Origin of the sequence: Amycolatopsis sp. A1MSW2902, from assembly GCF_017312175.1 — a bacterium.
Classification (GTDB): Bacteria; Actinomycetota; Actinomycetes; order Mycobacteriales; family Pseudonocardiaceae; genus Amycolatopsis; species Amycolatopsis nivea.
In genome coordinates this window covers 5,767,435-5,824,151 of the sequence record NZ_QJPO01000001.1, presented here as the reverse complement: position 1 = coordinate 5,824,151, position 56,717 = coordinate 5,767,435, and the positions used below count along the sequence as shown (strand labels likewise).

The following is a 56,717-nucleotide window of genomic DNA, read 5'->3' as shown; positions in this document are numbered from 1 at the left end:
GACCCCGAGCGTGCGGCCCAGTTCCACGGCGGTGGTCCCGGACGGGCCGATTGCCTGGAAGACGAAACCGTGCATCGGGCGCAGACCGGGGTGGCCCTGCTTCGCCAGCTCGGCGTGCAGGTCGTCGATCAGGCTGCGGAAGGCGAACAGCAGGCGCAGCGGCAGCTCGTATCCGGGCGGATCGCTTGACATAGGTAGACAACCTCGTTGACTATATGGACAACCTGATTGTCTATCTTAACGGGGAGAGCAGCATGACAGTGATCCGGGACAGCCGTCGGACCGAGACGCCCAACGCGGTGATGACGACGTTGGCTTCGCCGACGCAGGGCGGCAGTCAGCAGGCGGTCTGGAGAGTCGAGATGGCGCCCGGCGCGGTCGGACCGGTGCACGCGTTCGATACCGAGCAGGTGTGGACGATCCTCGGCGGATCGGCGGAGATCACCGTGGGCGGTGTCGTCGAGGCGGTGCAGGAGGGGGAGACGGTGGTGCTGCCCGCGGACGCGGAGCGGCAGGTGCGGGCGGATGCGCGGAGCGGCATGGTGGCGATCGCGTGTGCGCCGGGGAGCACGCGGGTGTATCGGACGGGTGTGGTGCCGGCCTGTGCGACTGCGGACGGGGACAAGATTCTTCCGGACTGGGTCGCCTGAGCTGTGGCGGGCGTCACGGAATGTTCGGCGATCTTGGGCGCTACAACGGATATGTCTGCTCCCACTACGCCAGAAGAGTCCGCCGCGGTCGTTCCCGTTCTGGACGACTTCGATTTCCCGCTCGTCGACGGCGCCGCCTGCCGGATCGACGACCCGGACTGCGAAGCCTGCCAGTAACACCGCACGCACGGAGGAATCCGCTGCGTGACAAGTGGTAACAACACGAGTGACCGGTCGGTGACGGCTCGGGAAACACGGTAACTGCCGGCCCTTCCGGCAGTTACCGTCATTCTCGTGCCGTTGACATTGATCAAAGGTCAGTTCCGGGTCGTCGGGGCCTCCCCGGACGGGGATTCGGTCCGGTTCTATCCCGACCGCGCCGACGCGTTTTCCGCCGCCAACCTCAAAGTGCGGACCAATTCCCGCGGCGGGGTGCAGTTGCGCCTCGACGGGATCGACGCGCTCGAAACGCATTACCGCCCGAGGGTCGCCGGGGCCGAGTTGTGGCGCCAGCCCAAGGAACTGGCGGACGCCGCCGGGGCGGAACTGTTGCGGTACCTCGGTTTCACGAAGATCGAGCGCGACGAAGGCGGGCGCGTTTCCACCAGTACGCCGGGGGAGACGAGCGGGCACATCCTGACCCGGTTCGCCGACAAGTACGGCCGCGCGGTCGCGTTCGCGTTTCCCGGGCAGCGCGCGGGGCGTTCCACGGACGGCGGGAGCGTGCACCTCGATCCGAAAGCACTGAAGGCGTCGGCGAACTTCCGCCTTCTCGAAACCGGGCTGGCGTATCCGACGTTCTACTCCAAGCTTTACCCGGACCTCCGGCAGGCGATGTCCGACGCGGCGGTCGCGGCGCGCACTGCGGGCAAAGGCGTGTGGGAGCACGACGTCACCACCAAGGGATTCAAGCTGAGCAGCCGCGCCCAATTGCGCGACGACGTGGTGCTTTTGCCGAAACTGTTCCGCCGTTTGGCCGATTACCTGAGCCTCGACGAAACCGGCGGCGTCTCGCTCGCCGGGTTCGCGGATTACGTCGACACCCGCAACGACCGGCTTTTCACCATCCCGGACGGGCACGCGACGGAACTCCACACGCTCCTGTCCGTCCGGCGGCAGACGTTGAAGCTCACGACTCCGCCGGAGCAGATCGTGTTCGAAGAGGCTTGACCGGCTGTCGCAGCACGGTCTTCAGCTTCTCGGGTGCGGTGCGGCGCGGGTCGCTCAGGTAGACCTCGTGGTGGTCGCCGTTGAAGGTCAGCTCGTGTGCGGGCAGGTATTCGTCGTGGAGCCGGTGCAGCGTGGGCGTTTCGTCGTCGTACGAGCCGTGGTGCAGGATCTGGACGCTCGCGCCTTCGGTCAGCGTGCGTAGCCGAACGTCGGCGAGCGCGGGGTTGTCCTTCTTCTTCGCGACGGCTTCGGCGGCTTCCCGGACCATCTCCTCGGTGACCCAGTCCGGCTGATTGATCATCATCGTCCAGTCCCACTTCGCTTTTTCCCGAGTGAGGAAGACGGTGGGGTCGTCGGCGCGCCACAGCCCTTCGAGCGGTCCGACGACGAAGTCCCGGCCGAGGGTTTTCTTGCTGGCGAACTTCACCGAATACGCGATTCCGTACAGCGCTTCCACGGCGTTCGTGTACTCCGGCGCGGTGTTCGGGTCGCCGTGGCCGTCGACGGCGAGGTACTGCAGCGCGGGGACGTCGACGAGGGTGAAGTCCTTCGACGGCGGCGCATACAGCGCGCGGTGGGCCTTCTTGACGTCGTACTTCTCCATCGCGGTCTCCTTGGCGAGGACGCTCTCGGTCCAGGTGAGGTCGGCCGTGAGCATCGCTTCGCTGTAGTCGAAGATCGCCGCCGCGGCGTCGGGCAGGGGTTCTTGGCGGGCGCGCGTCGCTCGGACTTGGGCGAGTTGTGCGCGTACCGCGGCGAGCCGGGCGGTCAGGCCGGAATGCACTTCCGCGTCCGGCAGGCCCGGGCTGTTGGCCATCGCGATGAGGACGCGCGCGTGGACCGGCGTGAGGGTGGTGAGCGCTTCGCGGGTGGCGTCCGCACAGAGTTCGACGCCGGACGGCGTGGCTTGGAAGGTCGCCCGCGATTTCCCGGAGCGCGGGCCGCCGGTTGCTTCGATCAGACCGCGTTTGGCCAGCTTGTCGAGGACGTAATAGATCGAGGAGAAGCCGAGCGCGGTCCAGGCGCGGATGCCGCGGTCCTCGATCACCCGCTCCAGTTCGTAGCCGTGCCGGGGTTGTTCGACGAGCAGGCCGAGGACGGTCAGTTCGGCGTCGGTGAGGGCGGGCACGCCAGCTATTCTAGTGCTAGAATAGCTGCGCCTCCAAGACCGCGACCTCCGGTGCCGGGTCGAAGCCGTGTCCGAGCAGCCAATGGACCACCCGGAGGCTGCGCAGCGACCACCACGCGCGGAGTACGTCGAGGTCGATGTCCGTGCCGTAACCGGCGACGACGTCGGCGAGATGTTCCTGGTGGGCGAGGGTCAGGGCAGCGAGGTCGAAGAGGGCGTCGCCCTGGGCGGCTTCGGACCAGTCGAGGACGCCGGTGACCTCGTCGCCCTCCACGAAGATGTGGGCGACCTGCAGATCGCCGTGGGTGAACACCGGGGTCCACGGCCGCAGCGCCGCCTTGGCGAGCTGGTGGTTGCGGGTGACCAGGTCGGCGGGGAGGGCGTCGTTCGCGATCAGCCACGCGCATTCGCGGTCGAGCTCCGCGGCGAGTTCGTCGGGGTCCCAGCCGGGCGACGGCGGCAGCGGCGCCTCATGCAGTTTCCGGGCGGCGGCTCCCGCAGCGGCCCAGGCCTCGGGCGACGCGGTCGACGGTGTGCCAGGGCGGCCCAGTTCGCGTCCGGGCAGGGCGGCGAGCGCGAGCACGGGCGGCTTCCGCCACAGGATCTCCGGCGTCGGGACCGGGGCCAGCGCCATCGCCGCGACCTCGGCGTCGGCGCGCGCCTGATCGGTGTCGACCTTCAGGAACACGTCGCCGACGCGCAGGGTCGCGCGTTCGTGGTGGGCGACGATGACTTCGACTTCCTCCATGGCCGCGATTGTCACGAAGACGATCACTCGCGTCGCCCCATTTTCCGGCGCGCCGCGGCGAGTACCCCCAGCACTCGCCCCTCCCGCGGAGGCTGTCCGCCCGGCCCCACCGCCGTCGGCCCGGAGGCCAGGCGACCAGGTCCCCACCTCGGGGGCCGGACGTGGTTCCCACCCTGCCCGGCGCCGTCCCCAAGCTGTCCCCGGTCTGTCCTTTCGATCTTCGCGGTGCCGGTGACCTGCACGGGTATGCTCGTAACCCGGAGCGGAGGAGGGAAGTCGCGGAATGGATTTTCGCGTGCTCGGAGCGCTGGAAATCCAGGACGGGACCGACCGGCTGACGTTGCCCGGCGCGCGCCATCGCCGCGTGCTGGCCTGTTTGCTGCTCTCGCCCAACTCGGTCGTCCCGCTGCCGAAGCTGATCGAGGCGACGTGGGACGGCGAGCCGCCCGCGACCGCCACGAAGCAGATCCAGAACTGTGTGTCCGTGCTCCGCGAGCGGCTCGGCGATCCCAAGCAGAAGCTCATCGTCACCGACGGCTCGGGCTACCGGATCACGGTCGACAATCTGCAAGTCGACTGGCTTCGGTTCACCGACGCCGTTGCCGCCGCCCGGCAGTCGGCGGAGGGCGGAGCGCTGGCGGACGCGGTCGAGAAGATCCGGTCGGCGCTGCGGTTGTGGCGCGGTCCGGTGCTGGACGGACTGGACGCCGCGGCGCTCGCCGGGCGGGCGGCGCGGCTGGAGGAGCAGCGGCTCAACGCGGTGGAGCTGTGCATCGACTGGCAGCTGAAGCTCGGCCAGCACCGCGAGGTCGTGGACGAGCTGGGGGAGATCGTCGAGGAACATCCGCTGCGGGAACGGCCGTATGCGCAGCTGATGCTCGCCTTGGACCGCAGCGGGCGGCAGGCGGACGCGCTCGCGGTGTTCCAGCGGTTGCGGGCGCAGCTCGCGGAGGAACTCGGGGTCGATCCCGGCGCCGAGGTGCGCCGGTTGCACGAGCAGATCCTGCGCGGGGAGACCGAAGAGCCGGTTGCCGTGGAGCAGGTGCGGCCGGAGCAGCCCTCGAGTCAGCTCGATCGGGCGGCCGAGGAACTCGCGGCGGCGATCGTCCGGCAGTGGACCGCGGAGACCGAGATCCGCTCGCTGCACCGTCCGGAGCCGGTGCCGCTGACCTGGACGAGCACCGAGCGTCCGGTCGCCGCGGCCGCGTCGGCGGTGCTCGGCCGGCCTGGCGACCCGGAGCGGCTGACGTTCAGCGGCGATCTCACCGACGTCGTCGCGAAGTTCCGGCAGGTCCCGGCGCGGCAGCTGGTCGTGCTCGGCGAGCCGGGCGCGGGGAAGTCGGTGCTGGCCATCCTGCTCACGCTGGGGCTGCTGGCCGACCCGCCGCCGGGCGAACCGGTGCCGGTGCTGCTGCCGCTGTCGTCGTGGAATCCGCGCGAGGAACACCTGCACGGCTGGCTCGCCCGACGGCTGGTCGAGGAGTATCCGGGCCTGGCCAACACCGGCGCGTACGGCAAGGGCGCGGCGCTGCGGCTGGTGCTCGAAGGCCGGGTCATCCCGGTGCTCGACGGTCTCGACGAGCTGGCTCCCGGGCTGCACACCGCCGCGATCGACGCGCTGGACCAGGCCGTTTCCGGCGGGCGTCCGCTGGTGGTGACCTGCCGCAGCACCGAGTACGAATCCGCGGTGGAGCAGTCCGGGACCTTCCTGTCGCGCGCGGCGGTGGTGGAGATCGAACCGGTCGAGACCGAGGACGCGATCGACTTCCTCACCGCCCGGCAGCGCTTCGGCGAGACCCGCTGGGACCCGGTGGTCCGGCAGTTGCGGCAACATCCGGAAAGCCCGCTGGCGCAGGCACTTCGCACGCCGCTGATGGTCGATCTGGCCAGGACGGCGTACGCGCATCCGTCGACCGATCCCGGCGAACTCTGCGACACGACGCGCTTTCCCGACCGCGCGGCGATCGAGGGACATCTGCTGGACGAGTACCTGCCCGTCGTCTACACCTCGCGACCGGCCCCGCCCGCCCGGCTCGACCGGCCGACCCGTCCGCGCGATTACCCGGCGGAGCAGGCGCAGCGGTGGCTGAGCTTCTTCGCCAGGCAGCTGGAACGCGACCGAAGCCGCGATCTCGCGTGGTGGCAGCTGGATCGTGCGGTGCCGAGGCTGGTGCTGGGGCTGTGCCTCGGACTGCCGCCGGCGTTGCTGTTCGCGCTGACCGGCTGGATCGCCGCGGGTCCGGTGATCGGGGCGATCTACGGGCTGTCGTTCGCGGTGGCAGGTTGTGTAACGCATACAGTCGGCAGCCGACCGGGGCCGTTGCGGGTGGAGGCGCGGTTCCGCGGTACTGCGGGCCGGTTCCTGCGCCGGTTCGCGGTCGGGGTGCTGATCGGGGTGTGCCTCGGGTTGGCGTGGTCGCTGTCGGTCGGGGTGATCGCCCTGCTCGCGATTGTGTTCGGGCTGGCGATCGGAGTGCACGTCTGGCTGGATACGCCGCTGGAGGCGAGCCGCGTGTCGAGTCCGGCGAGCGTCCTGCGCAACGACCGCGCCGCGACGTTGTCGTTCACCTTGTCCTTCATCGTCTCGCTGGGCCTGTTCTACGGGATGGCGTTCGCCTTCACGAAAGAAACGCGGTTCCTCGGCGTCTTCAACGACCATTACGACCTGGCGCTGGCCTTCGCCGGCGGGCTGGCGTCGGCGTTGCTGGGCCGGTTTTTGGTGCGGAGTCCGGGAAGTCTCGCCTACGGCATCGCTGGCGTGATCATCGGCGGCCAGGTCTTTTCGCGGGCTTCGAGCACGGCACAGGCGGTGGCGGCGGGACTGATGTTCGGGTTGGCCGTGGGGCTGAGCGTGTGGATCTCCCGGGCTTGGGGCGCGTACACGTTCAGCCGGCTGTGGCTGGCCTCGCGGAAGCGAATCCCGGTGGATCTGATGGGTTTCCTCGACGACGCGCATCGCCGCGGTGTGCTGCGTCAGGTCGGCGAGGTCTACCAGTTCCGGCACGCGCGGTTGCAGGAACGGCTCGCGGCGGATCCGGGTTAGCGCTGCAATCGCGGGTCTTGCGAAGGGTCCGCGTACATCGGCGGGCAACCCTGGTCGATGGCTTCGGGGCGCAGTTCGTAGTGCCACGGTTCGTTGCGGTAGATCTGGCACAGTCCATACGCGGCACCGTGTTTCGAGAGCCACGACGTCGCTTCGGCGGGACCGAGGTCGATCGCGTTTCCCAGAACGTGCGCGGACCGGTCGGCAGTGGCTACCCAGCGGGCGGCTTCCTGTTCCGAGCCGTACTTCGCGATTGCCTTGTGCCGAAGCTGATTCTGATACGCCGGGGAACGCCAGCCGCTGTTGACGCGGAATTCGACGCCGTCGTTCGCGGCGTCCTTCGCCGCTCGACGCAGCGCATCCAGGAAAACCGGGTCGAGATTGGCCACGGCCGGAATCTCGGCGAACACCGTCGTGCCGGGCGGGACGGCTCCGTCGGCCTCGCTCAATGCGCCACGACGGCGAAGCACCTGGCGGACGGTTCGCCGGAAAACGGCGAGAGCCGGGCGTCGTGCTGATTCGCTGCGGGTCATGGCATTCAGCCAAGGCGAACCGGTGTTGCCAGCACGTACGCGGTTTCGGATATGCCAGCGATACGTGTCTGCTCGTAGCATCGACGGCATGCGTGTGCTGATCGTCGAGGACGAGCCCTACCTGGCTGAGGCCATCCGGGACGGGTTGCGCCTGGAGGCGATCGCGGCCGACCTCGCCGGGGATGGCGACACCGCGCTGGAAATGCTGAGCGTCAACGCGTATGACATGGCTGTGCTCGACCGGGATATCCCCGGGCCTTCGGGCGACGAGATCGCGAAGCGGGTCGTCGCGTCCGGCAGCGGCATGCCGATCCTCATGCTCACCGCCGCCGACCGGCTCGACGACAAGGTCTCCGGCTTCGAACTCGGCGCCGACGACTACCTCACCAAACCGTTCGAGATGCGGGAACTCGTGCTCCGGCTGCGCGCGCTCGATCGCAGGCGCGCGCACAACCGGCCGCCGGTGCGGGAAATCGCGGGACTGAAGCTGGACCCGTTCCGCCGCGAGGTCTACCGCGACGGCCGGTACGTCGCGCTGACCCGGAAGCAGTTCGCCGTCCTGGAGGTGCTCGTCGCGGCCGAGGGCGGGGTGGTCAGCGCGGAGGAACTCCTCGAACGGGCCTGGGACGAGAACGCGGACCCGTTCACCAACGCCGTGCGCATCACGGTTTCGGCGCTGCGCAAACGGCTCGGCGAACCGTGGCTGGTCGCGACCGTCCCCGGGGTCGGCTACCGGATCGACGACGGATCGGACCGCGCGTGATCCGCGAGCCGGGGATGAGCGTCCGGCTCAAACTGACCCTCAGCTACGCCGGATTCCTCATGCTGGCCGGGACGCTGCTGCTCGGCGCGGTGGGCTTCTTCCTGCTGGACTACCAGGACCGGGCGCTGGAGGTCATGCCGGTGGTGATGGCCCCGTCCGGCCGCGATCTGATCAAGGATTTCGCGCCCGACGCGGCCGTCGTGATGCTGCTCCTGCTGCTGTTCGGCCTGCTGGGCGGCTGGATTCTCGCCGGGCGCATGCTCGCCCCGCTGAACCGGATCACCGCCGCGACCCGGCAGGCCTCGACCGGGTCGCTCGCGCACCGGATCGAACTGGAAGGCCGCGACGACGAGTTCCGCGAACTCGCCGACAGCTTCGACGCCATGCTCGCGCGCCTCGACGCGCACGTCGCCGAACAGCGGAGATTCGCCGCCAATGCCTCCCACGAACTGCGCACGCCGCTGGCGATCACGCAGAGCCTCCTCGAAGTCGCCCGCGACGACCCGGAGCGCGATATCGGCGAACTGCACGAGCGTCTTCGCGTCGTGAACGCGCGGGCGATCGAACTCACCGAAGCGTTGCTGCTGCTCAGCCGCGCGGATCAGCGGTCGTTCACCCGGGAGCCCGTCGACCTGTCGCTTCTGGCGGAAGAAGCCGCGGAGACGTTGCTCCCGCTTGCCGAGAAACACGGGGTGACCATTGAGACCTCCGGCGACGTCACTGCCGTGAACGGGTCTCGGGCGCTTTTGCTGCAGCTGACGACGAATCTGCTGCACAACGCCATCGTCCACAACCTGCCGGAAGGCGGGACGGTGCAGCTCCGCACGACTGCGTCCGCGACGTCGAGCACGCTCATCGTGGAAAACACCGGGGAGGAAGTCAGTCCGGAGCGGATCTGGACGTTTACTGAGCCGTTCCAGCGCGGCACCGAGCGGATCCGTCGTGATCACGCTGGGGTCGGGCTGGGGCTGGCGATCGTGAAGAGCATCGCGCAGGCGCATGACGGGACGCTTTCTCTCGCACCGGGGGTTGCGGGCGGGCTTCGGGTGACGGTGCGGCTACCTGGCGGGTCGATGTTGTTGGGCGATCGATAAGACGTGTCGCGCTAGGACGGTGTCGGCGTCGGGTGCTCCGGTCGCGGAGGCGCGGGTGGACATCGCCGCGAGACGTGCTGGGTCGGTGAGGATCGGGACGAGGGCGGATTCGATCCACGCTGGGGTCAGGTTGGCGTCGTTGACGAGCAGTGCGCCGCCTGCCGCGACGACCGGTCCGGCGTTCAGCCGTTGCTCGCCGCCGCGGTCGGGCAGCGGGACGAACGCGGCGGGGAGTCCGACGGCGGCCAGTTCGGCGCAGGTCATCGCGCCGGAACGGCAGATCGCGAAGTCGGCGGCGGCGTAGGCGTACTGCATTTCGTCGACAAACGGCAGGACTACATACGACGGGTCGGCCGCTTCGACGGTGTGCCGCGGGCCGGTGATGTGCAGGACTTGCACCCCGGCTTTCCGTAATGCGGCAGCTGCGCCGGAGGCGGCGGCGTTGATCGTGGTGGCGCCTTGCGAACCGCCGGTGACCAGCAGGACCGGGCCATCGGTGCTGAGGCCGAACTTGCGGCGAGCTGCTTCGCGGGTCGCGGGACGGTCGAGTCCGGTGATCGCTGGACGCAGCGGGATCCCGATCGCGGTGCCGTTTTTCAGCCGGATGTCCGGGGAAGCGGTGTACACGTGGGGCGTCAGCCTGGCGGCCATGCGGTTGGCTGCTCCCGGGCGGATGTTCGCTTCGTGGATGACGATCGGCAGCCGGCGCCGGCGGGCGGCGAGGTAGGCCGGGGCGGCGACGTAGCCGCCGAAGCCCACGACGACGTCGGCTTGGACCTGGTCGAGGGCTGCGCCGGCGGCCCGGATCGAAGCGCGCAGCCGGGACGGCGTGTGCAGCAGCGTCCGGGTTGCCTTGCGCGGCAGCGGGACCGGCGGGATGAGTTCCAGCGGGTATCCGCGCGCGGGGATCAGCGTCGTGTCCAGGCCGCGGACGGTGCCGAGCGCGGTGATTTCCGCAGCGGGGGCCAATCTCCGCAGTGCGTCGGCGAAGTTCATCGCGGGTTCGATGTGTCCGGCCGAATGGCCTCCGGCGACGACCACGCGTGGTGCTTTGATGTCCATCTAGGCAACGAGAAAATCGAAGTACGTGTCCGGATAAGGTTCGTCCTTCAGCGTGTAGTGCCACCACTCGGATTCGTAGGCGGCGAAACCGCAGTCCTCCATGATGGAACGGAGGTGCTGCCGGTTCGCTGCCTCGGTCGCGGTGAGGCCGGGTGCGCCGTGGTGCGAGACCGCGTCCATCAGGTCGAAGCCGCCGCCCATCGCGACGAGCTCGCCGGTGTCCAAGTGGTACAGCGTCAAATCCGTTGTGCTGCCTCGGGTGTGTCCGGATTTGGTTGCCACGTAACCGTTTTCGAACATCTCCGCGCGGGTGAGGTTCGGGTAGTGCTGGCGCTTCTTCCGGCCGTCCTCCGGCTGTTTCGCCCAGCGCAGGAAGCAGTCCACGGCGCGCTGCGGCCGGTAGCCGTCCCAGACCAGCAGGCCGAAGCCCAGCGTCGCGGCTTTGTCCTGCGCGCTTTGCAGTGCGCTGCACAAGGCGTGGGTGCCGACAATCCGGTTCGCCAGGTAGCCGTCGACCGGTTTGCCGGTGAAGTTGTCCCAGGTGGCGTACTTGGCGTCCCAGCGGATCCCGGGCACAGCCTCGTCGAGGAAGGCGAAACCGGGCTTCATCGGGGCGTCCCGGCCAGCGCGAGCGACACCATCCGGTCGAGCATTTCGGCGAACGAAAGTCCGGCCGCTGCCATCATCCGCGGGTACCGGCTGTAGGAAGTCAAGCCGGGGAAGGTGTTGACCTCGTTGAGCATGGCGGTGCCGTCTTCGAGCAGGAACAGGTCGACGCGGGCGAGTCCCTGGCAGCCCAGGGCGCGGTAGATGGTCTGCGCGGTCGCCTGGACGCGGGCGCGCGACTCCGCCGGGATGTCCGCGGGGACGAGGATGGTCGAGTTCTCCGAGCCGGTTTCCGGGTTGTCCTCCTGGTGGGCCTTGAAGAACCCGTGCGACAGCCGGATCTGGTCCGGTTCGCCGACAATCAGGTCCGCGCCGTTGCCCAGTACCGCGCACCCGACCTCGCTGCCCTCGACCGCTTCCTCGATCAGCAGCTTGGAATCGAACCGCGCCGCCTCCGCGATCGCGCCCGGCAGGTCTTCCTCGCGCGAGACCTTGGTGACGCCGAACGACGAACCGGACCGGGCTGGTTTCACGAAGACGGGGTAGGAGAACTTGCTGGCGTCGACATCCTCGTCCGCGGTGCCGGCCCAGAAGTTCGGTGTCGCGATTCCCGCGCTGTCGACGACCAGGTACGCGAGGGATTTGTCCATGCACAGTGCGGAACTCTGCACGTCACAGCCCGCGTAGGGGATTCCCGACAGTTCGAGGAGGCCCTGCATCGCGCCGTCCTCGCCGAGTTTGCCGTGCAGCACCGGCAGCACCACGTCCAGCCGGACCGGTTCGTACTTGCCCTGCTCCTCGACGAGCAGCCCGTGGACGCCCCGATCCGGCGACAACATCGCCGGGCGACCGCTGTCTTCCCACGCCTCGCCGGGTCCGTCGCAGAGCCTCCACGAGCCGTCCTTGGTGATCCCGACCCAGTACGGTTCGTATTTTTCCGGGTCGAGGTTCTTCGCGACCTCTCGCGCGGATTTGACCGATACGGGGTGTTCCTCGGAGATTCCGCCGAAGATCACGCCGACCTTGAGTTTAGGCATGGTTTGTCCAGCTTTCGAAATTCAGGCAGTTGAGGAGGCTGTTTTCCACTGCGTCGCGCAAGGCGTGGTCGGTGTGATAGGCGGTGTGCGGGCTGATCAGGACGTTCGGGAGGTTCTGCAGCCGCGCCAGATTCGTGTTCTCGAGGGGTTTGCGGCGGCAGTCGGCGTAGAACATCCCTTCCTCCCCTTCGAGGACGTCCAATGCCGCGCCGCCGAGCCTGCCGTTTTCCAGTGCGGACAGGAGAGCGTCGGTGTCGATCAGCCCGCCGCGGCCGGTGTTGACGACGATCGCGCCGGGCTTCATCTGCTCGATCCGTTGGCGGTCAAGAAGATGGCGGGTTTCCGGAGTGAGCGGCGTGTGCAGGGTGACGATGTCGCTCTGCCGCAGCAAATCGTCGAGGGGAACGTAATCGGCTGACGTCCGGGGGTACAGGTCGTAGGCCAGCTTCTGCCCGCCGAAGCCCCACAGCCGATCGATGACCGCCGCGCCGATCCGTCCGGTTCCGATGACGCCTACGGTGAGGTCGCGCAGTTCTTTTCCGGGGGTGTGGCTCAATCGGTAATCGTGCGCGTCGGTCCGGCGGATGAGGGACTTCGCGTTGCGGATCGCCATCAGCATCAACATGAGCGTGTAATCAGCGACACTGTCGGGCGAATACGCCACGTTTTCCACTGTGATGCCCATTTTCTCGGCATATTCGACGTCGAGATGATTGCAGCCGATGCTCCGCGTCGAGAGATACTTGACGCCGACCTCGCTGAGCGCACGCAAGGTGCCATTGGTGATGCGGGTTTTGTGACTGACGCTGACACACCGGTTCCCGGCAGCAAGTTCGACGGTGGCTTCGGACAACGCCGCCGCGGTGACAGTCGGTGTCACCCCCAAACGAGACACCGCCTCCTCGACCAGAGCGGCTTCGTCGGGCCCGCAGTCGTAGATCGTGATCCCGGCCGCCGGAACCAGCGACCGAACCCGAAGCCCCGCAGCACGTGCCGGTTCGCGGTAGGTCATGGGTGCCAGTCAAGGCAGGGGGATGTTGCCAGCACGTATGCGGTTTCCGATACACGGACGATATGCGGATCGCGGGTCGCCGGGGGGATGGTGGGGAAAACCGGTGGAGCTCGCAGACCTCAGCGTGGTCGGATAGACGAGTGGGGGAGTGGGAGCAAAAGAACGCCGCGCGCCGGGCAGCGGTCTTGGCCCTGCCGACCGTCCACGCCTGGCATCATGCGCGAATCGTGCCGCCACAGCACGGAGATGTGCGGATCTCGGAGTCGATCGGGCCGCTCGGTGAGCTGCTGGCGGTGTGGTCGGCCCCTGCGGACCGAGCGGTGAAGCTTCCGGAAGTGCGCGCCTCACGTCCGGTGCGGGTGACCGTGCATGTGCCGGAAATGGCGGTTGCCGCGCGGATTCCGGATTTTCGGCTGGCGCATCCGACGGTGCAGCCACTGCCGGACGGTCGCGTGCTCACGGTCGACGCGCGGTGCACCTGGCGGTCTGAAGGGCCGGACCGCAACGCGATCGTCTACGACTCTGACGGTGAAGCCGTGGCCGAGCAGACCTTCGGCGACGGCATCGATCACGTGCAAACCACCCGAAACGGCGAGATCTGGGTCGGCTACTTCGACGAAGGCGTCCTCGGTTCGCACGGCTGGGGTGACGACGGTGCCGCGCCTCCTGTTGGCCGGAGCGGGCTGGTCCGGTTCTCGGCCGAGTTGACGGAGCAATGGCGTTACCCCGATTCCGCGCGGGCGGCGTGGGGGCACATCTTGGATTGCTACGCCCTCAACGTCGACGGCGACACCGCATGGACGTGCTTCTACACCGAATGGCCCGTCGTCCGGATCCACGACGGCGGCGTGACCGGGTGGCGCAACGAGATCCGCAGCGCCACCGCGTTGGCAGTGCGTGGTTCCCGGCTGGCCTTCTACGGCGGTTACGAGGCGTACCGGGATCGGCTGGTTGCCGGAGTGCTCGATGACGACCGGTTCCGGGTCACCGGCGAGTACCGGCTCGTGTTGCCGGATGGGGAGGAAGTACCGCGAGATGCCCGGGTTTTCGGGCGGGGCGCGGACTTGCACGTCGTGACCCGGGACGACTGGTACCGGCTCGGTCTCGAAGACCTGCCTGGATAAGAACCGCGCCGCAAAGTTACGGCCGACGCTGGCCGTTCTGATAGTTGAGCGCGTAGCGGACCGCGTCGGCGCGCGAGTGGAAGCCGGCCTTGGCGAAAAGGTTGTTGATGTGGGTTTTCACGGTCGCCTCGCTGATGACCAAGGCGGCCGCGATTTCCGGATTGCGCAGGCCGTCGCCGATCAGGCCGAGGATTTCGCGTTCGCGTGCGGTCAGCGCCAGATCCGGTTCGGCGGGCGGGGCCGGTTTGGCGGCCAGCGCGAGCAACCGTCGCTGCACCTCGGGCGAGAGCACGGTCTGGCCCTGCGCCGCGGTGCGCACGGCGTGCAGGATCGTGGTGCGGTCCGCTTCTTTGGTCAGGTATCCGCTCGCGCCCGCCTGCAGTGCGGCCAGGATCGACTCGTCGTCGTCGAACGTGGTGAGCACGAGAACGGTGGTGTCCGGCTGGCTTTCGCGGATGCGCCCGGTCGCGCCGACCCCGTCGAGCACCGGCATGTTGAGGTCCATCAGCACGACGTCCGGGCGGTGTTCCTGCGCCGCCTTGACCGCTTCCGCGCCGTCGGTCGCGGTCGCGACGACGTTGACGTCCTCGGCGAGGTCGAGCATGACCGCGAGCGCTTCGCGGACAGTCGCCTGGTCGTCGACGACAACGAGACTGATCGGGCGGTCGGTCATCGAGGCAGCTCCAGTTCCACGGTCCAGCCGTCGCCGGCCGGGCCTGCTTTCAGGGTGCCGCCGAGCAGGGCGGCCCGTTCGCGCATCCCGACGAGCCCGACTCCGGAACCGCCGGCCAGTTCGGCGCGGCGGGGTTCGGTCGCGGGCCCGTTGTGCACGGTCAGCCTGACATGATCGGCGGTGAAGGCGAGCCGGAGGCTGCGAGTCGCGCCCGGCGCGTACTTGGCCGCGTTGGTCATCGCCTCCTGCGCCGCCCGGACCATGGTGTGCGTGGTCTCCGGGCCGACCGCGCCGGCTTCGCCCTCGATCGCGTAATCGGCCGACGCGTGTTCGGCGAGCTGGCTCAACGTCTCAGGCAGCGGCAAGGTGTCTTCGCGGAGCGCGTGCACCGCGCGGCGGGTCTCGCTGATCGAGTCGACGGCGATGGCGCGTGCCTTGCGGACCGCGGCGGCTGCCTCGTCGTCGCGGCCGCTGCCGCGCAGTGCGTCGGCCAGGTCCAATTGCAGCGCGATCCCGGAAAGCGAATGGCCGAGGACGTCGTGAATCTCGCGCGCGATGCGGCCGCGTTCGACGAGCGCTGCCTCGCGGGCTTCGGACTCGCGGGCGCGCTGGGCCGAGTCGGCGGCGAGCTGGGCGTTGCGGACGGCGTCGAGGCGGTCGTGGTGCGAGATGCCGACCGCGACCGGAAGACCCACGGTCAGGGGCACCCACACCGGCCACACCGGGAAGCCCGGCAACAGCTCGCCGACCGTCCAGGTCGAGGCGGCCGCGATGACCGATCCGGCGACCGCGATGGTCACCGCGGCCCGGCGGGACGCGAGCTTGACCCCGGAGGCGGACGCGGCGACGAACGGGAACATCGCCGCGAACGTTCCGTGCGCGAGCGGCAGGAGCAGCGCGCCGAACAGCATGTACGCGCCCATCACGGCGATCTGCCGGTTTTCCGCGACCCGCGCCCAGGGCAGCAGCGAGACGATCCCGGCGACCGAGCACAGTAAGAACAGCGGCAAGGCCAATGGCCGGTACGCGATGGTCGCGTCCGGCCATTGAACCGCGGTGCAGGCGATCGCGGTGAGGACGAGGGCGGGCTGGATCAGCTCGTCCCGGTGCTGCCCGAGAAAAGACAGCGACCGCTGGTCCGGCGTGCTCATGGGACCAGGTTCCTCCTCGTCTGGCCGGCGTCGTGCGCGGACTGAGTGTTCCACTCGGCCGGGCGGCCGGTGAGGTTGCGCTGGATGTTGTCCAGCAGCGGCGAGGTCTGCCCGGGCGCGCCGTCGCTGCCCTGGGTCCACATGACCTGGTGCCCGGCGCGCAGTGCGCGGTAGAGCACGACCAGTCCCTCGGCGAGGATGCCGACGCCGATGGTGAGCAGCATGCTGTTCGAGACGCCGCCCGCGTCCTGCGGGGCGAACGCGTCGAGCGCGACGTTCACGCCGATCTTGACCACGATGTTCGCCACCCACAGTCCGACGGTGACCGGGGTGTAGCGGACGAAGGCGGTGCCGTCGCGCCGGGAAATCCGGACGCTGTACCCGCGCAGGACGCCGAGGACGACGCTGATCGCCGCGGTCCCGATCAGGAAGACCAGCGAGGCCGCGGATTTCACCTCGCCGGACACCGTGCTGAGGCCGACGACGGACAGGATCGCGGGCAGGATGAGCATCTGCTTGGCCTGCGCGGGTTCGCCGATCATCCGCCGCACCATCAGGTAGCCGACCGCCGCCACGATCAGGACGATCTCCACGGGTCCGCTCATGAGTTGTTCCTGCCTTTCGATTTCGTTCCGATGCCGAGAAAACTACGGCGGAACGGCGGCGAAGTCGTGCGGTGCGCGGCGTATCCGCGGGTGGAGAAATCCCTCCACCCGGCCCTGGATTTCTCCACCCGGGATACGCCCTCGGCGGCAAGACGGCCGGCCGCGGCGACCGTAGCGTTTTCCTGGCGAATCCCAGCAGCCAAGCCAAAATCGGGGAGTACGGCATGACCTCGCACGCTCGCACGATGATCACTACTTTGTTCCTGGACGTCGGCCTGTCCGTCGTCGCCTACTACGCGGCCAACCTGCTCGGCGCGAGTGCCTACGTGTCACTGCTGATCGGCACGATCGTCGCGGGAGTGCGGACGATCTGGGTCGCGGTGGCCCAGCGGCGGCTCGACCTCTTCTCGTCGTTCCTCGTGCTGCTTTTCGGCCTGGGGCTCGGGTTGAGCTTCCTCACCGGCGACCCGCGCCTCCTGCTGGCGAAGGAATCGGTGACCACCTTCTGCGCCGGTGTGGCGCTGGTCGGCAGTTGTGTGCTCAACCGGCCGCTCGCGTACTACGCGGCACGACGCTTCGCGCTCTCGGCCGGCGGCGAGCAGCAGCGCGAATTCGAGGCCACCGCGGGCGACGCGAGGTTGCGGCGGCGTTGGTACCAGGTCTCGCTGGTGTGGGGCCTCGGGTTGACCGCCGACTCCGTGCTTCGCATCGTGGGCGTCTACACGCTGCCGTTCGACACGGCGGCTGCTTGTTCGCAGGCGTTGCTGGTCGTCGCGTTCGCCGGGCTGATCGGGTGGACGCTGCTGACCCGCCGACGGGGCGAGCAGGCGGTTCAGCGTCAGTCGTAGGCGCGCATCGCCGCCGCGACGTCGTCCAGGAAGGACAGGACGACCGGGACGTGCTCGGGCTCTAGCCGGTCGGTGATGGCTTCCATCTCGGCGAGCAGCGGGCCCAGCGCTGTCCGGACGTCCTCGCGGGCATGCTCGGTGGCCTCGAGGTGGACGCGCCGCCGGTCGGCCGGGTCGGCGTGGCGGGCCAGGTGCCCGGCGGCGGCGAGCCGGTCGACCAGCACGGTCGCCGACGCCGAGGTGATGCCGAGCCGGTTGCCCAGCTCGCCGGGTCCGAGCGGCTCCGGACTGGAAACGACCTGGTCGAGGGCTTGCACGTCGGTGACCCGCAGCGACAGTTTCCGCGCTAGCGCCGCCTGCATGCCCCGGCCCGCTTGCAGCAGCCGCCGCACTGCCAGGGAGAGGTCCCGCGCCGCTTGCTCGTCCGCCACGTCGGCATAGTAGCTAGAACTTCTAGCGACGAGGTACAGTGCCGGGTATGGCTAGAAAATCTAGCGAAATAGCCCACGTCAATGCCGAGATGGTGCGGAAGCTGCTCGACGGCCTCGAACCGGGGGCGGAATGACCGGCGTGGTCGTCGCAGGCGGCGGACCCGGCGGCATGATGCTCGCCTACCTGCTCGGCCGCGCCGGAATCCCGGTCACGCTGCTGGAAGCGCACCAGGACTTCGACCGCGACTTCCGCGGCGATTCGCTGCACCCCTACACCCTCGAACTGCTCGACCGCCTCGGCTTGGCCGACCGGCTGCTCGCCCTTCCGCATCACAAAGCGCGCTTCTTCCGCTTCCACACCCCGGCCGGGTCGATCACCACCGCCGACTACGGCAAGCTCTCCTCGCCGTACAACTACGTCGCCCTGATGCCGCAGGCGCACTTCCTCGATTTCCTCGCCGCCGAAACCGCCGCGCTCCCGGGCACGAGTGTGCGGACCGGTGCCAAAGTTGTCGATCTGAACCGCGATGGCGACGGCCGGATCACCGGCGTCCGCTACCGCGACGACACCGGTACCCACGACCAGCCCGCCGCGCTCGTGGTCGGCGCGGACGGCCGCTTTTCCCGGATCCGCCGCCTGGCAGACGCTCCGGCGCACTCCCTCGGCGCCACCAGTGACCTGCTGTGGTTCCGACTCCCGCACCGTCCCGCGGACCCGCCGGACGCCGACGTCGACCTCTTCTTCGGACGGCATCACTACGTCGGCCTGCTCGCCGGGACCAGCGGCTGGCAGGTGGGATACAGCCTGCCCAAGGGCGGCTACGCCGAGGCTCGCGAACAGGGCGTCGGCCCGATCCGGGCGTTCCTCGCCGAGCACGTGCCGTGGCTGGCCGACCGTGCCGAGCTGCTGACCGATTTCGGCCAGACGACCCTGTTGTCGGTCGACATCTCCCGGGTGGAGCGCTGGTGGCGGCCGGGTCTGCTGCTCATCGGCGACGCCGCGCACGTCATCTCGCCGGTCGGCGGCAACGGAATCCTCATGGCGATCCAGGACGCCGTCGCCGCGGCCAACCACCTCGTCCGGGATACGTCCGACGCTGCCCTCGCGCGGATTCAGGCCGAACGCGAACCCGCGATCCGGCAGGTGCAGGCGCAGCAGGTCCGGCTGGAACAACGCGCCGCTCGCGCGAGGGAGCGTGGTCGTCCCGCCGCCCCGCCGTATCGGCTGCTGCGTTTGCTCACCGGCATCCCGGGCGCCCGCGCTCGCGCCGCCCGCGCCAATGCCTACGGACCTACTCCGCCGGTGCTGGAATCCTGAGGCGGGAAAAGCCGCGGCAGGAAGCTGATCATCAGGGCGGACCAGGTCACGTGCGTCAACAAGGGTGCCTGAACGCCGCCGCCCCAACGGCGTTGCAGCGTGAAGAGCGTCCCCATGGCCGCTGACGCCAGCACCAAAGCCGGATTCCGTGTCGCGGTGGTTGACAGCACGTACATCGCGGTCGATGTTCGCGCGCCGAACGCGTCGTAAAGCGTGCCGCGGAAGAAAATCTCCTCAGCGGCACCGGTTACGAGCGTCGTCGTCACCACGGTCGGCGTCGAACCGTGATGGGCGTGGCCGAGCACGCCGGTGATTGCCCGGCGCAGCAACGGAATTCGGCGAGCGACCAGTGCGCAGCCGTAAAACCCGCCGAACGCGCCCGCGCCCGCCAACACCGGCTGTACGACGGCGGTACGACCTCGTGGCACCGGGCCAGCCGCGCGCGCTCCGGCGAACCAGGTCGCCGCGACCGACGCGGTCAGCGCGTGAAACCGGCGCGACCCCGGCTTGCTCGCCAAGGACGCGCCAAGCAGCCCCGAGCCCGCCACGGTCACCGCTGTCAGGAGCTTCTTCACTTGGCCCGCCGACGCCGCGCTCGTTCGCCCAGTGCTTGCAGCACGGCATCGTTGTAGCCCATCGGCTCGAATTCGACGATGCGGCGGATGGCGTCGTCGCGGACGACGACCTCGTTGCCCATCGAGTCGATCAGCGCGCGCCCGGTCGTGGCGTCGATGTCGGTGACCAGCGAAAGCCAGTAGGACGACAGCCGGGGCGTGAGCAGCGGGACCGGCACGATCGCCAGCATCCGGCCCTCGATCACCGCGACGCGCTGCAGCATGTCCCGGTAGGTCAGCACTTCCGGGCCGCCGATGTCGAACGTCCGGCCCTCGGTCTCGGGATGCTCCAGCATGCCGGCCAGGTAGCGGACGACGTCGGCGAGCGCGATAGGCTGGGTGCGCGTCCCGACCCAGCGCGGGGTGATCATCGCGGGCAGGCGTTCGACGAGCTGGCGGGTCAGCTCCCACGACGTGCCGCCGTGCCCGATGACGATCCCCGCGCGCAGCACGGTCACCGGCACTCCGGTCTCCGCCAGCAGTTGTTCGACCTCGCGTCGGCTGGCCAGGTGCGCCGACAGCGAGTCCGCGTCGTCGCCGAGACCGCCGAGGTAGACGATCCGGCGCACTCCCGCCTCCGCGGCGGCACGAGCGAACGAGCGGGCCGCGTTGGCGTCGCGCTGCTGGAAATCGGTGCTGTCCAGGGAATGCACCAGGTAGTAGGCGGCTTCGACGTTCTTGAGCGCGTCCCGCAAGGAACCGATGTCGGCGACGTCGCCGTGGACCGGCTGACCGGCGCCGCGGTAGCTGTCCGGGCGGCGGGTCATGGCGAGCACGTCGTGCCCGGCGTCGATCAGCGCCGGGCACAACCGTCTGCCGACGAACCCCGAGGCTCCGGCGACCAGTACCCGCATGCTTGCGACGGTAGCCGGACGAGCGGGATTTCGCTGATCACCGCTGCCGGTCCGTCATGAGCTTGCCCATCAGCCGCGAGAGCGCCTCGTCCAGGTGGCCGCCGAGCCGCGAGCCGAGCACGGCGGTCAGTTCGGCGTCGACGGCCGCCGCGAGCGAACCCATCTCGGCCAGCAGGGTTTTCCCTTCCGCGGTGACTGTGAGGATGTGCTTGCGCCGGTTGTCCGGGTCCCGGCGCCGCTCGATGAGGGCGCGCTGCTCCAGCTGGTCGGCCAGCCGGACGACCAGGCTGGGACTCACCCGCATGAGCCGGGCGATGTCGTCCTGGGTACGGGCGAAACCCTGGTCGACCATGGCGAGCGTCCCGAGATGTTTGGGCGTGAGCCCGGTTTTTCGCAGGTGCCCGCCAAAATCGTTCGCCAGGTCGGTGCCGAGCACCATGAGCCGGAAGGCCGCGGTCTCGGGCAAGGAGCTGTCGGTCGCCACGCGGGTACTCTATCATCTGTGCATAGTTCAATCTGTAAATAGTTGATGAGCGAGGTAATGATGACCGTCCTGGTGGTGGCCAATGCCGTGCTCGCGGTGGTCAGCGTTGTTTTCGCGGTGGTGGCGGCCGTGCGGCCCGCGGCGTTGAGCCACAGCGAGGCTCCTGCGAACGGCGAGAAGTTCTACAGCTGGATGTACGCGGTCAGAGCCGTGCCGCTGGGCTGCGCGGCCGCGGTGGTGCCGTTCATCTGGTCTGGACCAGTCTGCGCGGTGGTCCTGATCGCGGCGGCGGTCGCGCAGGCTGGAGACGCCGGCATCGGGATCTTCCGCGGAGAGAAGGGGATGATCGCGGGAAGCTCCGTGGTGGGCGCGGTGCATGTGCTCACCGCCGTCGCGATGTGGTGAACGAAGCCGGTTGAAAGCCGCGCGTCAGCGTCACGTCAGTGCCGGTTGCGACGCTGTCGGGGTGACGTGCCTGATGTCTGTGTCCAGTTACCTGCCCGCCGCGGTGCCGATCGCGACGCTGCAGGACGCGCTCGGCCTCACCGACGCCCAGTTGCGCAGGCTGCATCGCATCTACGGGTTGTCCGAGGTCTGCCGGTCGCCCGAGTCCGAGGCCGAGATGCTGCTCGGCGCGGTCGCGAAGCTCGACGGGTTCGCCGGGGTCGAGGAACGCGTCCGCTACGTGCTGCGGCCCAAGACCGTGCCCGCGGCGTCGCCGCATCCGTTCGATCCGCTGGCCGAAGTGCAGCAGCGGCTTGGGCTGCAGAACGCGCTCGCCTTCACCGTCACCGATCACGCCTGCGCGTCCGGGCTGCTCGCTCTGGACCTCGCCGGCGCGCTGCTCGAACAGGACGGCGACCCGGACGCGCTGGTGCTGATTCTCGCTGGTGAGAAGGCTTTCACCCCGGCCGCGCAGATCATCCCGGACGTCGCGGTGATGGGCGAGGGGACCGCCGCGGTGCTGGTCGCGCCTGGCGGGCAACGGGATCGGCTGCTCGGCTACGCGACGACGACGCTCGGCGGTCCCGGCGGCGAGGTCATCACGAACGAAGAGCAGAACAAGGTGTTCCGGCAGATCTATCCGGACGCGCTGGGCGACGTCACCCGCGCCGCGCTCGAGGCCGCCGGGTGCGCGGCGGGCGATCTCGCGCTCGTCCTTCCGCACAACGTCAACAAGGTTTCGTGGATCCGCGCGGCGGAGGCGATGGACGTGCCGCGGAAGCGGATCTTCCTCGGCAACGTCCCGCGCACCGGCCATTGTTTCTGCGCGGACCCGTTTCTCAACTACCACACCGCGACCCGGCTCGGGCTGCTGAACCCGGGCGAGCGCTACCTGATGGTTTCGGTCGGCCTCGGCTCGACGTTTTCCGCGATGGTCTTCGAACACTAGGAGCAGAACCTGATGAGTACGGAACTCGAGATCGAGGGCGTCGGGATCACCGAGCTGGCCGACCGTTACGGCACCCCGCTGTTCGTCTACGACGGCGGCGAGCTGTCCGGCCGGATGGCCCGGCTGCGGCGGGAACTGCACGACAGCATGGAGGTCTTCTTCTCGCTGAAGTCGAACCCGAACGTGTCGATTCTGGCTGTGCTGCACGACAATGGGGCTCGCGCGGAGGTTTCGAGCCTCGCCGAACTGCGCACCGCGCGCCGTGCTGGAGTGTCGCCGAACGACATCATTTTCCTCGGTCCTGGCAAGAGCCAGGCGGAACTCGAAGCCTGCCTGGACGAGGACATCGCGGCGATCGTCTGCGAATCCTTCGGGGAACTCGCGTTGATCGACCAGCTCGCCGCGGCGCGCGGAGTGCGAGCGCGGGTGGCGTTGCGGGTCAATCCGAGCTTCGCGGTCAAGGGGTCCGGGCTGACGATGGGCGGGAAGCCGCGCCAGTTCGGCATGGACGAGGAACAGCTGTTCGCCGCCGAGGATCTGGTTTCGCGGCATGCGAATGTGCGGATCATGGGCGTCCAGGTCTACATGGGCACGCGCATTCTCAGCGAGGAATCGGTGGTGGAGAACACCACGCGCATCTTCGCGCTGGCCGAACAGCTGTCCGCGCGGCTGGGCTTCGGGCTCGACCTGGTCGACGTCGGCGGCGGGCTGGGCGTGGCGTACTTCGACGGGGAACGTGACCTCGACCTCGATCTGCTGACCTCGCGGCTGAACCCGGTGATCGACGAGTTCGCCACGCGGCATCCGGACACGCGGCTCGTGATGGAGCTGGGCCGCTACCTGACCGCGATGAGCGGCACCTACGTCGTGCGCGTCCGTTACGTCAAAACCTCGCTGGGACAGAACTTCGCGGTCGCTGACGGCGGCACCAACCACCACATGGCCGCGGTCGGCATCGGCTCCTACGTCAAGCGCGATTTCCCGATGCGGCTGCTGAACCGGATCGACGAACCAGCCACCGAAACCTGGCAGATCACCGGCCCGCTGTGCACGCCGAACGACGTGCTGGGCAAGAAGATCCCGCTGCCGCCGGTGCAACCGGGCGACCTGATCGGCGTGGAACGCTCCGGTGCTTACGGCCCGAGCGCGTCACCGGTGCTGTTCCTCAGCCACGGCTATCCCGCCGAAGTATTGGTCCATGATGGACAGTCCTATGTGATCAGTGAACGGGACCAGCCGGAGGACCTGCTGCGCCGCCAGCACCTGCACCGGCTGCCGGTTCCCGCGGTGGAGGGCTGATGTTCAGCGCCGGCGCTCCCGTGGCGACCACGCGGACCTCGCCGTTCGCCGTGCTGCCGATGGGGCTGAAAACCGTGCTGCACCGGCGTTTCGCCTCTGGTGCCGACCGGCTCGACGGCCCGATCATGACGCGATACTTCACCGATCTGGCCGCCGGACACGACGTCGGCTACTCGCCGGACCTCGTCGCCCAGGCGCAAGGCAACACGTTCATCTCCCTGGCCCGGGAATTGCTGCACGACCAGGTGAGCGAGCCGCTCGACCTGGTCGTCGTCGCCCACGATGGTCCCGACTTCGACCCGCGGCTGTCCGCTCCGGTCAACCTGACCGCGGTGCTGCCGGGCGGCCCGATGACGTACTCGGTCTCCGGACAGGGCCCGCTCGCCGGTTTCCTCGCCCTGCGGGTGGCGGCCGGATACGCGCGCCGGAGGCCGATGCGGCGCGTGCTGATCCTCGTCATGGAGCAGCGGGGAATGCCGTACGCCGGAGCACGCCCGCCCGGCGACGCGGCAGCCGCGCTGCTGTTCGAGTCCGGAGCGGGCAGCACCCGTGTGGCGCTGCTGCCCGGAATCGACCCGGCTGATGCCCGGGCCGAGGCTGATCGGCTCGCGTCGGCGGATCGTTATGGGCCGGGTTTGGCTGACGGGTCGGTTGCGGAAGGACGCTCCGCTACCGCGTTGTGGGCCGAGCCGCCTGCGGTTCTCGCTGATTACGACCCGATTCGCGGGACTCTGGGAATTTGCTCCTTCGCCGGGGAAAGCGAGCCCTCCGCGCCCCTGCACGCCTGACCGCGGTGCGGCTGCGCGGGGTCGAAGCCGCGTCGCCTCAGCCCTGGCTCGCCGTCCGTGAAGGGCTCCTTGAAGGAATCAGATTCCCTCAAGGAGCCCTTCACGGACCTTCAGGCGCGGACGGAACCGACACGGGGAATTTGCGCCTTCGCCCGGGAAAGCGAGCCCTCCGCGCCCCTATAATCGGGAGCGGAACTGCCGCGGCGAAGAAAAGGTGAAGATCTGTGCGCGTGGTCATCGGCGAAGACCAGTTCCTGCTCCGCGACGGGCTGGTCCGGCTGCTCGAAGCGCACGGGATGACGATCGTCGCGGCGCTCGACAACGGGCCGGATCTGCTGAACGCGCTGGTCACGGAGAAGCCGGACGTCGGCGTCGTCGACATCCGGCTTCCGCCGTCGTTCACCGACGAGGGGTTGCGCGCGGCGATCGAGGCGCGCCGCCAGGTGCCGGGGCTGCCGGTGCTGGTGCTGTCGCAGTACGTCGAACGCTTGTACGTCAACGAATTGCTGGCCGACGGCGCGGGCGCGGTCGGCTACCAGCTCAAGGACCGGGTGCTCGACGGCGACCACTTCGTCGACGTCCTGCGCGGGGTCGCCGCGGGCAACACGATGATGGACCCTGAAGTGGTGTCGAGGCTGTTCACGCACAACACGCGCGACGTCGCGCTGGAGAGCCTCACCCCGAGGGAGAACGACGTGCTCCGGCTGATCGCCGAGGGGCGGTCCAACAGCAACATCGCCGCCGAGCTGTTCGTCACCGAGAAGGCGGTGTCCAAGCACATCAACAACATCCTGGCGAAGCTGCAGCTGCCGGTGTCCGAGGACAGCAATCGCCGGGTGCAGGCGGTGCTGGCCTACCTGCGCCGCTGACTGCTCGCCGATACCGGGCATCGCTACTCACGACAGGCGCTGAGCGTTCAGCCGATCGGCCGGCACGGGATTTCGATGACCACCGAGGTCGGGCCGCCGAGCGGGCTGAGCACGGTGAGGAATCCGTCCAGCGGGGCGAGTCTGCGTTCGAGTTCCCGCAGGCCGGTGCCCTTCGCCGGGTCCGCGCCGCCGTTGCCGTAGTCGGTGACCGTGATGGACAGCCGTCCGGCGGAATGGTGCATGTCGATTTTCCCGGAATCCGCGCCGGAATGCTTCATCGCGTTGTTGAGCACCTCGGAAACGGTGAAATACGCGGCGGTCTCGACGGCGGGCGCGAACCGGCCGGGGAGGTCGACGGTGGTCTCCATCTCCAGCGTCGCTTCCATCCCGAGTTCGCGGACCGCGTCGGCGAGACCGCGGTCGACCAGCACCGGCGGCTGGATCCCGCGCACCAGATCGCGTAGTTCCTGCAGTGCTTTCACCGAGCTCGCCTTGGCCTCTTCCAGCAGGCTCTTCGCGGCTTCCGGCTGCCGTTCGGCGAGTTTCGCGGCCGCGTCGAGCGTCATTCCCATCGCGACCAGGCGGGCTTGCGCGCCGTCGTGCAGATTGCGTTCGATCCGGCGCAGTTCCAGCGCCTGGTGGCCGACCGCGTCGTCGCGTGTGGTGGTGAGGTGCTGGACGCGCTGGGCGAGCACGGTGCTTTCGGACGGGGAAAGGAATTTGGCCGCCAGCGCCGCGTGCAGTTTCAGCAGGTGCGGGGCCGCCCACAGGACGAGCGGGAAATGCAGCAGGCCCAGCACGACCGCGATCCAGGCGACGGCCGGGTTGTCCACCGGCAGCGCCACGTACCAGTCGCCGAGCCACAAATCGTCCAGAACCGGGTAGAGCAACGGCATCAGCAGCCCGCGCACGCCGTCGACCACGAGCGCCAGCGGGGCCAGCGTGAGCAGGCACCCGATCGTGCAGTCCACCAGCAGCCAGGCGGTGTCCCGCCAGGTGGCACGGTCCGCCAGCAAACGCGCGAACACCTGGAAGAACCGCGTGCCCTCGGGCAGCGGGAGATACGGTTGCGGCACCTCCCGTCCGGTCCAGGCACCGTGCAGTTTCCGCTGCAGATTGGCGACCGCGCGGACGGCGTACACCACCGGCGGAATCAGGAACACCCCGACGCCGACGCCCAGCAGGGAAGCAGCGCAGGCCAGGAGCGCGAAAAGCACCACCTCGACCGGTGCGAGCAGACCCAGCGCGGTGCTGTGCAGCACGGCGAGGCCGCCCCGCGCGAACCAGGGCTTCGGCGCCGCCGGCTCGCGGGCATCGGTGGAGGGCATGTCCCGATTATGTGCTGTTCCCGGCTTTCCCGGCAGGGGTGCTAGGACCAGTCCGGATCGAAGAGTTAGCACCATCGGAATCCGCCCTTGCCGCTCGTAGGTTTCTTCTGTACCCGACGCGCCTGGGAGAGTGACCGATGTACCAGTCCGGACAGCCAAGCACGGATGCGGTGACGCTCCGCTCCGTCACCAAGTTCTACGGAGGGAACCGGGCCCGCGTCGTCGCACTCGACGGGATCTCGGTTTCGTTCGCCCGCGGCAGTTTCACCGCGGTGATGGGACCGTCCGGTTCGGGCAAGAGCACGCTGCTGCACTGCGCGGCCGGGCTCGACCAGCCGGATTCGGGCACGGTCGTGCTGGCCGACCAGGATCTCGGCCGGCTCGACGAGGCGCAGCTGACCCGGATGCGCCGCGACCACATCGGATTCATTTTCCAGCAGTTCAACCTGCTGCCGTCGCTCGACGTGGTCGACAACGTCACGCTTCCGCTGCGGCTGGCGGGGAAGAAGGCCGATCCGGCGCTGGTGAACCGGATCATCGAGCAGGTCGGGCTCGGCGGACGGCGCGGGCACCGCCCCGGTGAGTTGTCCGGCGGCCAACAGCAGCGCGTGGCGATCGCCCGCGCGCTGGTCAGCCGTCCGCACGTGACCTTCGCCGACGAGCCGACCGGCGCGCTGGACACGACGTCGGCGAGCGAGATCCTGGACCTGCTGCGCGCCGCGGTGCGGGCCGAAGGGCAGACCATCGTGATGGTGACGCACGATCCGGTCGCCGCCTCCTACGCCGACCGGGTGCTGTTCCTCGCCGACGGGCAGTTCGCCGGCGAGTTGCACGAACCGACCGTGGACGAGGTCGCGCGCGGCCTGACCGCGTTGAGCGCACGCACGACGCGGCTCGGCCGCGACGGCCGGAACACCGTCGGGACGGTGCGCTGATGCTGCGCCTTGCCCTGAGCACGCTCCGGTTCCGCAAGGCCGGATTCACCGCGACGTTCGTCGCGCTGCTCGTCGGAACCGCGATCGTGATGGCGTGCGGCGGGCTCATGCAGACCGGGATCTCGCCGCGGGTGCCGCCGCAGCGGCTGGCCGAGGCCCCGGTGGTCGTCGCGGGCGACCAGCACTACAACCTGCCGCCGACGAACCCGGGCACCGAGGACGAGGACCACGAATCCGCGACCCTGCCCGAACGGGTGCGGCTCGACGCGTCGCTCGGGGCGAAGATCGCGGCCGTTCCGGGCGTCGCGAAGGTCATTCCCGACGTGTCGATCCCGGCGACGCTGCCCGCGGATCCCGACGTGAAACTGGTACGCGGCACCGCGTTGGGGCACGACTGGGCGACCGCCGAGCTGGCCCCGTATTCGCTGACCGACGGGCGGGCTCCGCAGCGCAGCGGCGAAGTCGTGCTCGACCAGTCGACGGCCGCGGCCACCGGGGTCGCCTCGGGCGGTTCGGTGCAGATCGCCGTGCGCGGCGGGGTCCGGTCCTTCCAGGTGGTCGGAATCGCTGTCGCGGGCGGAAAAATAGCTTCCGACGCCGTGTTCTTCTCCCACGAAGACGCTCTCGCGCTTACGCCCGCGACCGGTCAGGTCGACGCGTTCGGCGTGCTTCCCGCCGCAGGCACGGAACCGGCCGCGCTGAGCACCCAGATCGCGAACGTGGTCCGCGACCAGCACGCGGTCGCGCTGACCGGAGTAGCGCGCGGGACGGCCGAGTTCGCGCAGGCGAGCGACGGCGGCGAAATCCTGGTGATCCTGGCCGCGGTGTTCGGCGGGCTCGCTGTGCAGGTCGCGTTGTTCGTGGTGGCCAGCACGCTGGGTCTGTCGGTGCAGCAGCGGCGGCGCGAGGTCGCGTTGCTGCGTGCGGTCGGCGCGACGCCCAAACAGGTGAGCCGCATGATCACCGCGGAGTCGATGGTGATCGGGATCCTCGCGACCGTACTGGCCGCTTTCCCCGGCGAACTGCTCGGGAACTGGCTGTTCGACCGGCTGTCCGGGTTCGGCGTCTTCGAACCGGTGCTGGCGTATCACCAGGACTGGATCCCGACCGCCGCCGGCGTTCTCGTGGGCCTGCTGTCCGCGTGGGGCGCGGGATTCGTCGCGGCACGGTACGCCGGGCGGACGCGTCCGGTGGAGGCGATGCAGGAACTGGTCTCGCCGAAGCGCTGGCTGACGTCGTTCCGGCTGTGGTGGGGCATTGGCAGCCTGATCGGCGGCGTGGCGCTCGCGTACCTGACGATCACCGTGATGGACGGACCCCTAGCGGCCAGTACCGCCGGACCGGCGGTCACGCTCGTCGCGGCGGCGGTGGCGCTCTTCGCGCCGGGAATCACCCGGGTAATGGTCGCGGTGCTGCGGGTTCCGGTGCGGGCGGTGAGCGGGCTGTCCGGCTACCTCGCGATGGCCAACGCCCGGGTGCGCTGGCTGCCGATGTCCGGTGCGGTCGTGCCGGTCATGCTGGCCACGACGCTGGCCGTGTTCATGCTCTACTTCCAGACCACGCAGGTGGAATCGGCGAAGCAGAAGTACGCGTCGAACCTTTCGGCGGACGCGGTCGTCACTTCGTCGACCGGCGACGTCGGCACCGGGTTGCTCGACAAGGTCCGGGCGTTGCCCGGGGTCGGCACCGCTTCGGCGTACGTGACCAGCAAGGGCTACAACGAGAAGCCGTCGGACTCGAGCCAGGACGAGGACGGGCTGGCGCTGACCGGGGTCACCGGTGACGCGGTCGCGAAGACCCGGGCGTCCGAGGTCGCGACCGGTTCGCTGGACGCGTTGCAGGGCAACACCATCGCGCTCCCGGTCGACAACGCGACTCGGCTGCACGTCAAGGTCGGCGACGAGATCGGCCTGCGGCTCGGCGACGGCACGCAGGTGCGGCTGCGCGTAGTGGCGACCCTGCGGTCGGCGGCGGAGTTCGCGACGGCGTTGCTGCCCGCGGGCACGCTGGCTCCGCACACGACCGACGGGATCGCGTCGCAGGTGCTCGTCACCGCGGCGGCGGGCACGAGCGTCTCGCAGCTGATGAGCACGCTCGACGGGCTGGCGCAGTCCTCGCCCGGCGTGCAGGTCGCGAACCGGGACACGCTCACCGCCAAGTTCGTGCAGGAACAGGAAGCGAACGCGTGGGTCAACTACCTCGTGGTCGGCATGATCCTGCTCTACGCGGCGATCTCGGTGGTGAACACGCTCGTGCTCTCGACCGCGCACCGGCGGCGCGAGTTCGGCCTGCAACGGCTGGCCGGGTCGAGCCGGGGCCAGGTGCTCGGCGTGATGGCCGTGGAGGGGATCGTCGTCGCGATCATCGGCGTGGTTCTCGGCACCGCCGTCTCGCTCGCGATGCTGGTCCCGTTCAGCCAGGCGGTGTCCGACAGCTGGCTGCCGTATGGTCCATTGTGGATTTATGGGGTGGTGGTCGTGCTCGCGGTCGTGGTAAGCATGGTCGCCACGCTCTTCCCGACGTGGCTCGCGGTGCGCGGCAAGACCTCGATCGCCATGCTCTCTCCTGAATAGGTGACCCCTGGGCGGCCGCCCGCCGCTGACTGCCCCCAGCTGTCAGCGCGCGGTCAGCCCGGGGTCACCGCCCCGCCGTAGCGTCACCGGCATGAGTCCGAACGAGGCGGGAAGCCCTTCCTGGGACGCGATCGTGATCGGGTCCGGGATCGGCGGCCTCGTCTGCGCCGGCTACCTCGCCGCCTTCGGCCGCCGGGTCCTCGTGCTCGAACAGCACGACGTCGCGGGCGGCAACTGCCACATGTTCCGGCGGCGGCGCTCCTACGAGTTCGACATCGGCGTGCACTACCTCGGCGACTGCGGGCCCGGCGGGCTGCTCCCGTCGCTGCTGGCCGGGCTCGGCGTCGGCGACCGGGTGCGGTTCCGCAGGCTCGACCCGGACGGCTTCGACCGGATCGTGCTGCCGGGCGTGCGGTTCGACGTGCCGGAAGGCTGGTCCCGGTACGGGGACCGGCTGCTCGAGACCTTTCCCGCGGAGGCCGCCGCACTTCAGGAGTACCTGGCGATCTGCGGCGAGATCGCCGCGTCGGCCCGTTATTCGGCGAGCGCTCAGCCGGTTTTGGGCGGTTCGCCCGCGGTGGTGCGCTGGAGCCGGCGCAGCCTGAGCCGCCTGTTCGACCATTGTGGACTGTCCGTGGCCGCCCGCACGGTGCTGGCCGCGCAGTCCGGCAACTACGCCTCCTCGCCCGCGAACACCGTTGTCGCGGCGCACATTCGCATGCTCGACGACTACCTGACCGGCGGCGCATACTATCCGGTCGGCGGCGGCCAGATGCTGGCGGCCGCGCTGGTGGAGCAGCTCGAAGCGCACGGCGGCCAGCTGCGCACCAAAGCCCGCGCCGCGCGGATCCTGATCGAGGACGGTCGCGCGGCCGGCGTGGAGCTGACCGACGGAGACGTGCTGCGCGCGCCGCTTGTCGTGTCCAATGCGGACTATCGGCGCACCGTGCTGGAGTTGTGCGGTGGCCGGGAAAACTTCCCCGAAGGCGTCGTCCGGCGAACCGAAGACGCGGTCATGCGGCTGCCGCTGGTCACCAGTTATGCGGTGGCGGCCGCGGAACTGCCCGAAGCTTCCGAGGCCAATATCTGGTACTGGCCGAGCGGTGACGTCGAAAGTGCTTACGCCCGAACGGAAGCAGGCCAGTTCGACGAGCTGCCGTTCGTGTTCATCTCGTCCGCGTCGCACAAGGATCCCGGCAACACCGCGGTCTGCCCGCCCGGACACACGAACCTCCAGATCATGACCGCGTGCCCGCCCGGCTACGCACCGTGGGGCGTCACCGAGGGACCGGCGTCCGGTCTCCGCTACCGACGCGTTGCCGAATACCGCGCGGCCAAAGAGAAACTCGCCGCCTGCCTGCTCGACCGCGCCGAAGAGGTGCTCGGCCCGTTCCGGGACCGCATCGTCTACCTCGAATCCGCCACCCCGCTCACGCAGGAGCGGTACACGCTCGCCACCGGAGGAGCCGCGTACGGACTGCAGTCCTGGGGCCCGCACGGACGGCGCCCGGACGTGCGGACCGCGGTGGAAGGACTGTTCGTCGCCGGACAGGACGTCCACGGCGGGGGAGTCGTCGGAGCCGCGGTCGGCGGTGCGCAATGCGCCGAAGCGATTCTCGACCGGCCGGTGCTGGCCGAAGCCTACGACGGCGCGGTCTTCGCCGACCGCGCCCTGTTGCCCGAACGCGGCCACGACTGGGATCCGCTGCGGATTTCCCGCGGCCAGGCCCGCCGCGACGCCCGCGGATTCGCTCCGACGGCGCGCTGAACCCTGTGTAAGGAGAAGGAGAGCCATGACTGAGACAACCCAGACCACGCAGACCTTGACCGAGGACCGGGTCGTCGAGGGCATCACCGGCGCGCTGGGCGCGGTGCTCGAACGCGACGTCGCCGACCTGTCCGAGGACACCCGGCTGTCCGACGCGGGCCTCGACTCGACCGGCGTGCTGGAGCTGCTGATGCAGCTCGAGGACACGTTCGGCATCGAGTTCGACACCGAGAACCTGGAGATGCAGCACTTCGAATCGGTGCGTTCGCTCGCCGCGTTCGTCATCGCGGAAATCCGTGCCTGACCAGGCGTCGTGGCAGGAGTGCCGGCGCGTCGCCCGGGAGCAGGGCGTCGCGCCCGCGCTCAAACTGCTGCGGACGGGGCCCCGGAACACCGCGATCGCGGCCGTCCCGGCGGGAGAACTGCCCGCCGGGACGGAGATTCTGCGGGAAGCCGATCTGCCCGGCGGCGCGGTCGCGTTCGCCCGGGGGCTGCCGGGCGCCCCTGCGGGCCCGGACCTGGTGTGGGTGCGGCTGGGGCTGTCCCAGGCCCTGCTCGACGAGTGCGTCCGGTACTTGGGCGAGCGGCGTTCGGGGGAAGAGTCGTTGCTGCGCAAGCAGATGATCCAGGACTGCCTCGCCACGGCGCTCAACGGCCAGCTCGCGGTCGAAGCTGATCTGCTGGCCGCGGGCGGCACGGTGGCTCCCGCGCGGGTGCGGTATCTGCACCACTTGCTGTCCGATGTGGACCGGAAACTGCTCGGCTTGCTGGGGGCGAAGGGTTTCCTGGCCGGGGGTCCGGGTGAGGTCGCCGACGTCTCGGAACTGCTCGCGAGCGTCCACGAAATGGCCGAGGGGACGACGTGACGGGCACTGTGCTGACCGAACCCCTGCTGGCGCTGCGGGAGCTCGCCGCCGAGTGGGCGAGCGGCCTGCGTGCCGCCGGTGCGGTGCTCGACCGCGATCCCGAGGCCGTCGCCCAGTTCGCTGACCTGCCCGCGGTGCGCTGCATGGCGCAGCTGCTGGTCCCGGGGGAGTACGGCTCGGAGGGCATCAACGTCGCCGGGCGCCGGTTCCACGGGATGACCGCGCTGGAACGGACGGTGCTGCTGGAGGAGTTCGCCCGGGGCGACGCGGGCGCGACGCTCGCCGCACCGGGCGCGTCCATGTCCGGCGTACTGCTCGACGTGCTCGGCGACGACGAGCAGAAAACCTGGTTTTACGGCAGGCTCGTCGACCGTCCAACGTGGACTTTCTTCGCGCTCACCGAACCGGACGTCGGTTCCGACGCGAACGCGCTGACCACGAGCCTGACTCCGGGACCGGACGGCGACTTCGTGCTGAACGGCCGGAAACGGTATGTCGGCAACGCTTCCCGCGCAGGCATGGGCGTCGTCTTCGCCCGCACCGCGCCCGGCCCGCTCGGCGTGCGGGCGGTCCTCGTGGACACCGCTTCCCCCGGCTTCCACGCCGAACCGCTGGGCATGCTCGGATTGCGCGGCGCACGATTCTGCGCCCTCGAGTTCGACAACGTGCGGATTCCCGCGAACCGGGTGCTGGGCCGCCATCTTTCCCCGGCCAGGCGCGGGATGTGGGCCGCCACGCTGACGTTCAACCGCCTCCGCCCCGGCGTCGCGGCGATCGCGATCGGCATCGCGCGAGCGGCGCACGAGTACGTCCGGGCCGAAGGCGGCCTGCTCACCGGCGGCGCGGCAGCCGAATGGGACCAGCTGGGCTACCGGATCGAGAGCGTCCGGAACCTGGTGCACCTCGCGGCGATGGAGGTGGACGCGGGCGGCAGCCGCGGCGGGCACCTCGCGTCGTCCGCCAAAGCCGAAGCGAGCAGGCTCGCCGAGGACGCGACCAGGGCAGCCTGCCGGTTCTTCGGGCCGGGCGCGCGCTGGACGCATCCCTTGCTGGACAAGCTGATTCGCGACGCACGCGGCGTCGAATTCATGGAAGGCGCCGCGAACATCCAGAAACTCATCGTCTTCACCGGGCTGCTCGCCGGCAAAGTCGGCCAGGGCGAGTCGTTCCCGGCGCTGAACCGCGGAGGTTTGCCGTGCGGGTGATATCCGCCCCTCAGGAGTTCACCGTCCCGGATCTTTACGTCGACCTGCGCCGGTTCGTCGGCCGCGACCTGTTCGTCAAGTGCGAGGGGTTCAACTTCGCCGGGTCGATCAAGCTCAAGGCCGCGCTGGAGATCGTCGAGCGCGCCGAACGCGACGGCAGGCTGCGTCCCGGGCAGACGATCGTCGAGAGCTCGTCCGGGAACATCGGCGTCGCGCTCGCGATGGTCGCGGCCAGCCGCGGCTACCGGTTCATCTGCGTGACCGACGACCACTGCACGCTGTCCGCGCGGCAGCTGATGCAGAACTACGGCGCCGAGGTCCGCGTGCTGACCGAACCGCATCCGGTCGACGGGCTGGTCGGCGCGCGGCAGCGGCTGGTGGAGAGCCTCTGCGCGGAGCACGAGGACTACGTCTGGCTCGACCAGCACACCAACCCGGGCAACTGGACCGCGCACTACCGGACCACCGGCCCGGAGATCCTGCGCATGTTCCCCGGCCTCGACGTGCTGTTCGTCGGCACCGGCACGGCCGGCACGCTGATGGGCTGCGCCCGGTACCTGCGCGAGGCGCGCCGGTCGATCCGGGTGGTCGCGGTGGACAGCGTCGGCTCGGTGAGCTTCGGCGGCCCGCCCGGACCGCGGCAGATTCCCGGGCTCGGCTCCGCGATCCGCCCGGCGCTGCTCGACGAGTCCCTGGTGGACGACGTGGTGCACGTCGAGGAAACCGAAACCGTGGAGATGTGCCGGACGCTGGTGGGGCACGGGTTCCTGTTCGGCGGCTCGACCGGCACCCGTCGTCGCCGGAGCGCTGTCCTGGCTCGCCCGCGAGGACCGCGACCTGACCGCCGTGGCCATTTCCCCGGATCTGGGCGACCACTACCTGGACACGGTCTACCGGGACCACTGGGCCGCCGACGCGCTCGGCCGCGTGCCCGGGCAGACCACCGACCGACTTTCCGAGGTGCCGCGATGACCGCTGTCGAGACCAGCCTGCCCCTGTCCACGGCCCAGACCGACGTCTGGTTCGACGAGCAGCTGTCCGGAGGCGGTCTCGCCTACGCGATGGCCGACTACCTGGACATCTCCGGCGACCTGGACGTGCCGGTGTTCGTCGAGGCGTTCCGCCTGCTCACCGACGAGGCCGAATGCTTCCGCGCGCGCTTCTTCGAGGTCGACGGCGAACCGCGCCAGGTGGTCGAGCCGCTGACCGAGCTGCCGGTCAGCTTCCTGGACCTGTCCGGCGAACCGGACCCCGAGGCGGCCGCGCTCGCGTGGATGCACGAGGACCTGGCCCGGCCGTTCTCGGTCAGCGATTTCCCGCTGTTCCGCGCCGCGCTGCTCACGCTCGGCCCGCGCCGGCGGTTCTGGTATCTCACCACCCACCACCTGGTGGGCGACGGGTTCAGCGCCGCGATCTGCCACCGCCGGATGGGCGAGCTGTACACGGCGGTGCTGACCGGCAAGGAGCCCGAGGGCCGTCCGCTGCCGCCGTTCCGGGACCTGCTGGAATCCGAACTCGCCTACCAGAACTCGACGCACCTCGGCCGTGACCGCGAGTTCTGGAGCAGCCACTTCAGCACGGTCCCGGACCTGATCAGCCTGTCCGGCAAGGAACCCGCGCCGGCTCGCGGATTCCTTCGCCGCACCCTCGCCCTGCCCGCCGACGCGGCCGCCGCGGCGCGCAAGGCGGTGGCACAGGCCGGGGTGACCCTGCCGACCTTCCTGCTCGCCGCGATGGCCGCCTACACCGAGCGTCTTTCCGGGATCCAGGATCTGATGCTGACCGTCCCGGTCGCCGCCCGCGCGGGGGTCCGGACGCGGACGATCCCGGGGATGATGGCGAACTACCTGCCGTTGAAAATGCAGGTCACGCCCGCGATGACGCCGCAGCTGCTGCTGAAGCAAGCCTCGCGGGAGCTCGCCCGCACGCTGAAGCACCAGCGGTATCACGTCAACCAGATCCGCCGCGACATCGGCGTGCGCAGCGACGAGCGGCGGCCGTTCGGCGGACCCTTCGTCAACGTGCTGCCCGCGGACCCCGGGTTGCGGCTGGGCGACTGCGTGACCCGGGTGCGGAATCTGTCGACCGGGATCACGAACGACCTGTCGATCACCGTCCTCGACGAGCCCGGCGGCGGGATCGAACTCCACCTCAACGGAAACCCGGACCTTTACGACGAGTCCGGAGTGGACACTCACCTGCACCGGTTCGCCGGATTCCTGGACCGCTTCGCACGCGCCGATCCGGACGCGCCGCTCGCCCGTATCGATGTCGCCGACGCGCAGGAGCGCGAGGAACTGCTTGCCGCCGGGCTGGGCGCTCGCGGCCCGGTGGGCGCGGGCGTGGTGGAGCGAGTGCGCGCGCAGGCTCCGGACGCGGTGGCGGTGGTTGATGCTGCCGGTTCGGTGAGTTATGCGGATCTGGTCGGGATGGCCTCGGCATTGTCGAGGCGGTTGCCAGCCGGACGCGTGGTCGGCGTGCTCGCTGGACCGGGGAGTGGCTTCATCTCGGCGGTTCTCGGCGTGCTCGGTGCCGGTGGTGCTTACGTGCCGCTGGATCCGACGCTTCCGTTGGCGCGGTTGCGCGACCTGGTGGCGGACAGCGGCGCGGCCTGTGTGCTAGCAGCCCCGGAGTTCCAGGAGCTTGCGGCAGAGCTGCCGGTGGACGTCGTGGAGCTGGACGGCACGGTCGACCCCGAGTTGGTACCGGTGGTCGGCGAGGACGACGACGTCGCGTACGTGATCTTCACGTCGGGTTCGACCGGTCGTCCGAAGGGCGCGATGGTTTCGCGGCTCGGGATGATGAACCACCTGCTGGCGAAGGTGGAAGACCTCGGGCTGGGCGCGTCGGACGTGGTCGTGCAGAACGCGCCGCTGACGTTCGACGTGTCGGTGTGGCAGATGCTCGCGCCGCTGGTGGTCGGCGGTCAGGTGCGCGTGGTGGACCGGCAGATCGCGGCGGATCCGGAGACGCTGTTCGGGCTGGGCATGTCGGTGCTGGAAGTGGTGCCGTCGTTGCTGCGGGCCGCGTTGGACTTCTGGGACGCCGGTGGTCCGCCGGAGCTGGCCGGTTTGCGGTGGCTGGTGGTGACGGGCGAGGCGTTGCCGCCGGACCTGTGCGTGCGGTGGTTCGGGTACTTCCCGGAGATTCCGCTGGTGAACGCCTACGGTCCGACGGAGTGTTCGGACGACGTGACGCACGCGGTTCTGTCCAGTGTGGACGATGTACGCGGGCTGCGGACGCCGATCGGTCTTCCGGTACGGAACACCCGGCTTTACGTGCTGAGCGACGAGCTGCGTCCGGTTCCGGCCGGTGCGGCTGGCGAACTGTATGTCGGCGGTTTGGTGGTCGGTCGCGGTTACGTGGGCGATCCGGGCAAGACGGGTTCGGTGTTCGTCGCGGATCCGTTCGGCGAGCCGGGCACGCGGATGTACCGGACCGGCGACCGCGTGGTGCGCCGCGCGGACGGGGCGCTGGAGTTCATCGAGCGCCGGGACTTCCAGGTCAAGATCCGCGGTCACCGCATCGAACTCGGCGAGATCGAGGCGACCCTGCGCGAGCTGCCCGAGATCGCGGACGCGGTCGTGGTGGTGCGCGACGACGCCGGGACCAAACGGCTCGCCGCGTACCTGGTCGGCACGGAGCCGGTCGACGTGCCGTCCGTGCGCAGCGAACTGCAGCAGCGGCTGCCGGACTACCTGGTGCCGCCCGCGATGGTCGTGCTCGACGCGATGCCGCTGACCGTCCACGGCAAGGTCGACCGGGACGCGCTGCCCGAGCCGGATTTCGCCGCCGAAGCGGTCGGCCGGTCGCCGCGCAACGCCGTCGAGGCCATCCTGTGCGACGTGCTGGCCGAGGTGCTGACGGTGCCGAAGGTCTACATCGACGACAACTTCTTCGCACTCGGCGGCGACAGCGTCAGCTCGATCCAGGTGGTCAGCCGCGCGCGCAAGGCCGGGCTGGTCATCACCCCGCGCGACCTGCTGGAAGCCCGGACACCGGCGGCGATCGCGGAAAACGCGGTCCCGATCGGGGACGACGTCGCTCCGGAACCCGCCGCGGCACTGGTCGAACTCGAACCGGGAGAACTTGACGAGCTGCGGGCCGGGCCGGTCGAGGAAGTGCTTCCGCTCGCGCCGTTGCAGCAGGGCATGCTTTTTCATACCGAACTCGATGCCGAGGGCGTCGATTTCTATGCCGTGCAAGCGATCGCGGACCTCGAAGGGACCTTGGACACCGCCGCCGTCCGCGATGCCTGCGCCACGCTGCTGACCCGACACACCGCCCTGCGCGGATACTTCCGGCGACGCCGCAACGGGGAACCGGTGCAACTGGTCGCCGAATCGGTCGAGCTGCCGTGGACCGAAATCGACCTGACCGTCCTGCCGGAGGAGGATCGCGAGGCGGAACTGCAGCGACTGGTCGACCAGGACCGGTTGCAGCGCTTCGATTTGGCGCACCCGCCGCTGGTCCGCTTCACGCTGATCCGGGTCGCCGCCGAGCGCTACCGGTTCCTGTGGAGCGCACACCACATCGCCACCGACGGCTGGTCGGTCCCCATCCTCATCGACGAACTGGCTCAGCTCTACGCGGGCGGCGCGACGACCGCGCTGCCCGAGGTGCCGCAGATGCGCGACTACCTCGCCTGGCTGTCCCGCCAGGACGAGGAGGCCGGGCGGAAAGCCTGGCAGGACCTGCTCGACGGCCTGCCCGGCCCGACCCGCGTCGCACCAGACCTGCCCGCCGCCGCGAACCTGCCCGCGACTGTCGAGTTAGCACTGTCCGAAAGCGACACTGCACACCTCTATGCCTGGGCACGGGAACATGACCTGACCGTCAGCACGATCGTGCAAGCCTGCTGGGCGATTCTGGTCGGCCGCTTGGCCGGGCAACAGGACGTGGTCTTCGGCGCGGTGGCGTCCGGACGTCCCGCGGAACTGCCGGGCGTCGAAACGATGGTCGGCATGTTCGTGAACACCGTGCCGGTCCGGGCCCGTCTCGACCCGGCCCGCCCGGTCCGCGAACTGCTCGCGGAACTGGGCCGTCAGCAGGCCGCCATGGTGTCCTACCAGCACATCGGGCAAGCGCAGTTGAGCGGAGCCATCCCGGACAGCGGCGAACTCTTCGACACCGCAGTGGTGTTCGAGAACGTCCCCGCCGGCGACGGCGGCCCGCTGGTGATGCTCGGCGAGGACGTCCGCGTAGTCGACGCGGTCACGCTCGACTCCCGGCACTACCCGCTCAGCCTCGTCGTGGAACCGCATGCCTCGCTCGTCTTCCGCTTCGACTACCTTCGCGAGGCCTTCGGCGACGACCGCGTCCGCGAGCTGGCGCAGCAGTTCCAGGCGCTGCTCGACACGGTGCTCGGCGATCCCGACCGCCTGCTCGGCCGCATCGACGTGGTGGCCGACCCGGCGCAGACCTTCCTGCTCGGCGCGACCGGCCCGGTCGGTGCGGGCGTGGTCGAACGGGTGCGTGCGCAGAAGCCAGACGCGGTCGCGGTGGTCGACGACTCCGGTTCGGTGACCTACGCGGACCTGGTCGGCCTGGCGTCGGCTCTTTCTCGCCGGGTGCCGCCGGGACGGGTAGCGGGCGTGCTCGCCGGTCCAGGGATCGGCTTCATCTCGGCGGTTCTCGGCGTCCTGGGCGCAGGCGGTGCTTACGTGCCGCTGGATCCGACCGTGCCGCTCGCCCGGCTGCAAGGCCTGGTGGAGGACAGCGGCGCGGCGTGCGTGATCGCGGCCCCGGAATTCCGGGAGCTCGCAGCGAACCTGCCGGTGGAGGTCATCGAGCTGGACGGCGCCGTTGACGCCGAGCTGACCCCGGTCGTCGGTGCGGACGACGACGTCGCGTACCTGATCTTCACCTCCGGTTCCACCGGCCGCCCCAAGGGCGCGATGGTGTCTCGCCGCGGAATGGTCAACCACCTGCTGGCCAAGGTGGAAGACCTGGCGTTGAAGCCGTCGGACGTGCTGGTGCAGAACGCGCCGCTGACGTTCGACGTCTCGGTGTGGCAGATGCTCGCCCCGCTGATGGTCGGCGCTCAAGTCCGAGCCGTCAGCCGCGAGACCGCGGCGGATCCGGACGCATTGTTCGGCTTGGGCATGTCGGTGCTGGAAGTCGTACCGTCGCTGCTGCGAGCCGCGTTGGACTTCTGGGACGCGGGCAGCCCGCCGGACCTGACCGGTCTGCGGTGGCTGGTCGTGACCGGCGAAGCATTGCCGCCGGACCTGTGCGTGCGCTGGTTCGAGTACTTCCCGGACATCCCGATGGTGAACGCCTACGGCCCGACGGAGTGCTCGGACGACGTCACGCACGCAGTTCTGTCCAGTGTGGACGATGCGCAGGGCCTGCGGGTGCCGATCGGTTTGCCGGTGCGGAACACCCGGCTGTACGTGCTGGGCGACGAGCTGCGTCCGGTCCCGCCCGGTGCCGCAGGCGAGCTGTACGTCGGCGGTTTGGTGGTCGGCCGCGGTTACGTGGGCGATCCGGTCAAGACGGGTTCCGTGTTCGTCGCCGACCCCTTCGGCGAACCGGGCACCCGGATGTACCGGACCGGCGACCGCGTGGTCTGCCGGGCCGATGGCGCGCTGGAGTTCGTGGAACGCCGCGACTTCCAGGTCAAGATCCGCGGTCACCGCATCGAACTGGGCGAGATCGAAGCCGGTCTGCTGGCGCAGGAATCCGTCACCGACGCGGTAGTCGTCGTGCAGGGCTCCGACGCGGCCAACCGGCACCTGGTCGGTTACGTCGCGGGAACCGCCCGTCCCGAGGACCTGCAAGCGCAGCTGGCCGAACTGCTGCCCGCGTACATGGTGCCGAGCGCGATCGTCGTACTCGACCGGCTCCCGCTCACCGCGCACGGCAAGGTCGACCGCAAAGCGCTGCCCGCTCCGGAAAGCTTCACCGGCCAAGAAAAACGCGGCCCGCGCACTCCCGTCGAGGAACAGCTGACCCGGCTCTACGCCGAGGTGCTCGGGTTGCCCGAGGCCGGTATCGACGACGACTTCTTCGAACTCGGCGGCCATTCCCTCCTCGCCACCGCGCTGGTCAGCCGGATCCGGTCGGAACTGAACGTCGAACTGCCGCTGCGGGATCTATTCGAAGCACGCACCGTGGCCGCGCTGGCCGGACGGCTCGCGTCGGCAGGCCAGGCACGTGCGGCGTTCCGCAAGCTGGACCGTCCCGACCCGCTGCCGTTGTCGTACGCGCAACAGCGCATGTGGTTCTTGAACCGGCTCGAAGGCGACCACGGCGGATACACCATCCCCCTCGCCGTCCGGCTTTCCGGCGAGCTGGCCCGCTCGGCGCTCGCCGCAGCCCTCGACGATCTGACCGCACGGCACGAAATCCTGCGCACCGTCTTCCCCGACACCGACGGCGTCCCGTTCCAGCGCGTCCTGGACGCGGGGGAGTCGCTGCGCACCGCACCGATGCCCGAGGACCTCGCCGCCGCGTTGGCCGAGGAGGTCGCCCGCGGCTTCGACCTGGCCGTCGACCTTCCGTTGCGCAGCAAACTGTTCGGCCCCGACCAGAATGGCGACCACGTCCTCCTGCTGGTGCTGCACCACATCGCCGGAGACGCCTGGTCCGTCGACGTGCTCGCCCGCGACCTCGCGACCGCCTACGAGGCACGGCTGTCCGGAACCAGTCCACAGTGGACCGAACTGCCCGCCCAGTACGCGGACTACTCGGTCTGGCAGCACTCCCTGCTGGACGACACCAAGGACGGCGAATCCGCCCGCCTGCTGAAGCACTGGCGGGAAGCGCTCGCGGGACTCCCCGGAGAACTGGCGTTGCCGGTCGACCTGCCGCGCCGCGCCTCCGCCGGCTACCGCGGCGGAACCATCGAGTTCGAGCTGTCCTCGACCGTGCACCGCGACCTCGCGCGGCTCGCGCACGATCAAGGGGCGAGCCTGTTCATGGTCGTCCAAGCCGCACTGGCCACCCTGCTCACCCGCCTGGGCGCGGGAACCGACATTCCGCTCGGCAGCCTGGTCGCCGGACGTCCGGACGAAGCCGTGCACGACCTCGTGGGCTTCTTCGTCAACACGCTCGTCCTGCGCACCGACACCAGCGGCGATCCGCGCTTCACCGAACTGGTCGCGCGAGTCCGCGACGCCGACCTCGCCGCCTACGCCCACCAGGATCTGCCGTTCGAGCGGTTGCTGGAGGCGACGCAACCGGCAAGGTCGATGTCGCGACAGCCGTTGTTCGGAGTGCTGCTGTCCTTCTACGACGTCCCGCCCTCGGAAGTCGGCCTCGGCAGCCTGACCGCGCGACCCGAAATGCTCGCCCCGACGCACAAGAAGTTCAAGTTCGACCTGACCTTCCAGCTGGGCCAGCACAAGGGCGAGCGCGGTCTGGAAGGCACGCTCGAATACAACGCCGACGCGTTCACCGCGGAAACCGCACAGCTGCTAGTCGACCGGCTGACGCTTCTCCTGACGGCCGCCGCCGAAGACCCCGGGCAGCCGCTGAGCCGGATCGACCTGCGCACTCCAGCCGAGCGAGTCACCCCAGCGGCACCGGCTCTCGAGGTGCCCGACGGCTTGCTGGTGCCAGGGGACATCGGTCTGCGCGAGCAAGCCAACCGGCTGGCTCGGGCTTTGCAGGCGCAGGGCGCGGGTCCGGGGGAGACGGTGACCGTTGACCTGCCGCCAGGCCGCGACCGCTGGGCAGCGATCTTCGGTGTCCTCGCCATCGGCGCGGCCTGGACACCGAGCGGGGAGTCCCGCTACACCATCCCCGCGGACGTGTCCGGATTCGCCGACACCGACCTGGAGGTGTCGCTGCCCGGAGCGGAGCTGGCGTATCGCGGAGACGCGGTCTTCAGCCGAGATGCCCTGGCCGCGACCATCGCCGCTCTGCTGAAGGAATTGCCGCTCACCGCCGGCGACCGTCTCCTGGCACCGGACACCGAGTTCGCGCTGCCGGTCGTGCTCGCCGCGTTGCACGTCGGCGCGGTGGTGACCGTCGCTCCCGCCGCGGAGATCGCGGAACTCGCCTCGTCGGTGGACCCGAGCGTCGTGGTCCTGACCCCGAGCATCGCGAAAATGCTGGCACTGCGACCGGGTACCCGGGTGGTGAACTTCGGCGAGAGCTTCCTTGACGGAGCACTCAACTGCGAAGGCACCGCGACCTCCGGTTGGCTCACGCTGGTCAACGGACGCCCGTTCGCGCACCGTCACGCCAACGTCCTCGACCAGAGTCGGCAGCCAGTGCCTCGCGGTGGCCGAGGAGAGCTGTACTTGGCTGACGCGCCCACCGGTCTCCCCGCCCGTATCCGCTTGGACGGAACCGTCGAAGTGATCCGCGAGGCTCAGGTCCGCGGCTTCGCAATCCCGCTCGGGCAGATCGAAGCGGCCTTGCACCGTCAGCCCTCGGTCGCCGCAGCCGCCGTCATCGCCGAGAACGACGCGCTGATCGCCTACGTCGTCCCGCAGTGGGAACGCGGCGTCGACCCGCTAACCCTGCGGGAAGCGCTGGCCGCCGAACTCCCTGACTACTTGATCCCGACCGCCTTCGCGGAACTGGACACCATCCCAGTCGCGCCGGACGGCTCGCTGGACCGCTCCGCCCTGCCCGCTCCGGCCGCACAAACCAGCCAGGACATCAGCGAAACCGTCGAACTGCTGCGCACCGCTTTCGCGGAAACCCTCGGTATCGCGGACCCCGACATCCAGACCGGGTTCTTCGAGTTGGGCGGCAACAGCCTGCAATCCGTCCGCCTGGTCGCACTGGCCCGACGAGCCGGACTCCGGCTGACAGTCGCCGACGTCCTGACCCACGGCAGCATCGAACGCCTGGCCGCGCTCGCCGAACGAGCCGAACCGGATCTCGCGGACCTGCCGGACCCGTTCGCGCCGGTGCTGCCGATCCGGCCGACCGGGACGAAGCCGCCGCTGTTCTGCCTGCACGCCGGACTCGGCCTGAGCCTGCCGTACCTCGGGCTGGCGGCCCACCTGCCGGACCGTCCGATCTACGGCCTGCAATCGCCGGGAATCAGCGGTGCCGAACAGTTCCCGGACTCGGTCGAGCAGGTCGCCGAGAACTATCTGAAGCACATCCGCCGCCTCCAGCCGCACGGTCCGTACCACTTGCTCGGTTGGTCCTACGGCGGTCTGCTGGCCTTCGAGCTCGCGGTACGCCTGGAAGCCGAAGGCGAAACGGTCGGCTCACTGTCCATCTTGGACAGTTACCCGCAGGACGGGACCGAAGCCGCACTGTCCCGGCACGAACTGCTCGTCGATTTCCTGGAACACGTCGGCTTCCACGACACCGAAGCCGGTACCGAGCTGACCCCGGTCGACGTCATCGCCGTGCTGCGGCAGGGCGACAGCAGGCTGGCCGACATCGGCGAGGACCGCATGACGCGCGTCCTCGCCGTGATGGACAACAACGCCACGCTGGCCCACCGGTACCGCCCGACGCGGTTCACCGGCGCAGTCGAACTGTTCGTTGCCGCCGAAGGCCTGACCGACGCCGAGGTGGCCGAACGAGCAGGCCGCTGGGTGCCGCACGTGTCGGGTCCAGTGCGGGCGCACCGGATCGAGTGCGGGCACGAATACCTGATGGACCCCGGGCCGCAGGCGGAGATCGGCGCCGCGACGGCCGGAACGCTGGCAAGCAACGAGGAGTCGCAGTGACCACAATGACCACCCCAGCGAACACTCCGCGGGCAGCGGCGCTCGTCGAGACATTCGCGCTGGCGGGTCGCCGGTTGACCCACCTGCGCAAGGTGCCGGGCAGGCTCCTCGCGATCACGCTGAATTCGCTGATCACCATGCTGGCCATCGGCTACGTCTTCAAAGGCGCGGTGAGCGTCGAAGGCGGCGGCAGCTATCCGGAGTTCCTCTTCCCGGCCGCGCTCATGCAGGTGGGCCTCGCCGGCGTCGCACCGACCGCGATCGCGGTGGCGATGGACCTCAAAGGCGGCCTGACCGACCGGTTCCGCTCGCTGCCGATTTCCCGTCCCGCCGTGCTGTTCGGCCACACCATCGGCGACGCGCTGGTCGGCTTCGTCGCGCTGGCGATCGTCGCCGGGATCGGACTGGCGGTCGGCGGCCGCGTGCACGCCGGGTTCCCCGCGCTGCTCGCCGGATTGGCTGTGCTCGCGCTGTTCCTCTACGTGATGATCTGGGTCGGCGTGCTGCTCGGGCTGACCATGGGCAATCCCGAATCCATCGACGGCGTCGGCGCGGTGCTGACCCTCGGGCTTTCCTTTCTCTCCAACGCGTTCATGGCGGTCAGCCAGCTGCCGTCGTGGGTCCGGCCGATCGCCGAATGGAATCCGGTCAGCTCCGTCACCACGCTGTGCCGCCAGCTGTGGGGCGTGCCGGTGCCCGCGGACAGTTCGTTCCCCGCCCAGCATCCCGGGGTCGTCGTCGCGGTGACGCTGGTCGTCCTCTTCGCCGCGGCGACCCTGCTGAGCTTCCGCCGTTACCGCCTCGCCTAACCGATCCGGAGTATGCAATGACAAACCCGTTCGACGACCAGAACGGCGCTTTCCTCGTCCTGGTCAACGACGCCCGGCAGTACAGTCTCTGGCCCTCCTTCGCGGAAGTCCCGCCCGGCTGGCGGGTTTCGCTCGGGGAGAGCAGCCGCGAAGAAGCCCTCGCGCACATTTCGGGCCACTGGACCGATCTGTCGCCCGAGAACATCCGGGAAGCAGGCTGACATGACACCGCACGGAGAACTCGCGATCGAAGCCGAAGGGCTCCGCAAACGCTACGGCGACCACGAAGCGCTCGCCGGCGTCGACCTCGCCGTCCCGCCCGGCACGGTGCTGGGCTTGCTCGGTCCCAACGGCGCGGGCAAAACCACCACCGTCCGGATGCTCGCGACCCTGCTCCCGCCGGACGGCGGCCGCGCGCTGGTCGCCGGGCACGACATCGTGCGGGAACGCAAACAGGTCCAGCGGCACATCGCCCTCGCGGGCCAGTACGCCGCCGTGGACGAACTGCTGACCGGCCGACAGAACCTGGTGCTGCTGGGCCGTCTTCTGCACCTCGGCCGCCGCGGAGCGCGCGCCCGCGCGGGAGAACTGCTGGAGCGGTTCAACCTCGCCGAGGCAGCCGACCGCGCGGTCGGGACCTACTCCGGCGGGATGCGCCGCCGTCTGGACCTCGCGACCTGTCTCGTGGCGCGTCCGTCGGTGCTCTTCCTGGACGAACCGACCACGGGCCTCGACCCGGCGAGCCGGATGGGCTTGTGGACGATGGTCCGCGAGCTGGTCAGCGAAGGCGTCACGGTCCTGCTCACCACGCAGTACCTCGAGGAAGCCGACTACCTCGCCGACCGGATCGTGGTCATCGACAAGGGCCGGAGCGTCGCGGAAGGAACCGCGGACGAGCTCAAGCGCAAGGTCGGCCGGGAACGGCTGGAAGTCGCTGTCGCCCACCCCGAAGGTCTCGCGGACGCGGTGGCGGCGCTGACGCCGGTCGCGGTGGGCGTCCCGGTCGTGGACGAACGCCGGTGCAGCATCTCGCTCGAACTGCTCGACGAGAGCGGCGGGATCGCCGCGGCGGCGAACGCGTTGCACGAACGCGGCGTCGCGCTGGCGGACTTCGCGCTCCGCAGGCCGACCCTCGACGAAGCCTTCCTCGACCTCACCGGGCACCCGACCACGGGGTGATTCCCCCGGTTCACTTTCGCGCAGCCCCCGGCCCGGTCCGCCGCCACCAGCGGACCGGGCCGGCTAGCGAGAGCAGCAAGGGCAGCAGTACCAGCCGGATCACCAGCACGTCGATCGCCAGCGCCGCCGCGGCCGCCCAGCCGAACTCGCTCAGCTCGCCGCTGCCGGCGATCCCGAGCGCGCTGAAGACCCCGATCGACACCACGCTGGCACTGGAGATCGCCACGGTGCCGCGGCGCAGACCCTCCGCGAGCACGTGCTGCGGCGACATCCCGGTCAGCGCCTCGACTCGGAAGTGGTGCAGCAGGCAGACATGCATGTCGGTCGTGGGCGCGGCGAGCACCGCTACGAGCGCCACCGGCAGCCAGGTCGGGGTCGGCGGGTTCATGCAGGTGAGCATGGTCAGCGCGAAAAGCGCGGACAGTACTGAAAGCACCGCGGTCGTCAGCGCGACCACGAACGGCCGGAAAGCCGTGATCACCGCCAACGACGTCAGCCCGATCAGCAACGCCAACGGCAACGGCGGCAACGTCGGCGATTCGAGGTAGCGGTAGACGACGTAGCCGAGCGCCGCGGCAGTGCAGGCCAGCGCGCCGATGAGTCCCGCTGCGGTGCGGTAACGCCAGCTCGCGGGCAGGCGGGCGACGAACCGGGGCAGCCAGTGCCACTGGAACGATCTCTTCACCGGAAGCGCGATCCGGGTCAGCAGCACCGGAAGCAAGGTCAGCGCCGCGGCGGCTTCCACCAGGATGACCAGGACCACGGCCGCCGCCAACCGCATGACCTGCGGCTCGCCGGTCAGATACAGCCCGGTCATCGCGGAAAGCATCGCGAGCCCGGTGACGAGCGCGGTCCGTCCGGCGGTCGAGGCGACGATCTGCGCGGTGTCGGACGCGTCGTGTTTGCCCGGCGGCATCTCCTGCTGCCTGCGGACCGCGAACAGCAGATGGTTGGCGGCGCTCGTGATTCCGGGCAGGAGAACGAGGTTCCAGCTGCCGAACGAACCCGTCCCCTCGGCGACCGCCGTCAGCACGCCGAGCGCGCCTGCCCCGACGGTCGCGAGATAGCCGAACGCGATCGCGGCCAGCCGCGGCGAACCCAGCACCAGCACCAGCAGCAGCGCGGTGAGCAGGCAGCCGACCCCGAGGACGGAACCGGCGGGCGCCGCCGAGCTGCCGGCCGGGGCGGCGAGGTCTTCGCTCGCCGCCCCGACCAGGAACAGCAGCCACGCGCACAGCACCGGGCCGGGGTGTCCGGCACACCAGCGCGCGAGACGGAGCAGAGGTAGCGTTCGCAATGCCGAACTCCTTGGGCCGCTTCAGGCCTCCCGCCGCGCAGGCGGCAAGCCGGACGGTCTAAGGATGGCTCCTCGTGATCGCGCGCACACTGGGCGTGGCACCTCGATTTCGAGTGGTACTAGCTCCCGAGCGCGGCGGGCGGGGCGAGCGCCGCGTCTCCGTAGAGGTCGGCCACCCACTGGTCGTGGTAGACCGTGTCCAGGTAGCGGTCGCCGAGATCGGGGGAGACCGCCACCGCGGTGAGGTTTTCGCCGTGCTCGTGCCGGTCGAGCCAGTGCAGCGCCCCGGCGACGACGGTGCCGGTCGAGCCGCCGAACAGGAACCCGGCCCGGACGAGCCTGCGGCACATCCGCACGGTCGCGAGTTCCGGCACGTGCACCACATCGTCCACATAGGACTCGTCGAGCAGCGCGGGCCGGACGCCGGTGCCGAGACCGGGGATCATCCGCGGGGCGGCCGGGGTTCCGAAGGTCACCGAACCCACGGTGTCGATGGCCACCACGCGCATTCCGGGACAGTGTTCGCGCAGGTAGCGCGCGCACCCCATCAGCGTGCCGGTCGTGCCCGCTCCGATGAACGCCACGTCGGCGCCGGGGAACGAGTTCGCGATCTGCGGTCCGGTGGTGCGGTAGTGCGCCTGCCAGTTCCCCGCGTTCGCGTACTGGTTGAGCCACACCCGGTCGTCGCCCTCGGCGCACAACCGCCGCACGTGCGCGATCCGCGCGCCGAGCAACCCGTCTTTCGGATGCGGTTCGGTGATCACGTGCACCTCGGCGCCAAGCGTTTGCATCAGCTGCCGGGCGCCGAGGGTGCAGCGGGAATCGGTGACGCAGACGAACCGGTAACCCCGGCTGGTGGCGACGAGGCTCAGCGCCACCCCGAGGTTGCCCGACGAACTCTCCACGAGGGTCGCGCCGGGCCTCAGCGTGCCGTCCAGTTCGGCGGCGTCGACCATCTCTTTCGCTGCTTTGATCTTGATCGAACCAGCGAAGTTGAAGCCCTCGCACTTGAGGTAGAGCGATCGCCCTGTACACCCGCTCAGGTCGACGAACAGGTCGTCGACGTTGAACTCGTGCGGACTGGTGATGATCGGCATCAGCGCCGGCCGTAGCGGTCGAGTTCGAAGAAGAAGTCGCCGACCTCGTGCAGTTCGCCGCGGCGGCGCAGTTCGTCCAGGACGTGCTTGCCGACCGCGAGGTCCAGCACGCCGAGACCGAACGGCGAGAACACCAGCGGCCGGTCGGCGTCCAGGGCGAGTGCCCCGGTCATCACGTCGAACAGGGTGCCGTCGAGGAAGTCGCGGCCGCCGGTGGCCTGTTCGGCCAGGTGCACCGAGGTGTTGGCCTTGAGGCAGTGCTCGACGTCGTCGACCACGTTGGCCGAAGCCAAGATGACCTCGGTGGACAGGTCGCGCAGGGAAACGTTCAGCACGAGCGGGTTGTGGCCGAACCAGGCCGGATCGTGCACGTGCGGTTCCGCGGCCACGGTGGCGAACACGATCAGGTCGCTGCCGCGGATCAGCTCCTCGGCGCTCTCGCGCACCGAGATCCCGCTCGCGCCGGTGCCCTCCAGGTAGCCCCGGAAGCCGGCGGCGTGCTCGGCGGAGAGGTCGAACACCGCGGTCTCGTCGAAGTCCCAGCCGGTGCCGAGCAGGAACCGGTGCACGTAACGCGCGATGAGCCCGGTGCCGACGAACCCGAGCCGCCGCGGCCGTTCGCCCCGGCGGCTGAGCCAGTCGGCCGCCAGCGCCGCCGACGCCGCGGTCCGGCTCGCGCTGATGATCGAGCTTTCCATGCAGGCCAGCGGGTACCCGGTCGCCTGGTCGTTGAGGATCAGCACGGCCGAGGCGCGCGGCAGCCCGGTGCGGACGTTCTCCGGGAAACTGGAGATCCACTTCACCCCGTCCACCGCGACCTCCCCGCCGACCGAGGCGGGCAGCGCGATGATGCGCGCGGACGGCCGGTCCGGGAACCGGAGGAAGTAGGAGGGCGGGTTGACGGTCGCCTGCTGCCCGTGCAGCCGGTAAGCTGCCTCGATCAGTTCGGCCAGCTGCTTCTCGGCGCCGTCGAGCACCTGGTGCACCTGTGCTCCGGACACGACGGCGAACTCCGGAACGGTAGCGGTTTCGGTCACAGAACTTCCTTATTCTTCGGCTGGGCGGAAACTGGGGCTAGTCCGGGCAGTCGCCGGGGTTCCCCGCGCGGACCTGCGGCCACGCCCCGGGTTCCCGGCATGGGGATCAGTCCTGCTGCAGGACGGCCAGCGCGCGTTCGACCCGCGCGTCGATCCGGTCGACCTCGGCGACCGAATCCCCGATGAGCACGCCGTAGAGGCGGCCGGCGAACGGCGCCCCGTCCGCGGTCTGCGCGCCGGCGTTGACGGTGGCGAAGTTGTTCACCAGCAGGCCGCTGCCCGCACCGTCGAAAAGCAGCTCGCCGAGCACGTCGCGGACCCGGTCGAAGCCGACGCTGGCGCCGAGCCGCAGCGAGTAGTGCCGGGCCATCGCGGTCTCGCCCGCGGTGACGAAGCGTTCCTGGATCGGCACCTGATAGGTGGACATGTTGTTGCGGGCGTTGATTTCCAGCACCGGGAAGATGCCGCCGTCCGGTTCGACGATCGCGTCCACTCCCACGACGCCGTAGTAGCCGTCGGCGGCGAGCTGCCCGCCGAGCGCCTGCGCCGCGGACCGGATGGTCTCCAGCTGCGCCTCGTCCAGCCGCGGCGGGATTCGGTGTCCTTTGTGGACGCCGTGCTCGGTGATCAGCTCCTTGACGAAGTCGAAGTGCACCGACCCGTCGCGGCTCACGGTGAACTGGTAGTTGAGGTCGGCGCGCTTGTCGACCCACTCCTCGATGACGAACGCGATCCGGTCCCGGCCGTTGCGGCGGGCGGTCGCGGAGATCATCCGGCGCAACCGGTCGAGCCGGCGTTCGTCGGAGACCACCGAGATTCCCTTGCCGGAAACCCCGAACGCCTCCTTGACGACGACCTTCCGCCCGGTGGCGAGCACGGCCCCCGCCGCGGTGACGGCCTCGTCGAGCAGATCGAGCGTGTCGCAGGCCCAGCCGTTCGGCTGCCGCAACCCGAGCTTCGTCGCGACGCGGCGGCTATAGATCTTGCTGTTCACCGCCTTGCATCGAGCCGCGTCCGGAGCGGCCAGCGGCAACCCCGTCGCAGCGGACAGTTCTTCCTCCACCGCGGAGACACCGTGCGCGAGCAGATGCGCTTCGTCGGTGCGCAACGCGGAAAGCGCGGCGATCAGCCACGGATCGTGCAGGGCGTCCTGGCTGACTGTGCGCGCCGGATCCGGGTCCGCGATCACGTGGATCTGCGGCAGGTCGAGACCGAGCCCTTCCAGATAACTGCGGTAACCGGGGTCCGGCGCGTGCTTGAGCACCACGTGGTCCCGCTTCCCGCCCAGCAGCAACGCGAACTCGTCCATGCTGTTGACGACCGCCATGCCGCCCGGGGCGGACACCCGGGGCAGCCCCTGTTCGTCGACCGCCCACTGCTCTTCGACCTCGAAGTTGCCGACGAACACCAGCGGGCGGTCGGCCGTGCCCAGAACCGCGGTCTTGAGCCGCGGGATGAAACCGTTGTCGGCGCTCATGACGTCCTTTCGCCAGCGCACGGATAGGACGCGGCACGCGCTGCCAGCGCTGCCGCGGGGAGAGAGCAGCTAGACGACGAAGCCGCCGTCGACCTCGAAGACGCTGCCGGTGATGTAGGAAGCGCGGTCGGAAACCAGGAACGACACCAGGTCCGCGACTTCTTCGGGCGTGCCGAACCGGCGCAGCGGGACGGCCCGCAGCATCTTCTCGCGGGTCGCTTCGCTGAGTTTGCCGAGCATGTCGGTCTCGATCAGGCCCGGCGCGACGGAGTTGACCCGCACCCCGTACCGGCCGACTTCCTTGGCCAGCGCCTTGGTGAAGCCGAGCACGCCGCTCTTGGCCGCCGAGTAGTTGGTCTGCGTCGGGTTGCCGTGCACGCCGGACACCGAGGAAAGCGTCACGACGCTTCCGGCGCGGCGTTTGATCATCCGGAACACGGCGGGACGGCACGCGTGGAAAACACCGTCGAGGTTCGTGCGCAGGACACTCGACCAGTCCGGTTCGGACATCAGCGCGAGCGAACCGTCCCGGGTGATCCCGGCCGAGGTGACCAGCGCGTCCGGCGCGCCGAACTCGTCGGCCGTGCGCTCCACCCACGCCGTGACCGCCTCGCCGTCAGCGACGTCGACCTGGCTCGCTTCGACGCGCACGCCCAGGTCAAGGACTTCCTTGACGAGAACGTCGGCCGCGGTTTGGTTGCTGTGATAGCAGAACGCGACGTCGAACCCGTCCTGCGCTAGGCGGAGCACGACCGCCCGGCCGATCCCGCGGGAACCGCCGGTCACGAGTGCGGTTCGGCTCATCGCGCACCGCCGAGCTGCAGCAGCGCGCAGGCCACCGAACCGTCGTCATCGCAAGCGGTGACGACGATGTGGTCCTGTTCGCCGTAGTCTGCTCCGTCGGCGATGCTGAGCACCGACGCCAAGCCGAACAACGCGGTCGCCGCGGAGGTGTCGCCGATGAGATCCACCGGCGGCACGCGATCGGTCACTTCGTCGCCGAACAACTGCCGCAGCGTCGCGTCCTCGGGACGGTCCGCCCCCGCGGGAAAGCCGCTGCCGACGGCCGCCCACACGCGGTCCGCGTTGACGCCAGACCGGTTCAACAGCGAGGTCACGGTGGCGTGCAAGGTTCCGGCGAGGTCACCGTCGAGGCAGATCCGCGAGTCGATCCCGGTCAGCATCGCCAGCACGCTGCGTGGGTCGGCCGAGTCCGCCGGTTCGAGCAGGAACATCGCACAGCCTTCGCCGAGCGTCGCCGCCCCGCCGCGCCGGTGGTGCTCGAGCCAGGACCGCGCGTCGGAATGCTCCTCGGCCGCACCGCACAACACCTGAGCCGCACGTTCGGTCATCAGCAGCCGGCGAGCGTAGTTCAACGCCTGCAATCCGGTGGTGCGCCCGGCGGCGATCGTCGCGTTGGGTCCCTTGAGCCCGTGCCAGATCGCGGCCTGCCCGGCCGCGCAGTTCATCACGGTGCCGGGAACCGCGGCGGGTTCGACGTGGTCCGGCTGCTCGCCGGTGATCGACGCGCGGGTCAGGTCCATCATGCTCTGCGCACTGCCGGTCGTGGTGCCGAGCACGAAACCGATGTGCTCGCGGTCGCCGTCCGGAGCCAGCTCCATGTCGGCGAGCAGCTGCTGCGCGGCCGCGACGGTCAGTCCGCTGACCCGGTTCATCGCCCGGGTCTTCTTGCGCCCGAACATCTCGCGCACGTCGAAACTGGGCACGACGGCCGCGGGATCACCCGGTCCGCCGGCTTCGAGGGCGGGCTCGCGCCGGGAGCGAACGCCGTCGGCGAACGCTTCCCGGCCGTAGCCGAAGGGGGAAATGGCGGTCCAGGCCGAGATGACCGGACGGCGCCGAGCCGGTGCGGTCACCGTACGGCCTCCTCTCGGGGTTGCCGCTCGTACCGGCCGAGCAGGACCACGGCGTTGTTGCCGCCGAAGGCCCAGCCGTTGTTCTGCACGATGTCGAGGTCGGCGTCGACGGATTCGTTGGGCACGCAGTCCACCGGGCAGTCCGGGTCGGTGTCGCGGTGGTTGATGGTGGGCGGGATGAACTGCTCGGTGAGCGCGATCGAACAGCCGATCGCGGCCAGCGCGCTCGCCGCGCCCATCGAGTGCCCCAGCATCGATTTCATCGACACGGTGCGCGGCGGCTTCGGCCCGAACAGGTCGCGGATCGCCGCGGATTCGGTCATGTCGTTGGCTTTGGTCCCGGTCCCGTGCGCGGAGATCAGGTCGATCTCGGCGGGTTTGACCCCGGCGTCGGCCAGCGCGAGCTCCATGCAGCGGGCGATCCCGGCCTGATGCGGCGCCACCGGATGGTGCGCGTCGCAGGACATGCCGTACCCCAGCACCTCCGCGTAGATCCGCGCCCCGCGGGCGAGCGCGGAGTCGAGGCTCTCCAGCAGAAGAATGCCCGCGCCCTCGCCGGTGAGGATGCCCATCCGGTTGCGGTCGAACGGACGGCAGCAGTCCGGCGCGATGCTGCGCAACCGGTAGAACGAGGTGAACGTCTTGCGGCACAGCGCATCCGCGCCGCCACAGAGAGCGAACTCGGCATCCCCGCACCGGATCGCGTCGAGCGAGTTGCCGATGGCGTAGTTCCCCGCCGAACACGCCGTCGCGATGGTCCCGGTCTCGACGTCGGTCAGTTCCAGCTCACGCGCGATCGACGTGGCCAGCCGACCCGCGGAAGTCCGGCGCACCAGCTTCGGGTCAAGCCCGGCCAGCCCGGCGGAGAGTTCCTGCGCCACCAGACCGTCGAGTTCGTGCGCCTCGCCGTCGGTGCTGCCCACCGAGACGAGCGTGCGCGCGGCGCGCAGGGTTTCCAGCGGCAGCCCCGAATCCTCGACGGCGAGGCGGGCAGACGCGGTGGAAAACCGGCTCGCCCGGCCGAGATCGGCGGGGTCGAGCGTGCGGATCCACCGGGCAGGCTCGAAGTCGGCGACCTCGCAGCCGTTGTCGTGGGCGAACCCGGTGGTGTCGAACACCGAGATCGGCCGGACGTTGCTGCGCCCGGCGCGCAGGGCGGAGGTGAACTCCCGGACCCCGATCCCGATGCTCGACACGACACCGCATCCGGTGATGACCACCCGGCGTCCGATACTGGTCGGCTGCGACATGTCGGCTACCAGCTCGCGGATTCCGAGACGACCTCGTACACCGCGCGCAGGTTGGTCATCCGGGCGAACTGCGCCTGGTCGATCGTGACGCCGAACTTCTTCTCCAGCGCGGCCAGCACGTCCATTAGCGACAGCGAATCCGCCTCGTGGTCGTCGGCGAAATCGCTGGTTTCGGTGAGCTCCGCGTCGTCGAGCTCGAGATGCGTGCAGACGATCTCGCGGATCTGCTGCATGCGTTCGGAGACGGCTGTCGTCATGGGGGTCACTCCCGATCGTCAGGGACCGTTACAAGGGATTCGGCCCCGAAAACTAGCGGCGAGCGGTGACACCCTTCTGACAGCGCCCTGACGCGAAGTCCCCCGTAGGCGCGGTGTCAGCAGGCGGTCATCGGGGACTGCCATGCTGACCCGGTGGAAGCGAAAACGACGGTTCAGTCGAGAACCTGGTCCTGCATCAGGATGGACTGGTACAGCCGGCGCAGCCCCGGCCCGGGCTCCAGTCCGAGTTCGGCGCCCAGCCACTTCCGGGTGCTGTGGAAGACCGAGACCGCCTCGCCCTGCCTGCCGTCGCGGTAAAGCGAGATCATCAGGTACTCGCTGAGCCGCTCGCGCGCCGGGTTCTCCGCGACGAGTTGTTTCAGGTCGTGGGAAAGCCCATGATGCTCGCCGACCTGAAGCCGCGCGGAGATCAGGTCCTCCTGCACGGTGAGCCGCCGCTCGTTCAGTTGCTCGGCAGCCAACCGGCAGCGAGTGCAATCGGCCACGTCGAGCAACGCCGGCCCCCGCCAGAGCCGCAACGCTTGCTCGAAGACCGTGATGGCTCCCCGCGGATCCTGCCCGAGCAACGCGGCCCCACGCTGTGCCAAGGCAGAAAACCGATGCGCGTCGACGGCCTCGGCAGGCACGGTCATCAGGTACCCGCTGCTGACCGTCCGGACCACCTCCCGCTCGCCGGTCACGGTGAACACGAGCTTCCGCAACCGCGCGATGTTGGCCTGCAACGCATTGCGCACGTTGGAGACCGGTTTGTCGGCCCACAGTTCGTCCGCGAGCGTGTCCAGGGACAACGGAACCCCCGGCGACAAGGCCAGCAACGCCAGCACAGTCCGCACCTTTCGCGACGCGACTCCGTGTCTGCGGCCGGCTTGCCTGAGCGTGACCGAACCCAATAGCTCAATTTCCATATCTACCCCTGAGAAAAATAGCCCGCCTCAAGTGACCCCACGCACCGAGCTGTCGGCCGAGCCGAGCATGTCAGACATTGAAAAGTCGGTCTACCTCCGATTGGGGTAATGCGTTTGCGTCATGTTCGCAGTTTCCCGCGCCGAATGGGATGGACCCTCGCGATTTACCGGGCAGGGCCTCCCGATGGTAGTGCTAGCACCAGTAGGGGCAGTGGTGTTGCCTCCACCAGGGGCCTCTCGGCGGCGAATACCTTGCCGTACTCGCCGGTACGGTGTTGAATCAATTAACGCGGCCGAGGCGGAGCGACATTTTTCGACATGGGGTGAGTGCAATTTGCAGTTCTGGGCACAATTTCTGCCCGATGCTGCCGGGTCGTCGAATGGTTATCTATTATCGGGCTGGCGACGCAGAGTGTTTCCGTTGTTCCCGAGAGTTGTCCGGGTGTCGGCATTTTGCGAGCTTGCGTACTCGTAGCGGAGCTTCGCGCGTCGAAATGTCCTGAGAGGGCGGGCTGCCGCTGACCGAAGCAAGGACGCTCGCGCGGCCCGATCCCGGTGCCGTTTGCGGATAGGGGAGCCGGGTGAGGGCTCGCTCGACCGGCGTCCGGGCCCGCGCCGGACATGATCGACAGCCGGGCTGCTCGTGAACAGAGCACTGCGCCTAGCAGCGCCTCGCGCAGCGCCCGGCGGGTCTTGCTGCCTGACCGTGACTTTCGGAGGCTGCGACCCGATCGTCTGCGGGACGGCGCGTTCTGCACTTGGTTGCTGGCAAGGCACGGGCGCTGACGTCGGCTGAGTCGGGAGCCCGGCACTGGGCGAACCGATGGGCATGGCAGGCTCGCCGACGTCGTCGGGAGACGCCGGTCGCGTCCGGCCGCCTCGTCTGGTT

49 protein-coding genes and 1 pseudogene (1 of these 50 running past the window's edge) are annotated in these 56,717 nt (G+C 69.5%); 25 read left to right on the top strand and 25 right to left on the bottom strand.

Annotation, left to right across the window (positions count from 1 at the left end; genetic code table 11):
* Positions 1 to 192, bottom strand: partial view of a MarR family winged helix-turn-helix transcriptional regulator gene (locus DMP23_RS26650; protein ID WP_337822880.1) — the beginning only. 279 nt of this gene lie to the left of the window's left edge; 192 of the gene's 471 nt are visible here — the first part of the coding sequence; its start codon is at positions 190 to 192; its stop codon lies beyond the left edge, outside the window.
* Positions 193 to 254: 62 nt separating this feature from the next.
* Between DMP23_RS26650 and DMP23_RS26645 the strand changes: the two genes are divergently transcribed.
* The 3 genes from DMP23_RS26645 to DMP23_RS26635 all read left to right on the top strand — a co-directional run bounded on the left by DMP23_RS26645 (position 255) and on the right by DMP23_RS26635 (position 1,820).
* A complete protein-coding gene (locus DMP23_RS26645; RefSeq protein ID WP_337822879.1) occupies positions 255 to 650 on the top strand; it encodes a cupin domain-containing protein in 396 nt (131 codons plus the stop codon).
* Positions 651 to 701: 51 nt separating this feature from the next.
* Positions 702 to 827: a hypothetical protein gene (locus DMP23_RS26640; protein WP_255409804.1), complete on the top strand. Its 126-nt coding sequence runs from the start codon at positions 702 to 704 to the stop codon at positions 825 to 827.
* A 117-nt stretch (positions 828 to 944) separates the two neighbouring features.
* Positions 945 to 1,820, top strand: coding sequence for a nuclease (locus tag DMP23_RS26635; protein WP_337822878.1), 876 nt, complete (start codon positions 945 to 947; stop codon positions 1,818 to 1,820).
* Here DMP23_RS26635 and DMP23_RS26630 read toward each other — a convergent pair.
* Together DMP23_RS26630 and DMP23_RS26625 are read right to left on the bottom strand one after the other, a co-directional pair.
* Positions 1,780 to 2,949, bottom strand: a complete 1,170-nt coding sequence (locus DMP23_RS26630; RefSeq protein ID WP_337822877.1) for a GyrI-like domain-containing protein — start codon at positions 2,947 to 2,949, stop codon at positions 1,780 to 1,782. The genes DMP23_RS26635 and DMP23_RS26630 overlap by 41 nt on opposite strands.
* Positions 2,950 to 2,965: 16 nt before the next feature.
* Positions 2,966 to 3,697: a phosphotransferase family protein gene (locus tag DMP23_RS26625; RefSeq protein WP_275292148.1), complete on the bottom strand. Its 732-nt coding sequence runs from the start codon at positions 3,695 to 3,697 to the stop codon at positions 2,966 to 2,968.
* A 283-nt stretch (positions 3,698 to 3,980) separates the two neighbouring features.
* On the opposite strand from DMP23_RS26625, the gene DMP23_RS26620 reads away from it, so the two are divergent.
* Positions 3,981 to 6,740: a BTAD domain-containing putative transcriptional regulator gene (locus DMP23_RS26620; RefSeq protein WP_337822876.1), complete on the top strand. Its 2,760-nt coding sequence runs from the start codon at positions 3,981 to 3,983 to the stop codon at positions 6,738 to 6,740.
* Here the strand turns inward: DMP23_RS26620 and DMP23_RS26615 are convergent.
* The gene (locus DMP23_RS26615; protein WP_205669934.1) at positions 6,737 to 7,273 is read right to left on the bottom strand and encodes a M15 family metallopeptidase; all 537 of its coding nucleotides are present in this window, start codon (positions 7,271 to 7,273) and stop codon (positions 6,737 to 6,739) included. The genes DMP23_RS26620 and DMP23_RS26615 overlap by 4 nt on opposite strands.
* A gap of 88 nt (positions 7,274 to 7,361) precedes the next feature.
* On the opposite strand from DMP23_RS26615, the gene DMP23_RS26610 reads away from it, so the two are divergent.
* Together DMP23_RS26610 and DMP23_RS26605 are read left to right on the top strand one after the other, a co-directional pair.
* Complete coding sequence (locus DMP23_RS26610; protein WP_037812063.1) at positions 7,362 to 8,036, top strand: response regulator transcription factor; 675 nt, start codon at positions 7,362 to 7,364, stop codon at positions 8,034 to 8,036.
* Between the two features lie 14 nt (positions 8,037 to 8,050).
* A complete protein-coding gene (locus DMP23_RS26605; RefSeq protein ID WP_443111357.1) occupies positions 8,051 to 9,130 on the top strand; it encodes a sensor histidine kinase in 1,080 nt (359 codons plus the stop codon).
* Here the strand turns inward: DMP23_RS26605 and DMP23_RS26600 are convergent.
* From DMP23_RS26600 to DMP23_RS26585, 4 genes are read right to left on the bottom strand one after another with little or no spacing between them, the layout of a single operon-like run.
* Positions 9,095 to 10,192, bottom strand: a complete 1,098-nt coding sequence (locus tag DMP23_RS26600) for a UDP-N-acetylglucosamine--N-acetylmuramyl-(pentapeptide) pyrophosphoryl-undecaprenol N-acetylglucosamine transferase (RefSeq protein WP_337822874.1) — start codon at positions 10,190 to 10,192, stop codon at positions 9,095 to 9,097. The two genes, DMP23_RS26605 and DMP23_RS26600, sit on opposite strands and share 36 nt — an antisense overlap.
* Positions 10,193 to 10,801 carry a D-Ala-D-Ala dipeptidase VanX gene (gene vanX, locus DMP23_RS26595; protein WP_337822873.1) on the bottom strand — a complete coding sequence of 203 codons (609 nt, stop codon included), beginning with the start codon at positions 10,799 to 10,801 and terminating at the stop codon, positions 10,193 to 10,195.
* Positions 10,798 to 11,835, bottom strand: coding sequence for a D-alanine--(R)-lactate ligase (gene vanA, locus DMP23_RS26590; protein WP_337822872.1), 1,038 nt, complete (start codon positions 11,833 to 11,835; stop codon positions 10,798 to 10,800). The genes vanX and vanA overlap by 4 nt, the downstream gene beginning before the upstream one ends.
* Positions 11,828 to 12,847: a D-isomer specific 2-hydroxyacid dehydrogenase family protein gene (locus DMP23_RS26585; RefSeq protein ID WP_443111289.1), complete on the bottom strand. Its 1,020-nt coding sequence runs from the start codon at positions 12,845 to 12,847 to the stop codon at positions 11,828 to 11,830. The genes vanA and DMP23_RS26585 overlap by 8 nt, the downstream gene beginning before the upstream one ends.
* Before the next feature lie 248 nt (positions 12,848 to 13,095).
* Here DMP23_RS26585 and DMP23_RS26580 point away from each other — a divergent pair, with 248 nt between their 5' ends.
* The gene (locus tag DMP23_RS26580; protein WP_337822871.1) at positions 13,096 to 13,971 is read left to right on the top strand and encodes a hypothetical protein; all 876 of its coding nucleotides are present in this window, start codon (positions 13,096 to 13,098) and stop codon (positions 13,969 to 13,971) included.
* Positions 13,972 to 13,987: 16 nt separating this feature from the next.
* Here the strand turns inward: DMP23_RS26580 and DMP23_RS26575 are convergent, their stop codons facing one another.
* The 3 genes from DMP23_RS26575 to DMP23_RS26565 are packed head-to-tail and all read right to left on the bottom strand — an operon-like array spanning position 13,988 to position 16,400.
* Positions 13,988 to 14,644: a response regulator transcription factor gene (locus DMP23_RS26575; protein WP_337822870.1), complete on the bottom strand. Its 657-nt coding sequence runs from the start codon at positions 14,642 to 14,644 to the stop codon at positions 13,988 to 13,990.
* The gene (locus DMP23_RS26570) at positions 14,641 to 15,795 is read right to left on the bottom strand and encodes a sensor histidine kinase (RefSeq protein WP_337822869.1); all 1,155 of its coding nucleotides are present in this window, start codon (positions 15,793 to 15,795) and stop codon (positions 14,641 to 14,643) included. The genes DMP23_RS26575 and DMP23_RS26570 overlap by 4 nt, the downstream gene beginning before the upstream one ends.
* Positions 15,792 to 16,400, bottom strand: a complete 609-nt coding sequence (locus DMP23_RS26565; RefSeq protein ID WP_337822868.1) for a DUF1453 domain-containing protein — start codon at positions 16,398 to 16,400, stop codon at positions 15,792 to 15,794. Before DMP23_RS26565 ends, DMP23_RS26570 begins: the two co-directional genes overlap by 4 nt.
* Before the next feature lie 224 nt (positions 16,401 to 16,624).
* Here DMP23_RS26565 and DMP23_RS26560 point away from each other — a divergent pair, with 224 nt between their 5' ends.
* The gene (locus DMP23_RS26560; protein ID WP_337822867.1) at positions 16,625 to 17,248 is read left to right on the top strand and encodes a VC0807 family protein; all 624 of its coding nucleotides are present in this window, start codon (positions 16,625 to 16,627) and stop codon (positions 17,246 to 17,248) included.
* Here the strand turns inward: DMP23_RS26560 and DMP23_RS26555 are convergent.
* Entirely contained in the window at positions 17,239 to 17,679 is a 441-nt protein-coding gene (locus tag DMP23_RS26555; RefSeq protein WP_337822866.1) for a MarR family winged helix-turn-helix transcriptional regulator, read from the bottom strand. The genes DMP23_RS26560 and DMP23_RS26555 overlap by 10 nt on opposite strands.
* A gap of 130 nt (positions 17,680 to 17,809) precedes the next feature.
* Between DMP23_RS26555 and DMP23_RS26550 the strand changes: the two genes are divergently transcribed.
* Positions 17,810 to 18,997, top strand: coding sequence for an FAD-dependent oxidoreductase (locus DMP23_RS26550; RefSeq protein ID WP_337822865.1), 1,188 nt, complete (start codon positions 17,810 to 17,812; stop codon positions 18,995 to 18,997).
* Here DMP23_RS26550 and DMP23_RS26545 read toward each other — a convergent pair.
* The 3 genes from DMP23_RS26545 to DMP23_RS26535 are packed head-to-tail and all read right to left on the bottom strand — an operon-like array spanning position 18,964 to position 20,949.
* Positions 18,964 to 19,572, bottom strand: a complete 609-nt coding sequence (locus DMP23_RS26545; RefSeq protein ID WP_337822864.1) for a CPBP family intramembrane glutamic endopeptidase — start codon at positions 19,570 to 19,572, stop codon at positions 18,964 to 18,966. The two genes, DMP23_RS26550 and DMP23_RS26545, sit on opposite strands and share 34 nt — an antisense overlap.
* Complete coding sequence (locus DMP23_RS26540) at positions 19,569 to 20,465, bottom strand: NAD(P)H-binding protein (RefSeq protein WP_337822863.1); 897 nt, start codon at positions 20,463 to 20,465, stop codon at positions 19,569 to 19,571. The genes DMP23_RS26545 and DMP23_RS26540 overlap by 4 nt, the downstream gene beginning before the upstream one ends.
* Before the next feature lie 37 nt (positions 20,466 to 20,502).
* Complete coding sequence (locus DMP23_RS26535) at positions 20,503 to 20,949, bottom strand: MarR family winged helix-turn-helix transcriptional regulator (RefSeq protein WP_337822862.1); 447 nt, start codon at positions 20,947 to 20,949, stop codon at positions 20,503 to 20,505.
* A 45-nt stretch (positions 20,950 to 20,994) separates the two neighbouring features.
* On the opposite strand from DMP23_RS26535, the gene DMP23_RS26530 reads away from it, so the two are divergent.
* The 5 genes from DMP23_RS26530 (at position 20,995) to DMP23_RS26510 (ending at position 25,298) form a co-directional block, all read left to right on the top strand.
* Positions 20,995 to 21,354, top strand: coding sequence for a hypothetical protein (locus DMP23_RS26530; RefSeq protein ID WP_337822861.1), 360 nt, complete (start codon positions 20,995 to 20,997; stop codon positions 21,352 to 21,354).
* A 73-nt stretch (positions 21,355 to 21,427) separates the two neighbouring features.
* Positions 21,428 to 22,342: a 3-oxoacyl-[acyl-carrier-protein] synthase III C-terminal domain-containing protein gene (locus DMP23_RS26525; protein ID WP_337822860.1), complete on the top strand. Its 915-nt coding sequence runs from the start codon at positions 21,428 to 21,430 to the stop codon at positions 22,340 to 22,342.
* Between the two features lie 12 nt (positions 22,343 to 22,354).
* Positions 22,355 to 23,641, top strand: coding sequence for a type III PLP-dependent enzyme (locus DMP23_RS26520; RefSeq protein WP_238608022.1), 1,287 nt, complete (start codon positions 22,355 to 22,357; stop codon positions 23,639 to 23,641).
* On the top strand, positions 23,641 to 24,429 hold the full coding sequence (locus DMP23_RS26515; RefSeq protein WP_337822859.1) for a hypothetical protein: 789 nt from the start codon (positions 23,641 to 23,643) through the stop codon (positions 24,427 to 24,429). Before DMP23_RS26520 ends, DMP23_RS26515 begins: the two co-directional genes overlap by 1 nt.
* A 224-nt stretch (positions 24,430 to 24,653) precedes the next feature.
* A complete protein-coding gene (locus DMP23_RS26510; protein WP_043839341.1) occupies positions 24,654 to 25,298 on the top strand; it encodes a LuxR C-terminal-related transcriptional regulator in 645 nt (214 codons plus the stop codon).
* A 47-nt stretch (positions 25,299 to 25,345) separates the two neighbouring features.
* Here DMP23_RS26510 and DMP23_RS26505 read toward each other — a convergent pair whose 3' ends face one another.
* Complete coding sequence (locus tag DMP23_RS26505) at positions 25,346 to 26,626, bottom strand: sensor histidine kinase (protein WP_134663261.1); 1,281 nt, start codon at positions 26,624 to 26,626, stop codon at positions 25,346 to 25,348.
* A gap of 137 nt (positions 26,627 to 26,763) precedes the next feature.
* Between DMP23_RS26505 and DMP23_RS26500 the strand changes: the two genes are divergently transcribed.
* The 11 genes and pseudogenes from DMP23_RS26500 (at position 26,764) to DMP23_RS26450 (ending at position 46,610) form a co-directional block, all read left to right on the top strand.
* Positions 26,764 to 27,561 (top strand): ABC transporter ATP-binding protein, encoded by a 798-nt coding sequence (locus DMP23_RS26500; RefSeq protein ID WP_037812034.1) that lies wholly within the window; start codon positions 26,764 to 26,766, stop codon positions 27,559 to 27,561.
* Positions 27,561 to 30,134: an ABC transporter permease gene (locus tag DMP23_RS26495; protein ID WP_337822858.1), complete on the top strand. Its 2,574-nt coding sequence runs from the start codon at positions 27,561 to 27,563 to the stop codon at positions 30,132 to 30,134. Before DMP23_RS26500 ends, DMP23_RS26495 begins: the two co-directional genes overlap by 1 nt.
* A 91-nt stretch (positions 30,135 to 30,225) precedes the next feature.
* Entirely contained in the window at positions 30,226 to 31,902 is a 1,677-nt protein-coding gene (locus DMP23_RS26490) for a phytoene desaturase family protein (RefSeq protein WP_337822857.1), read from the top strand.
* Positions 31,903 to 31,927: 25 nt separating this feature from the next.
* A complete protein-coding gene (locus DMP23_RS26485) occupies positions 31,928 to 32,206 on the top strand; it encodes an acyl carrier protein (RefSeq protein ID WP_134663258.1) in 279 nt (92 codons plus the stop codon).
* Positions 32,199 to 32,768, top strand: coding sequence for a DUF2786 domain-containing protein (locus tag DMP23_RS26480; protein ID WP_337822856.1), 570 nt, complete (start codon positions 32,199 to 32,201; stop codon positions 32,766 to 32,768). Before DMP23_RS26485 ends, DMP23_RS26480 begins: the two co-directional genes overlap by 8 nt.
* The gene (locus DMP23_RS26475) at positions 32,765 to 33,973 is read left to right on the top strand and encodes an acyl-CoA dehydrogenase family protein (protein WP_337822855.1); all 1,209 of its coding nucleotides are present in this window, start codon (positions 32,765 to 32,767) and stop codon (positions 33,971 to 33,973) included. The genes DMP23_RS26480 and DMP23_RS26475 overlap by 4 nt, the downstream gene beginning before the upstream one ends.
* Positions 33,964 to 34,945, top strand: a pseudogene (gene sbnA / locus DMP23_RS26470) (2,3-diaminopropionate biosynthesis protein SbnA). Before DMP23_RS26475 ends, sbnA (DMP23_RS26470) begins: the two are co-directional and overlap by 10 nt.
* Positions 34,942 to 44,622, top strand: a complete 9,681-nt coding sequence (locus tag DMP23_RS26465) for an amino acid adenylation domain-containing protein (protein WP_337822854.1) — start codon at positions 34,942 to 34,944, stop codon at positions 44,620 to 44,622. Before sbnA (DMP23_RS26470) ends, DMP23_RS26465 begins: the two are co-directional and overlap by 4 nt.
* Before the next feature lie 5 nt (positions 44,623 to 44,627).
* Positions 44,628 to 45,431 (top strand): ABC transporter permease, encoded by an 804-nt coding sequence (locus tag DMP23_RS26460; protein ID WP_043839323.1) that lies wholly within the window; start codon positions 44,628 to 44,630, stop codon positions 45,429 to 45,431.
* Between the two features lie 17 nt (positions 45,432 to 45,448).
* A complete protein-coding gene (locus DMP23_RS26455; RefSeq protein ID WP_037812019.1) occupies positions 45,449 to 45,652 on the top strand; it encodes an MbtH family protein in 204 nt (67 codons plus the stop codon).
* Position 45,653: 1 nt separating this feature from the next.
* Positions 45,654 to 46,610, top strand: a complete 957-nt coding sequence (locus DMP23_RS26450; RefSeq protein ID WP_037812017.1) for a daunorubicin resistance protein DrrA family ABC transporter ATP-binding protein — start codon at positions 45,654 to 45,656, stop codon at positions 46,608 to 46,610.
* A 10-nt stretch (positions 46,611 to 46,620) separates the two neighbouring features.
* Here DMP23_RS26450 and DMP23_RS26445 read toward each other — a convergent pair whose 3' ends face one another.
* The 9 genes from DMP23_RS26445 to DMP23_RS26405 all read right to left on the bottom strand — a co-directional run bounded on the left by DMP23_RS26445 (position 46,621) and on the right by DMP23_RS26405 (position 55,756).
* Positions 46,621 to 47,907: an MMPL family transporter gene (locus DMP23_RS26445; protein WP_158714472.1), complete on the bottom strand. Its 1,287-nt coding sequence runs from the start codon at positions 47,905 to 47,907 to the stop codon at positions 46,621 to 46,623.
* Positions 47,908 to 48,026: 119 nt separating this feature from the next.
* Positions 48,027 to 49,004, bottom strand: coding sequence for a 2,3-diaminopropionate biosynthesis protein SbnA (gene sbnA, locus DMP23_RS26440; protein WP_337822853.1), 978 nt, complete (start codon positions 49,002 to 49,004; stop codon positions 48,027 to 48,029).
* Positions 49,004 to 50,041, bottom strand: a complete 1,038-nt coding sequence (sbnB, locus tag DMP23_RS26435; protein WP_337822852.1) for a 2,3-diaminopropionate biosynthesis protein SbnB — start codon at positions 50,039 to 50,041, stop codon at positions 49,004 to 49,006. Before sbnB ends, sbnA (DMP23_RS26440) begins: the two co-directional genes overlap by 1 nt.
* Before the next feature lie 106 nt (positions 50,042 to 50,147).
* Positions 50,148 to 51,518 carry an ATP-grasp domain-containing protein gene (locus tag DMP23_RS26430; protein WP_337822851.1) on the bottom strand — a complete coding sequence of 457 codons (1,371 nt, stop codon included), beginning with the start codon at positions 51,516 to 51,518 and terminating at the stop codon, positions 50,148 to 50,150.
* A 69-nt stretch (positions 51,519 to 51,587) separates the two neighbouring features.
* On the bottom strand, positions 51,588 to 52,322 hold the full coding sequence (gene fabG, locus DMP23_RS26425) for a 3-oxoacyl-[acyl-carrier-protein] reductase (RefSeq protein ID WP_134663250.1): 735 nt from the start codon (positions 52,320 to 52,322) through the stop codon (positions 51,588 to 51,590).
* A complete protein-coding gene (locus DMP23_RS26420) occupies positions 52,319 to 53,395 on the bottom strand; it encodes a beta-ketoacyl synthase N-terminal-like domain-containing protein (RefSeq protein ID WP_337822850.1) in 1,077 nt (358 codons plus the stop codon). Before DMP23_RS26420 ends, fabG begins: the two co-directional genes overlap by 4 nt.
* Positions 53,392 to 54,645, bottom strand: a complete 1,254-nt coding sequence (locus DMP23_RS26415; protein ID WP_337822849.1) for a beta-ketoacyl-[acyl-carrier-protein] synthase family protein — start codon at positions 54,643 to 54,645, stop codon at positions 53,392 to 53,394. The genes DMP23_RS26420 and DMP23_RS26415 overlap by 4 nt, the downstream gene beginning before the upstream one ends.
* 5 nt (positions 54,646 to 54,650) lie before the next feature.
* Positions 54,651 to 54,902, bottom strand: coding sequence for an acyl carrier protein (locus DMP23_RS26410; protein WP_037812007.1), 252 nt, complete (start codon positions 54,900 to 54,902; stop codon positions 54,651 to 54,653).
* Between the two features lie 173 nt (positions 54,903 to 55,075).
* Positions 55,076 to 55,756, bottom strand: coding sequence for an AfsR/SARP family transcriptional regulator (locus tag DMP23_RS26405; RefSeq protein ID WP_235147136.1), 681 nt, complete (start codon positions 55,754 to 55,756; stop codon positions 55,076 to 55,078).
* Positions 55,757 to 56,717 lie beyond the last annotated feature (961 nt).

Coding starts and splice junctions, on each gene's coding strand:
- sbnA (WP_337822853.1), bottom strand. CDS start 49,004: ATGCCGATCATCACCAGTCCGCACGAGTTCAACGTCGACGACCTGTTC.
- DMP23_RS26485 (WP_134663258.1), top strand. CDS start 31,928: ATGACTGAGACAACCCAGACCACGCAGACCTTGACCGAGGACCGGGTC.
- DMP23_RS26540 (WP_337822863.1), bottom strand. CDS start 20,465: ATGCGGGTACTGGTCGCCGGAGCCTCGGGGTTCGTCGGCAGACGGTTG.
- DMP23_RS26585 (WP_443111289.1), bottom strand. CDS start 12,847: ATGACCTACCGCGAACCGGCACGTGCTGCGGGGCTTCGGGTTCGGTCG.
- DMP23_RS26565 (WP_337822868.1), bottom strand. CDS start 16,400: ATGAGCGGACCCGTGGAGATCGTCCTGATCGTGGCGGCGGTCGGCTAC.
- DMP23_RS26500 (WP_037812034.1), top strand. CDS start 26,764: ATGTACCAGTCCGGACAGCCAAGCACGGATGCGGTGACGCTCCGCTCC.
- DMP23_RS26505 (WP_134663261.1), bottom strand. CDS start 26,626: ATGCCCTCCACCGATGCCCGCGAGCCGGCGGCGCCGAAGCCCTGGTTC.
- DMP23_RS26520 (WP_238608022.1), top strand. CDS start 22,355: ATGAGTACGGAACTCGAGATCGAGGGCGTCGGGATCACCGAGCTGGCC.
- DMP23_RS26465 (WP_337822854.1), top strand. CDS start 34,942: ATGACCGCTGTCGAGACCAGCCTGCCCCTGTCCACGGCCCAGACCGAC.
- DMP23_RS26530 (WP_337822861.1), top strand. CDS start 20,995: ATGAGCGAGGTAATGATGACCGTCCTGGTGGTGGCCAATGCCGTGCTC.
- DMP23_RS26615 (WP_205669934.1), bottom strand. CDS start 7,273: ATGACCCGCAGCGAATCAGCACGACGCCCGGCTCTCGCCGTTTTCCGG.
- DMP23_RS26550 (WP_337822865.1), top strand. CDS start 17,810: ATGACCGGCGTGGTCGTCGCAGGCGGCGGACCCGGCGGCATGATGCTC.
- DMP23_RS26625 (WP_275292148.1), bottom strand. CDS start 3,697: ATGGAGGAAGTCGAAGTCATCGTCGCCCACCACGAACGCGCGACCCTG.
- DMP23_RS26515 (WP_337822859.1), top strand. CDS start 23,641: ATGTTCAGCGCCGGCGCTCCCGTGGCGACCACGCGGACCTCGCCGTTC.
- DMP23_RS26450 (WP_037812017.1), top strand. CDS start 45,654: ATGACACCGCACGGAGAACTCGCGATCGAAGCCGAAGGGCTCCGCAAA.
- DMP23_RS26645 (WP_337822879.1), top strand. CDS start 255: ATGACAGTGATCCGGGACAGCCGTCGGACCGAGACGCCCAACGCGGTG.
- DMP23_RS26605 (WP_443111357.1), top strand. CDS start 8,051: ATGAGCGTCCGGCTCAAACTGACCCTCAGCTACGCCGGATTCCTCATG.
- DMP23_RS26410 (WP_037812007.1), bottom strand. CDS start 54,902: ATGACGACAGCCGTCTCCGAACGCATGCAGCAGATCCGCGAGATCGTC.
- DMP23_RS26575 (WP_337822870.1), bottom strand. CDS start 14,644: ATGACCGACCGCCCGATCAGTCTCGTTGTCGTCGACGACCAGGCGACT.
- DMP23_RS26455 (WP_037812019.1), top strand. CDS start 45,449: ATGACAAACCCGTTCGACGACCAGAACGGCGCTTTCCTCGTCCTGGTC.
- vanA (WP_337822872.1), bottom strand. CDS start 11,835: ATGCCTAAACTCAAGGTCGGCGTGATCTTCGGCGGAATCTCCGAGGAA.
- DMP23_RS26560 (WP_337822867.1), top strand. CDS start 16,625: ATGACCTCGCACGCTCGCACGATGATCACTACTTTGTTCCTGGACGTC.
- DMP23_RS26640 (WP_255409804.1), top strand. CDS start 702: ATGTCTGCTCCCACTACGCCAGAAGAGTCCGCCGCGGTCGTTCCCGTT.
- DMP23_RS26600 (WP_337822874.1), bottom strand. CDS start 10,192: ATGGACATCAAAGCACCACGCGTGGTCGTCGCCGGAGGCCATTCGGCC.
- DMP23_RS26610 (WP_037812063.1), top strand. CDS start 7,362: ATGCGTGTGCTGATCGTCGAGGACGAGCCCTACCTGGCTGAGGCCATC.
- DMP23_RS26525 (WP_337822860.1), top strand. CDS start 21,428: ATGTCTGTGTCCAGTTACCTGCCCGCCGCGGTGCCGATCGCGACGCTG.
- DMP23_RS26415 (WP_337822849.1), bottom strand. CDS start 54,645: ATGTCGCAGCCGACCAGTATCGGACGCCGGGTGGTCATCACCGGATGC.
- fabG (WP_134663250.1), bottom strand. CDS start 52,322: ATGAGCCGAACCGCACTCGTGACCGGCGGTTCCCGCGGGATCGGCCGG.
- DMP23_RS26570 (WP_337822869.1), bottom strand. CDS start 15,795: ATGAGCACGCCGGACCAGCGGTCGCTGTCTTTTCTCGGGCAGCACCGG.
- DMP23_RS26430 (WP_337822851.1), bottom strand. CDS start 51,518: ATGAGCGCCGACAACGGTTTCATCCCGCGGCTCAAGACCGCGGTTCTG.
- DMP23_RS26495 (WP_337822858.1), top strand. CDS start 27,561: ATGCTGCGCCTTGCCCTGAGCACGCTCCGGTTCCGCAAGGCCGGATTC.
- DMP23_RS26460 (WP_043839323.1), top strand. CDS start 44,628: ATGACCACCCCAGCGAACACTCCGCGGGCAGCGGCGCTCGTCGAGACA.
- DMP23_RS26490 (WP_337822857.1), top strand. CDS start 30,226: ATGAGTCCGAACGAGGCGGGAAGCCCTTCCTGGGACGCGATCGTGATC.
- DMP23_RS26620 (WP_337822876.1), top strand. CDS start 3,981: ATGGATTTTCGCGTGCTCGGAGCGCTGGAAATCCAGGACGGGACCGAC.
- vanX (WP_337822873.1), bottom strand. CDS start 10,801: ATGAAGCCCGGTTTCGCCTTCCTCGACGAGGCTGTGCCCGGGATCCGC.